This window comes from Oleidesulfovibrio sp. (assembly GCF_047973035.1).
Classification (GTDB): Bacteria; Desulfobacterota; Desulfovibrionia; order Desulfovibrionales; family Desulfovibrionaceae; genus Oleidesulfovibrio.
Genome location: NZ_JBKEBF010000037.1, coordinates 229,989 through 271,444, shown reverse-complemented (window position 1 = coordinate 271,444; position 41,456 = coordinate 229,989). Strand labels below are relative to the sequence as shown.

General features: G+C 53.3%; 37 protein-coding genes (1 of these 37 only partly in view). 15 read left to right on the top strand and 22 right to left on the bottom strand.

The window, feature by feature from the left end; all coding sequences use genetic code 11:
- The 7 genes from ACK5LI_RS13455 to ACK5LI_RS13425 form a co-directional block, all read right to left on the bottom strand.
- Positions 1-155, bottom strand: a 155-nt coding sequence (locus ACK5LI_RS13455) for a transposase (protein ID WP_416946025.1), incomplete at its 3' end; no start/stop codon positions are given.
- A 203-nt stretch (positions 156-358) separates the two neighbouring features.
- Complete coding sequence (gltA, locus tag ACK5LI_RS13450) at positions 359-1,789, bottom strand: NADPH-dependent glutamate synthase (RefSeq protein WP_416950200.1); 1,431 nt, start codon at positions 1,787-1,789, stop codon at positions 359-361.
- Complete coding sequence (locus tag ACK5LI_RS13445; RefSeq protein WP_416950198.1) at positions 1,776-2,624, bottom strand: sulfide/dihydroorotate dehydrogenase-like FAD/NAD-binding protein; 849 nt, start codon at positions 2,622-2,624, stop codon at positions 1,776-1,778. Before ACK5LI_RS13445 ends, gltA begins: the two co-directional genes overlap by 14 nt.
- Positions 2,625-3,529: 905 nt before the next feature.
- Positions 3,530-4,846, bottom strand: coding sequence for a malic enzyme-like NAD(P)-binding protein (locus tag ACK5LI_RS13440; RefSeq protein ID WP_416950196.1), 1,317 nt, complete (start codon positions 4,844-4,846; stop codon positions 3,530-3,532).
- 23 nt (positions 4,847-4,869) lie between these two features.
- Positions 4,870-5,412, bottom strand: a complete 543-nt coding sequence (locus ACK5LI_RS13435) for a Fe-S-containing hydro-lyase (RefSeq protein ID WP_416950194.1) — start codon at positions 5,410-5,412, stop codon at positions 4,870-4,872.
- A complete protein-coding gene (locus ACK5LI_RS13430) occupies positions 5,412-6,251 on the bottom strand; it encodes a fumarate hydratase (protein WP_416950192.1) in 840 nt (279 codons plus the stop codon). The genes ACK5LI_RS13435 and ACK5LI_RS13430 overlap by 1 nt, the downstream gene beginning before the upstream one ends.
- 216 nt (positions 6,252-6,467) lie before the next feature.
- A complete protein-coding gene (locus ACK5LI_RS13425; RefSeq protein ID WP_416950191.1) occupies positions 6,468-7,124 on the bottom strand; it encodes a succinate dehydrogenase/fumarate reductase cytochrome b subunit in 657 nt (218 codons plus the stop codon).
- A gap of 418 nt (positions 7,125-7,542) precedes the next feature.
- On the opposite strand from ACK5LI_RS13425, the gene ACK5LI_RS13420 reads away from it, so the two are divergent.
- Positions 7,543-8,295 carry a DUF4197 domain-containing protein gene (locus ACK5LI_RS13420; protein ID WP_416950189.1) on the top strand — a complete coding sequence of 251 codons (753 nt, stop codon included), beginning with the start codon at positions 7,543-7,545 and terminating at the stop codon, positions 8,293-8,295.
- Between the two features lie 187 nt (positions 8,296-8,482).
- On the opposite strand, the gene ACK5LI_RS13415 is transcribed toward ACK5LI_RS13420, so the two are convergent.
- From ACK5LI_RS13415 to kdsB, 5 genes are all read right to left on the bottom strand, one after another.
- Positions 8,483-9,913 (bottom strand): transferase, encoded by a 1,431-nt coding sequence (locus ACK5LI_RS13415; protein WP_416950187.1) that lies wholly within the window; start codon positions 9,911-9,913, stop codon positions 8,483-8,485.
- A 59-nt stretch (positions 9,914-9,972) separates the two neighbouring features.
- The gene (locus ACK5LI_RS13410; protein WP_416950185.1) at positions 9,973-12,099 is read right to left on the bottom strand and encodes a SulP family inorganic anion transporter; all 2,127 of its coding nucleotides are present in this window, start codon (positions 12,097-12,099) and stop codon (positions 9,973-9,975) included.
- A gap of 958 nt (positions 12,100-13,057) precedes the next feature.
- Positions 13,058-13,855, bottom strand: coding sequence for a tetratricopeptide repeat protein (locus ACK5LI_RS13405; RefSeq protein ID WP_416950183.1), 798 nt, complete (start codon positions 13,853-13,855; stop codon positions 13,058-13,060).
- A gap of 21 nt (positions 13,856-13,876) precedes the next feature.
- Positions 13,877-15,004 carry a glutamine-hydrolyzing carbamoyl-phosphate synthase small subunit gene (carA, locus tag ACK5LI_RS13400; RefSeq protein WP_416950181.1) on the bottom strand — a complete coding sequence of 376 codons (1,128 nt, stop codon included), beginning with the start codon at positions 15,002-15,004 and terminating at the stop codon, positions 13,877-13,879.
- On the bottom strand, positions 15,001-15,750 hold the full coding sequence (gene kdsB, locus ACK5LI_RS13395) for a 3-deoxy-manno-octulosonate cytidylyltransferase (protein ID WP_416950178.1): 750 nt from the start codon (positions 15,748-15,750) through the stop codon (positions 15,001-15,003). Before kdsB ends, carA begins: the two co-directional genes overlap by 4 nt.
- Positions 15,751-16,031: 281 nt before the next feature.
- Here kdsB and ACK5LI_RS13390 point away from each other — a divergent pair, with 281 nt between their 5' ends.
- Entirely contained in the window at positions 16,032-17,621 is a 1,590-nt protein-coding gene (locus ACK5LI_RS13390) for a peptide chain release factor 3 (RefSeq protein ID WP_416950175.1), read from the top strand.
- A gap of 77 nt (positions 17,622-17,698) precedes the next feature.
- Entirely contained in the window at positions 17,699-18,994 is a 1,296-nt protein-coding gene (locus ACK5LI_RS13385; RefSeq protein WP_416950173.1) for a toxin-antitoxin system YwqK family antitoxin, read from the top strand.
- A 176-nt stretch (positions 18,995-19,170) separates the two neighbouring features.
- Here the strand turns inward: ACK5LI_RS13385 and ACK5LI_RS13380 are convergent, their stop codons facing one another.
- Positions 19,171-19,476, bottom strand: a complete 306-nt coding sequence (locus ACK5LI_RS13380; protein ID WP_416950171.1) for a Dabb family protein — start codon at positions 19,474-19,476, stop codon at positions 19,171-19,173.
- Positions 19,477-19,634: 158 nt separating this feature from the next.
- Here ACK5LI_RS13380 and ACK5LI_RS13375 point away from each other — a divergent pair, with 158 nt between their 5' ends.
- The 6 genes from ACK5LI_RS13375 to ACK5LI_RS13350 all read left to right on the top strand — a co-directional run bounded on the left by ACK5LI_RS13375 (position 19,635) and on the right by ACK5LI_RS13350 (position 27,629).
- Positions 19,635-21,332, top strand: a complete 1,698-nt coding sequence (locus ACK5LI_RS13375) for an AMP-binding protein (protein WP_416950169.1) — start codon at positions 19,635-19,637, stop codon at positions 21,330-21,332.
- Between the two features lie 78 nt (positions 21,333-21,410).
- Complete coding sequence (locus ACK5LI_RS13370) at positions 21,411-22,226, top strand: alpha/beta fold hydrolase (protein WP_416950166.1); 816 nt, start codon at positions 21,411-21,413, stop codon at positions 22,224-22,226.
- A gap of 470 nt (positions 22,227-22,696) precedes the next feature.
- Positions 22,697-23,179, top strand: a complete 483-nt coding sequence (locus ACK5LI_RS13365) for an adenosine-specific kinase (RefSeq protein ID WP_416950164.1) — start codon at positions 22,697-22,699, stop codon at positions 23,177-23,179.
- 880 nt (positions 23,180-24,059) lie between these two features.
- Positions 24,060-25,460 (top strand): lysine 2,3-aminomutase, encoded by a 1,401-nt coding sequence (gene ablA, locus ACK5LI_RS13360; RefSeq protein ID WP_416950162.1) that lies wholly within the window; start codon positions 24,060-24,062, stop codon positions 25,458-25,460.
- A gap of 5 nt (positions 25,461-25,465) precedes the next feature.
- Positions 25,466-26,377 (top strand): putative beta-lysine N-acetyltransferase, encoded by a 912-nt coding sequence (ablB, locus tag ACK5LI_RS13355; RefSeq protein ID WP_416950161.1) that lies wholly within the window; start codon positions 25,466-25,468, stop codon positions 26,375-26,377.
- Between the two features lie 169 nt (positions 26,378-26,546).
- Entirely contained in the window at positions 26,547-27,629 is a 1,083-nt protein-coding gene (locus ACK5LI_RS13350) for a TRAP transporter substrate-binding protein (RefSeq protein WP_416950159.1), read from the top strand.
- 360 nt (positions 27,630-27,989) lie between these two features.
- On the opposite strand, the gene der is transcribed toward ACK5LI_RS13350, so the two are convergent.
- Entirely contained in the window at positions 27,990-29,351 is a 1,362-nt protein-coding gene (gene der / locus ACK5LI_RS13345; RefSeq protein WP_416950157.1) for a ribosome biogenesis GTPase Der, read from the bottom strand.
- Here der and ACK5LI_RS13340 point away from each other — a divergent pair.
- Together ACK5LI_RS13340 and ACK5LI_RS13335 are read left to right on the top strand one after the other, a co-directional pair.
- Complete coding sequence (locus tag ACK5LI_RS13340; RefSeq protein WP_416950155.1) at positions 29,341-29,628, top strand: hypothetical protein; 288 nt, start codon at positions 29,341-29,343, stop codon at positions 29,626-29,628. The genes der and ACK5LI_RS13340 overlap by 11 nt on opposite strands.
- 341 nt (positions 29,629-29,969) lie before the next feature.
- Positions 29,970-30,890: a substrate-binding domain-containing protein gene (locus ACK5LI_RS13335; protein WP_416950153.1), complete on the top strand. Its 921-nt coding sequence runs from the start codon at positions 29,970-29,972 to the stop codon at positions 30,888-30,890.
- 502 nt (positions 30,891-31,392) lie between these two features.
- Here ACK5LI_RS13335 and ACK5LI_RS13330 read toward each other — a convergent pair.
- The gene (locus ACK5LI_RS13330) at positions 31,393-32,490 is read right to left on the bottom strand and encodes an RluA family pseudouridine synthase (RefSeq protein WP_416950151.1); all 1,098 of its coding nucleotides are present in this window, start codon (positions 32,488-32,490) and stop codon (positions 31,393-31,395) included.
- 175 nt (positions 32,491-32,665) lie between these two features.
- Entirely contained in the window at positions 32,666-34,345 is a 1,680-nt protein-coding gene (locus tag ACK5LI_RS13325) for an FG-GAP repeat domain-containing protein (protein WP_416950149.1), read from the bottom strand.
- A gap of 132 nt (positions 34,346-34,477) precedes the next feature.
- Here ACK5LI_RS13325 and ACK5LI_RS13320 point away from each other — a divergent pair, with 132 nt between their 5' ends.
- Complete coding sequence (locus ACK5LI_RS13320) at positions 34,478-35,770, top strand: RsmB/NOP family class I SAM-dependent RNA methyltransferase (RefSeq protein ID WP_416950147.1); 1,293 nt, start codon at positions 34,478-34,480, stop codon at positions 35,768-35,770.
- Positions 35,771-35,937: 167 nt separating this feature from the next.
- Here the strand turns inward: ACK5LI_RS13320 and cysQ are convergent, their stop codons facing one another.
- Positions 35,938-36,711: a 3'(2'),5'-bisphosphate nucleotidase CysQ gene (gene cysQ / locus ACK5LI_RS13315; protein WP_416950145.1), complete on the bottom strand. Its 774-nt coding sequence runs from the start codon at positions 36,709-36,711 to the stop codon at positions 35,938-35,940.
- A gap of 58 nt (positions 36,712-36,769) precedes the next feature.
- Here cysQ and ACK5LI_RS13310 point away from each other — a divergent pair, with 58 nt between their 5' ends.
- The gene (locus ACK5LI_RS13310; protein WP_416950143.1) at positions 36,770-37,327 is read left to right on the top strand and encodes a C40 family peptidase; all 558 of its coding nucleotides are present in this window, start codon (positions 36,770-36,772) and stop codon (positions 37,325-37,327) included.
- A gap of 129 nt (positions 37,328-37,456) precedes the next feature.
- On the opposite strand, the gene ACK5LI_RS13305 is transcribed toward ACK5LI_RS13310, so the two are convergent.
- Positions 37,457-37,744 (bottom strand): HU family DNA-binding protein, encoded by a 288-nt coding sequence (locus tag ACK5LI_RS13305; RefSeq protein ID WP_416950141.1) that lies wholly within the window; start codon positions 37,742-37,744, stop codon positions 37,457-37,459.
- Between the two features lie 249 nt (positions 37,745-37,993).
- Between ACK5LI_RS13305 and ACK5LI_RS13300 the strand changes: the two genes are divergently transcribed.
- Both ACK5LI_RS13300 and ACK5LI_RS13295 read left to right on the top strand, forming a co-directional pair.
- The gene (locus ACK5LI_RS13300) at positions 37,994-38,632 is read left to right on the top strand and encodes a MerR family transcriptional regulator (RefSeq protein WP_416950139.1); all 639 of its coding nucleotides are present in this window, start codon (positions 37,994-37,996) and stop codon (positions 38,630-38,632) included.
- 55 nt (positions 38,633-38,687) lie between these two features.
- Positions 38,688-38,954 (top strand): hypothetical protein, encoded by a 267-nt coding sequence (locus ACK5LI_RS13295; RefSeq protein ID WP_416950137.1) that lies wholly within the window; start codon positions 38,688-38,690, stop codon positions 38,952-38,954.
- 56 nt (positions 38,955-39,010) lie between these two features.
- Here ACK5LI_RS13295 and ACK5LI_RS13290 read toward each other — a convergent pair whose 3' ends face one another.
- The 4 genes in view from ACK5LI_RS13290 to ACK5LI_RS13275 are tightly spaced (at most 57 nt apart) and all read right to left on the bottom strand, a layout consistent with a single transcriptional unit that may run on beyond the window.
- Entirely contained in the window at positions 39,011-39,640 is a 630-nt protein-coding gene (locus ACK5LI_RS13290) for a TorD/DmsD family molecular chaperone (RefSeq protein WP_416950135.1), read from the bottom strand.
- Positions 39,641-39,697: 57 nt separating this feature from the next.
- Complete coding sequence (locus ACK5LI_RS13285) at positions 39,698-40,564, bottom strand: dimethyl sulfoxide reductase anchor subunit family protein (protein WP_416950133.1); 867 nt, start codon at positions 40,562-40,564, stop codon at positions 39,698-39,700.
- 1 nt (position 40,565) lies between these two features.
- Positions 40,566-41,177: a DMSO/selenate family reductase complex B subunit gene (locus ACK5LI_RS13280; protein ID WP_416950131.1), complete on the bottom strand. Its 612-nt coding sequence runs from the start codon at positions 41,175-41,177 to the stop codon at positions 40,566-40,568.
- Positions 41,178-41,189: 12 nt separating this feature from the next.
- Positions 41,190-41,456, bottom strand: the end of a protein-coding gene (locus tag ACK5LI_RS13275) for a DMSO/selenate family reductase complex A subunit (protein ID WP_416950127.1). It continues 2,175 nt past the right edge of the window; only the last 267 of its 2,442 coding nucleotides appear in the window; its start codon lies off the right edge, out of view; its stop codon occupies positions 41,190-41,192.

Sequence of the window (41,456 nt, the reverse complement as noted above, 5' to 3'; positions counted from 1 at the left end):
ATATGTACACCTTTCCACTCACACAGTTTGCGCAATATCTCACCCACTGCGCGCTTCTTCTCTCCGTAAAAAACTTGCCGCCGATACTTTGGCGCAAACACTACGTGGTATTTGCAGTTCCATTTTGTGTGGGCTAAACTCTTAGCGTCACCCATTGTGACCTCCTTTTGATTTGCCACCTGCAGTTGCCAGACCGCAGGGATTAGTTAGCAAATCAAAAGGAGTTTTACTAATATCTCTATAGCTTTAAGATTTACGGAACCCCCCGCCTAGCGGGGGGTTTTCTGCATACAAAAAAGCCGCCCGCAGTGAACTGCTGCAGGCGGCTGATCTTTTTTGAATAAACGGGCTGTATTAACTAGTCGTCCACAACGCAGCCAAGCTTGGCGGCGATATTTTTGGCCGCTTTACGGCCTGCGCCCATGGCAAGAATAACCGTTGCTGCGCCAGTTACGATGTCGCCACCGGCATATACGTCGGGAATACTGGTCTCGCCGGTTTCTTCGTCCACCTGCACATAGCCCCAGCGGTTCAATTCCAGACGGGGCTCGTTTTCCAGCAGTACAGGGTTGGAACGGGTACCCACGGCAATAATCGCAAGGTCGGTAGGCAGTTCTTCTGTTGCGCCTTCGACAACAACAGGACGGCAACGACCGGACTCGTCGGGCTCGCCCAGCTCCATCTTCTGCAACAGCACAGAGCCAAGGTTGCCGCATTCATCCGCGCGGAACTCCAGCGGACCGCACAGTTCCGCCACCTGTACGCCTTCTTCAATGGCGTGCTCGATTTCTTCGTGGCGTGCGGGCATTTCCGCCTGTGTACGACGATAGACGATGTGCACGGACTCTGCACCAAGACGCATGGCAGTGCGTGCTGCGTCCATTGCCACGTTGCCGCCGCCATACACGGTAACGCGCTTGCCACGGATAATAGGCGTATCAAAATCGGGGAACGAGTAAGCACGGCCAAGGTTTACACGGGTAAGGTATTCGTTGGCCGAAAACACACCGTTCAGATTTTCACCGGGAATGTTCAAGAAACGGGGCAACCCTGCTCCCACGCCGATAAAAACAGCTTTATAACCCTGATCAAACAGATCCTGAATGGAAAATGTTTTGCCGCCTACACGGTTACGCACAAACTCTACTTCCAGTTCGCGCAGTGCGCCGATTTCCTTGGCAACAATCTTTTCCTTGGGCAGACGGAACTCCGGAATTCCGTAAACCAGCACGCCGCCAAGCTCGTGCAGCGCTTCAAAGACCGTAACCTTGCAGCCGCGTGCCGCCAGATACCCGGCAGCGGTCAGGCTTGCAGGACCGGAACCGATGCAGGCGACTTTCTTTTCCGGATCAATGTAAGGGCATTCCGGCTTACCGGTAATGAGACCGCATGCATCGCGATACATAAATTCATCGGCAACAAAACGCTCCAGACGCCCGATAGCCACAGGCTGACCTTTTGCCTGCAGAATGCACGAACCTTCGCACTGCACTTCCTGCGGGCACACGCGACCGCAGACGGCGGGCAGACTGTTGGTGGTTTTGATAACCTGATAGGCTTTTTCCACATCACCTTTGGCCAGCTCTGCAATAAACTGCGGGATAGGCACCTCCACAGGGCAACCCTTCACGCATTTGGGCTTTTTGCATTGCAGGCACCGTGCTGCTTCTTCCTTTGCCATTTCCAGCGTGTAGCCAAGGGCAACTTCATCAAAATTGCGTACACGCTCTGCAGGCGGCTGGTTGGGCATCTCCACGCGGGGCATAATGGGGTTTTTACTTGCTTTCATTGCACTTGCACCTGCAGTGATGGTCGTAAGATTCGCGCTCCAGCGGCTTAAAAGCCCCCAGACGTTGCCTCAGCTCCGCAAAGTCCACCTTATGGCCGTCAAACTCAGGACCGTCCACACAGGCAAAGCGGGTTTCGTTGCCCACGGTTACTCGACAGGCCCCGCACATGCCTATACCGTCCACCATAATGGAGTTCAGGCTGACGGTTGTTTTCACACCGAAAGGCTCAGAGGTGCGTGCTACGGCTTCCATCATGGGAACAGGCCCTACGGCAACAACTTCTGTCACGCTTTTGTCTTCTTCAAGACGCTGCTTGAGCAGTTCGGTAACCAACCCTTTATGGCCATAACTACCGTCGTCTGTAGAAACGAGAACTTCGGGCGCAAAGGCCTTCAGCTCTTTTTCAAAAAGCAGCAGATCCTTATTACGTGCGCCGATAATGGCAACTACGTGATTGCCTGCCTCATGATGGCCTTTAGCTATATGGTGCATGGCAGCAATGCCGGTGCCGCCGCCCACGCAGATCACGGTGCCGCCTTTTTCGATATGGGTGGCACGTCCCAGAGGACCGCACAGATCAAGAATGGCATCGCCTTCATTAAGCTCTTCCAGCATGGCCGTACTTTTGCCCATTACCAGATACACAATGGTGATGGTGCCTTTTTCACGGTCAGCATCCGCAATGGTCAGCGGAATGCGCTCACCTCTTTCACACACACGCAGGATGACAAAATTGCCCGGCTCGGCTTTAGCCGCAATATGCGGCGCATCAATGACCAGCTTACTGGTCTGACCGGGGATAAGTCGCTCCTTGGAAAGGATCGTGTTCTCCATATTCTATCCGTTTGCTTGCTGGCCGAAAAATCAGCGCAGATATGAACGTAATGTATTAAATCCGGTAAAAAGTACATGCTGGTTACATGCACAACGTGCTACAAAACACCAATAAGACTACGCCCGTCAACCGTATGATTCATTCGTATAACGGCAACGGACGATATATCTGCAAACACATGACGCAGCCTTGCAATGCCGTACAGACATCACCCCTCGTAGACGGCAACCACGGCAAGGAACAAAAAGTACCTCTGCCAGACATTTTCTCGGATTTCCCCTCAGTACCAATGCGTAGTATAGCGACAAAACGCATATTCGTCACGCAGAGGCTCGCACCGCAACTGACGAAATGAGTACACCTGATGATGGCGGCAGCGGCAACATGCCCCGCTGCTTCAAGGTACAGGGCAAACGCTTCGAAACCCGCAGGGCAAACGTTATGGCAGCCTGATGGGAGCACTGCCGCACGGAAACCTCGTTTGAGAGTGTCGACAGACTCCGCCAGCCCACCACCCCCCTTGCACGGCTTGAAGACGCAGGCTCTTCAGGCAGCCTTGCCTGCTATAACCGGCAGACACGATACGAATTTTCAGCATGCTTCGTTACTCAAGTGAGTTCAGCCAGCCCTGTCCGCACAACATACAGACAGCCCTTCGCACAGGGCCGCACCACAGACAGCGTACGGCAGCACCAAACATAGACCACAGCGCCCTTGCTTTTTCAAAACTACGTGCTGTCGTCTGTCTGCGCTGCGGGGCTATAGACAACTCGGACTCATCCTCATACCCGCACGCAGAGACAACTGCGCCCCGCAACCGGAAGAGTGCGGGGCACAGCAAATCATCACTTTGCAACGTCAGGCGCGAAAATGGCTCCTGAACACTATCAGACACTATCGGGCGCTACAGGTCGTAGCTTTCCACCAGTGTGGAAATGCGCTTTGCAGACGCATCGACACGGGCACGCAGGGAAGCTGCATAGGCTTTCATATCGGCAATGGGCTTGGTAGCGATGCCGGAATCCATTGCGGCCTGAGCCACGGCAGGAGTTTCCCACTCCAGCACACGCGGATCAAGCGGCTTGGGAATAACGTAGTCCACGCCGAATTCCAGTTTGTCCACACCGTACATGGCGCATATTTCGGCAGGAACAGGTTCCTTCGCCAGTGCAGCAAGCGATCTGGCAGCCGCAACTTTCATGGCTTCGTTAATTTCCGATGCGCCGACATCCAGCGCCCCGCGGAAGATATAGGGGAAGCCGGAAACGTTGTTTACCTGGTTGGGGAAGTCGGAACGGCCCGTACCCATGATGCAGTTAGGGCTGGCTTCTTTGGCGTCAGGGTAGGAAATTTCCGGATCAGGATTAGCCATTGCAAACAGCACTGGGTCTTTTGCCATGGCGCGGACCATGTCTTTAGACACCAGATCCTTAGTGGAAAGGCCGAGGAACATATCTGCACCTTTCATGACATCCTGCAGCGAACCTGCGTCTTTCTTCTGTGCGAAACGGGCCTTGTATTCGTTCAGGCCGCTACGGCCGGTGTGAATAAGCCCGCGCGAGTCGAACATATAGATGTTTGCAGGATCAACACCAAGCGCCACATAAAAAGACGCGCAGGCAATACCGGCAGCACCGGCACCCACAACTACAACCTTCATGTCTTCGGCTTTGCGGTTGGTGATTTCAAGCGCATTGATAAGGCCCGCGCCGGAAATAACCGCGGTACCATGCTGATCGTCATGAAAAACGGGAATGTTCATTTCACGCTTCAGTGTTTCTTCCACATAGAAACACTCGGGCGCTTTGATGTCTTCAAGGTTGATGCCGCCGAAGGTGGGCTCCATGGTTTTAACCACTTCGATAAGCTGGTCGGGGCCGGTAACCTTCAGGTTGATGTCAAACACATCAATATCGGCAAATGTCTTGAACAAAACCCCCTTGCCTTCCATAACCGGCTTGCCTGCCAGCGGGCCTATGTTGCCAAGGCCCAGCACTGCAGACCCATCGGATACAACGGCGACCAGATTAGAGCGGCCGGTGTACAGGTCTGCTGCTGCGGGGTCTTCCTTGATGGCCTTGCATGCTTCCGCCACGCCGGGGGAGTATGCCATGGAAAGGTCTTTCTGGTTACGGCAGGGTTTTGCAGGAACCACTTCCAGCTTACCCGGACGGGGGGCCTCATGATATCTGAGAGCCTCTTCCCTGGTGAAAAGAGCCATTATCAGCCTCCTGAAGGTGATGTTCAGTCGATGTCGGGGGTTACATACAGTTCGCCGCCATGTGCATCATTGATGACCAGCAGCGGAAAGTCCTTTACCGTCAGCCTGCGCACGGCTTCCGGCCCTAACTCTTCATACGCCACAACCTGGGCAGCGGTGATGCACTGCGAAAGTAACGCACCGGCTCCGCCGGTTGCACCGAAATACACGGCTCCGTGTTCCTGCATGGCATCACGTACGGCCTGACTGCGCCTGCCCTTACCTACCGTGGCTTTTACGCCAAGGCTGTGCATACGCGGCGTGTAGGTATCCATTCTGCCGCTGGTGGTGGGACCGGCTGACCCGATAGGACGTCCGGGGGGCGCCGGAGTAGGTCCCACGTAATAGATAACCGCGCCTTCCAGCGCAAAGGGCAGTTCAGCACCGTTGTCCAGCGCTTCCATCATGCGCTTGTGAGCGGCATCACGCGCGGTATAAATTTCTCCGCTCAGCAGCACCACGTCGCCGGCTACAAGTTGTGTAACGTCTTCTTTTTTCAGCGGGGCAGTAAGATGGTACGTAGCCATTACAATACAACCTCCTTATGCCGTGAAGAATGGCACTGCACGTTTACCGCTACGGGCAGGCTGGCAATATGGCACGGATGCATGGCAATCTTCACCGCCAGACAGGTTGTGCTGCCGCCAAGCCCCATGGGGCCGATGCCCAGCGCATTGATTTCGTCCAGCAGCTCTTTTTCCATAGCTGCAATCTCCGCATCGGGATGCGTATCATCAACTCGGCGGAACAACGCTTTTTTTGCAAGCGTAGGAGCAAGGTCAAACGTACCGCCTATTCCCACGCCCACAATGGTGGGAGGGCACGGGTTAGGACCGGCTTCTGCCATACGGCGCACCACAAAATCTTTAATCCCCTGCCAGCCCTGAGCAGGAGTCAGCATGGTACAGCGCGACATGTTTTCGCTGCCGCCACCCTTTGCCATATAGCGGATGGTCAGCTTATCGCCGGAAACGAGTTCTGTATGGATGATGGCCGGCCGGTTATCGCCGGTATTTTTGCGGGTAAGGGGATGGCACATGGATTTGCGCAGATATCCTTGTTCATACGCTTCCGCCATGGCTGCATTAAGCACTTCCGTCAGCGAACCGCCTTCAATCCGTGCATCTTCACCCATTTCAACAAAAAATATGGCTGCGCCCGTATCCTGACACAACGCCAGCCCGCTTTTTGCGGCAAGATCCGCATTTTCCAGCAACTGCCGTAAAATTTCTTTGCCAGAATCCGTTGTTTCCTGCTCCATGCGCAGCCGGAACGCTTCGTACAAGTCGCTGCCCAGCACAGTATTTGCCGTAAGGATCATCTCCGTTACGGCTTCATGCACTGCCGATGCCTGAATTTTCCTCATGCATACACCTCGTTGTGGCTGAAATCCCCTTGCTGTCCGGCTTTGTGCGACCGGCTCTTTTGTACCGCGGCTATCAGCCCGAACTGACAACCACAAAAAAGAGGACGACGAGAATGTCGCCGCCCTCTGTAATAGACGTCTTCGCAACGTTCGTCACCCCTTTGGCCAAGACTATAATCAATATGACGAACAATCGCAGACAGAAACAATGAACCGCTACGCAAGCTCAAGAAACCGGAACCGCATCAGGGCCAGTAATCCTAGCCCAACAAAGCCTGCCACCATTATGTATTCTGCGCGTTTGTACCATTCGCGCTTTTCACGGGTAATAAGGCCGTACTTCACGCCGATGCGATAAAAACCGATACCTACATGCAGTTCTGCGACCGGCAGCAGAACCAGATAAAACGGCAACCAGCCGCCGAACTGGATTCTCGCGGCGCTTTTCTGCGCGGTGATAGGCAGGTCCGACAACACGACATACATATGAATGCTGGCCATAATCAAAATGATAAGAGCGGTACCAATCTGAACAGCCCACAACCACGTATCACGATGCCGCAACATAGCCATATGCTTTAGTATCGTCTGCTGCTCATTGGTACGAAACGGCATTTTGCGCCCCGCCAGAATAAAATGCACAAACATCAGCAAAAAAATCATGGGACCGCCGACCTGCGCCATATAGGTGGCTTCCAGAAAGCGGGCAATGGCGTTCATTAATCTGGGGGTGGGAATAACGCTGGAGACTAAAATAAGGTGTGACCAGAGGAACAGAATAAGCAGCATCCCTGTTGCCATCTGCATAACATCCAGCCAGCCTGCTACTTGCGAGCGTTGCGGAGCATGAAGAGTTACCGTGGCATTGTCCATGTCACCTCCTTGCGCTGTGTCAGCGCGGCATTGCAACAGATGTTGCACCGGCAGCTTACCGGACAGACAAGCGGCGTCGCTCCTTAACAGGTCCGGTCATGCGAGAACACAAACCGTACAGAAGCGACGCCGCAAAAACCATGACACATACTTACACAGTACCCGCTACGTCTTTTTACACAAAGTATTTTCCTTCAAATACGCGCAACACGCTTCGCAATTGCGCAGGCTGCAAAGGTGCATGGCAAATCCATCACTCTTAATACATTGTAATGACGCGCAATTCTTCACGACGTGATAAAAACCGCAGATCTGCTTTTGTTGCGGCTTATTACCGCACAATGTGTTATCGTACGCATCCCCCATATGCAGCAGACAGCCTGAAAGCATATACGGGGTATACATGTAAGGAGGAAACATGAACCGTACTCTTCATATCTTGCTGGCACTGATGATTATTTTTGCAGTGGCCAGTCCGACACAGGCAGACTGGACCAACGTTCTGGACCAAGCCAAAGATGCGTATGTAAAATCAACAGAAAGCAATACCAGCTCCAGCAGCGTTGCCAACCTGACTTCGCAGGAAGTTGTCACAGGGCTGAAGGAAGCGCTGAATAAATCCGTAGATTATTCCACTTCGTTTCTGGGCAAAAAAGACGGCTTTTTGAAAAACCCTGACGTGACTATTCCCGTACCCGAAAGCCTGACAAAAATTGAAACCGCACTGCGCCTTACAGGACAAGATGCACTGGCCGATGAGTTTGTTACCAGTATGAACCGCGCAGCAGAAAAAGCTGTGCCTGAAACCGCCAGCGTGCTCTCCGGCGCCATCAAAAAAATGTCATTTGACGACGCCAAGCGAATCCTGAGCGGGCCGGACAATGCCGCTACTGAATACTTCAGGGCAAACTCCAGTGCAGAACTTGCAGAACGCATTCGCCCCATTGTGAGCGAAGCCATGAGCAGCGTGAATGTGACAGGATATTACAACCAGTTTGCATCCGCAGCACAGCTTGCCGGTTTTTCAGGAACTGCTCCCGACCTTGAAGGGTACGTCACTGATAAAACGCTCGACGGGCTTTTCCTGATTATGGAACGCGAAGAAGCGAACATTCGCGAAAATCCGGTAGCCCGCACGACCGACATTCTGAAAAAAGTTTTCGGGCAGTAAGGACAAGATAAAGTCATACCGGAGAGCGCAGTGCTGCCTGTTCCATGCTGGGTGGATCCATCGTCGGTTACTGCAGGTTGCGTTACCACGACGCAGTAACTTTTAGGCACAAAAAAAGCCGCCCTGAAAGGGCGGCTTTGTGTATTGCAGTTATGTGCAGCGTACAGGCACCGCAAATGCCATGCTGCTAAGAGCCGTTATTGGGCTTGATAAGAATGGTCGGGTACATGCCGCGAGGCTCACCATCCTGATACGGCTGGATGATGTTGAACGTAAAGTTCTGGCCCTTCTGTGCATGACCGGTTCCTTCCCCGCTTTCAAAGAACGCACCATTCTCACTGAGAATACGCTTGATGCGTTTCTGGAAAGCTTCGAGGAAGGGGCCCCCCTTACCACGGAAGGTCATACGGCCCATGGTTACTTCACCGTCGACCTTGGCAAACTCTTCAAAGCTGATGGAATGGTTGGCAAGGTCTTCTTTGTTGCGGACATACCCCCATACGAGGTGGTTGGCCGGAATTTCCAGCGGCTCTTCCAGATCAATAATGGTGTGCGGCATAATAACGCAACCGTCGCCGATCTTCAGAGGAGACTCTTCGGTACCGTGCAGGAACGAATTGAAACCGGTGAAAATCATATCGCCAAGGTGGGCATTGATAATCTTTCCGCCATGAGCGGTCACGCAGTTACGTTCCAGACGGCTGTTAATGATGTAGCAGTTTTCCTGAGCATTGCTGCCCTTGCCCATCCATGCATTATCAAGGTAGGCACGCTGCGACACCAGTACATTTTCACCAATGGTGGTATCGCCTTTGATAACCGAGTAACCGCTGACGAATGCCCCGGCTCCGGTTCCGGCAGAATTACCCATGTGCCCCGACGCAAAAGCCTCTTCGAAGTCTTCCTGACGGACTTCCACGAACTCCATCAGGGTGCCTGTGGGGCATGCTCCGGCTTCCTGGCAGATATATTTGTCCAACACAGCCTTATCGAAGCTGTAGCGGAACTCCACATCGCCGCTCTTGATCCAGATCTGACCCGGCTCAACCGTTTCGCCTGCCAGTTCACCCGTCTGCACGTACGAGAAGTAACGCACAACGCTGTTGTGAATGCTAGACAAGTCAACCGTTGCAAAGGTTCCGATAAAGCTACCTTCTGTCAGCGAACCGTGGATGTTGGCATACGGCATGGCCACAGTGTTACGAATGGTGAACTCTTCCGGAGACTCGGGGTCATGCGAATTGGAGTGCACGAGTGTTTTGTTCAGGAAGCTGTCCTTGATGGAAATCACTTCATCATCGTGCAGCGGAATCATCTTTCCGTCGCAGACAAAGTGCTGGCCTTTGCGTTTAAGCTCATCACCGCGGATATCACTTTTATACAGCGCGGAATGCATCACGTTAACCCGGCCTATGAAGTAGCTACCTGCAAGGCTTGAGTTCTTGAAGTGAAAATGCACGGGATCATCGGCCGAAAGACCGTAGAATGCATAGAACTTCGAGTAGTGCAGATGCGGAGTCTGACGACGTACGTAGTCACCCACATCAAACTTCTGACTGCGAAGGTTCACGTTCACTCGGTCAATGATGCGTTCCAGAAGTAATTCCAGCTGCGTCATGGCTTGTCTCCGTCTCAGCGCGGCCCCATTGCAGCGGGGACCACAGTTGTCGGTTTTTCCTACGTCAGGGCGCAGTATGATGTCAGCGGACAATTGTCCTCGGCCCCGTGTTCGTGGGCCTTTTCATGGATTGCGCACACTGCCGCGTCTGTGGTGGAGTAGATGCTTTCTTCACCTATACGTTCCCAGACGTGAGTGCGCTTGAGCACCGCAGTCACGGCTTCGTTGATGCCCGAGAAAGACAGCTCAATGCCTGCACTGCGTACGCGGTCGATAAGCAGGCTGAGTGCTTCCTCTCCCGATGCGTCAATATCGTTAATTCCGTTACATACAATCAGAATGTGGCGCAGATTGGGCATATGCTCCATGCGCTCCATGATCTGATCTTCAAGGAAGCTTGCATTGGCGAAGAACAGCGGGCCTTCAAAACGGACAACCGCTACATACTCACACTGGCGCAAGCCCCGTGCCTCGGCGTCTCTCATATCCAGATTTTCATCGCGCGACAGGTTAGCAACCCTCGGGCGCATGGATTTATACAAGAACACACCAAGTGAAAGTACGACACCTACAAAAATTCCCTTATCAAGGTGCGGCGCAAATGCCAGCGTACACAGGAACGACACAATGGATATCGCACCATCGTACCACTGGGCCTTCCACGCATGGTGGAAACCCTTGGCGTTGATAAGCCCGATAACAGCCATCATGATTACTGCAGCCAGCACGGACTGGGGCAGGTGGTACAGCAGCGGCGTGAAAAACAGCAGCACAATAACGACTGCCATGGAAGTAAACACGCTAGAAAGCCCTGTTACCGCACCGGAGGCAAGGTTAACTGCCGAACGGGAAAATGAACCCGAAGCAGGATAACTTTTACCTACCGCACCCAGAATGTTTGCAAGCCCCTGACCAATCAGTTCCTGATTGGGGTCAAGACGCTGACCGGTTTTGGCCGCCATAGCCTTAGCAATCGAAATTGCTTCCATAAAGCCCAGCAGCGAGATAATCGCGGCATAGGGCAGCAGCTGCAGCATAACCGAAATATTAATTGCAGGCATGGAAAGCGTAGGCAGACCACTGGGAACTTCTCCGACAACTGCGCCGCCGCCGGTCATGGGCAACGCTGTGGTCTTGATGGGGTTATTCCCTACTTTCAACCGCCATACACGGCCATCGGTTTCCAGCCCCGCGGGAGTTTCACCTTTCGGGTAAAACTGCATGGAGCCGTCGGCCATCACAACACCGTCAAAAAGTTTGTCACGCAGGTCGGCACGCAGGTTATGAATGCTGCCCTTCACGCGTTCCATGGCAAGGCCGGTCTCGCTGATGCGGAACTCAAGCTCAAGGTGCTTTTCATCATGGACAAGCCCACTGGCTTCTTCCAGCTTTTTACCCAGCTCTGCGCGTTTTTCCGCAAGGTCAGGAATCATGTTGACCTTGCTGTTAAAGTCGTTGATCAGCGTTACGGCTTCGGGTGCATGCAGTGCATCAAGAGGCGCTTTCACGTCATGCTGAAAGCCCATACCCCACGAAAGCGTCGTCGTGATGGCAACCGCCACCAGAACGTTGGGCACCTTCGGCATGTACTTTTTCAGCAGGTACATAATGGCAAAGGCCAAGGCTCCCATAAACAGCGTAGGCCAGTGCGTATAATGCATCGCCGCACTTACCACGCGCATAATCGTTTCGTAATGATGTTCCGCGTTATCTACTGATACGCCGAACATCTTGGACAACTGCGACGTGGCAATAATGATTGCCGCAGCGTTGGTAAAACCGTTTACCACCGGGTGTGAAAGAAAATTTACAACCAGTCCGAGGCGCAGCACACCCAGCGCCAGCTGGAAAAGACCAACCATAAGGGCCAGCATAATCGCATATGCGATGTACCCTTCGCTGCCTTGCGTTGCCAACGGAGCCAGCGATGCCGACGTCATCAGAGACACAACAGCCACAGGGCCTGTGGCAAGCTGTCGGCTGGAGCCGAACAGCGCCGCGATCATGGGCGGCAGAAACGCGGCGTACAAACCATAATATGGGGGCAGCCCTGCCAGCTGCGCATACGCCATAGACTGCGGAATAAGAACCAGCGCTACCGTCAGACCCGAGATCATATCTGCTCTCAGGCTCTCAGATGAATATCCTTTGAACCATCCGAGGAAAGGGAAAACTCTCGTCAGCATTGTTCACCCGTCGCTTGTATACTCCGCCGCCGGACGGAAAGTTCCTGCCCTGCCCGACGTCGGAAGCTTCCTGACATGCCGGAATACCGGCTACGATGACACTGCGTAAAAGACTATTGCGCGGATCACTGCGCACGTCCCGAACAACACGTTGTCATCGTCATAACTGCAAACACTTTGATCACATGCGCTCCGGCTGCCCACCGGCGCTTCCGACAGCCCTATCGGAAACGATTAGCTCAATGCCTATGACCAATTGTGACCCTTAAAAAGTTTTGCCCCAAAACACAAGGTAAAAATTTCACAAGCTCAATAGTCTGCTAAACCAAATATATAGAGCACATTTCCGCACAGAAAAGCGATTTGTCAACTTGTTTTTATTCTAGCATTGTGAGTGGCTCATCACTCACAAAAAGCTCGTTCCTGCAACAAAATGCAACCACCTTAATATGCAGGCTATCAGCTCCTGCACGTGCTGATATCGGGGGTGCAGAGGATTACATTCCCCCAGAAGCCATACAGCGACAACCCTTTGAAACAAACTAAGCAGTATAACGATTGCGACGATTTGCTACTAAAAATAAAATTTCCGTCCGACTTAAAACATTAAAAAAAGCGAGCCGATTCACAACATTTGATCATAGTAATACACTACACCAAACCTTACGCATGTGCCTGAACAAAACAATCAATACGCATATGCACAGTTTGTGCCGCGAAACGCGCTGTCAGGAAACACCTCACAACATGCCAATATAAAACAACATATCTACAAAACTCTTCTTACATGTTGCAGGGAGTTTTTAAACTCAGTCCTCTGCGCCAATCAGATAAAAACAATATGTTTCAAGGCGTCCGCATGTGTTTCGCGAATGATTATTTTGATTGTGCAAAAAAAAGCGGCTCCGGAAAGGAGCCGCATGTAGTCCACTAACGCCCGAGGCAGCGGTGCCGCAGTCTACTGTTTCTTCAGGGCGAACTTCAGCATTTTTTCAGCTTCAGTGAAGTCAGGCTTTAATTTCAAAGCCATCCCTGCCGCTTTTGCCACCCTGTCCCATTTTCCCCAGTCCACATACAAGCGGCCCAGATTGAAAAACAGGTGCGGGTCATTACCTGTGTATTTGGACGCCTTGAAGTAGTATTTTTCCGCTACTTCAAATTTACCCAGTTTACGCAAGGCAATGCCGATACGATTGTACAGATGGACGGACTCAGGACTTTCGTCCAGAGCCTGCGCAAGATACTCGAACGCCTCTTCGTAACGACCGGCCTTTAAAAACCGGTCACCGATTTCGCCCTTCAGCTGCGGGTCATCATTGAATTGCGAAACCAGCGCCCTGAAATGAGCCTGTGCATCTTCATACTGATGACCGTCCAGCATTCTCTGCCCGCGCTCCAGCTCTTCCGTCTTACGCACTTCCAGCATTTTCAGCTGTTCCTGCGCTTCTGCAACGGCGGCTTCTTCCAGCGCTTTTAACAGAGAGGCAACAACGTCGAGTACTTCCCGCTCATTACCGGGCTTATACGAAATAGTCAGCGGAAAAACTTTCCGTAGTTCCGCATCGTTATTCATATGATGCGCAGCATCTTCCAAAAGCCGCTCGAATTCTTCTTTTTCAGACTTCATGAGCGGATTTTTCAACACGGCAACCAACGCAGAATGATACGCCTGAGCAGCGGGCATAACTTTGCCCTGACGCAAAAGCGACCTGATCTGCGATAATTGTTTACGTGCTGTGGTTAGCTGTGCGGACATGTATCTCTCCGGTCGATACGGCTATTTGCCGAGGTGATCCCGCAACAGCTGGCGGAAACGGCCAAAAAAGTAATGGCTGTCGTTGGGGCCGGGGCTGGCTTCGGGATGATGCTGGACCGAGATAATGGGCTTTTTGGTATGCTCAAAACCTTCCAGCGTGTTGTCATTCAAGTTTACATGGGTAACCCGCACATCGGGTACCGAATCCAATTCTACACAGAAACCGTGGTTTTGCGAAGACACTTCGATACGCTCTGTTGTCAGGTCCTTCACAGGACTGTTGCAGCCATGGTGGCCGAACTTCAGCTTGCGGGTGGTACCGCCGAGGGCATGTCCCAGCAACTGGTGCCCGAGGCAGATACCTGCAACAGGCAGCATATCGGTCAGCTTGGCAATTTCTGCAATTTCAGCCTTCAGTGTGGCAGGGTCTCCGGGGCCGTTGGAAAGGAATACGGCCTCTGCACCTGATTTTTTAACGTCTTCGGCGGTAAAACTGGGAGGAACAACCAGCAGGTCCAGACCTTCTGCAGCCAGCAGACGCAAAATGTTCCACTTGATGCCGAAGTCATACACGACAACGCGGGGACCTTTGCCCGGCCATGCGTATACACCGTCCTGCAGGGAAACATTCTGAGGACGTTCACCGTCCCAGCGGTAAGGACTTTTGGGAGCCACTTTCACCACAAGGTTCTGACCTTCCATGGAGGGCAGTGCCTTGGCACGGGCAACCAGCTTTTCCCGATCAGTCTCAGAGGTGGAAATAATGCCACGCATGGCACCGTTGATGCGCAGATGGCGGGTCAGGGCGCGGGTGTCGATGCCTTCGATTCCCATAATGCCGTTCCTTTTGAGGTAATCAGGCAAAGAAGCCACAGAACGCCAGTTAGAAGGCACCTTGCAACATTCTTTAACGATGAAGGCCTCCACATGCACCTTGCCGGACTCCACGTCTTCGCGGGTCACGCCATAGTTGCCGATGAGCGGATAGGTCATGCAGACCATCTGCCCCGCATACGAAGGATCCGTCAGCACTTCCTGATAACCGGTCATGCCGGTATTGAAAATCACCTCACCGCCCGTCTCACCGGGGCCGGTAAAGGAACGGCCTTCCAATACGAAACCGTCTTCGAGGGCCAGTAGCGCTCTCATCCTTCGTTCTCCCGTATCATGTTGAGAATTACGTCGATATCCTCCGGACGGTCGACCCCGTGCGTACGAAAGGTCGTTTGCACCACCCGGATGGGAATATTGTTTTCCAAAAGGCGCAGCTGTTCCAGCTTTTCCGTGCGCTCCAAAGCGGAAGGCGCAAGCTGCGTAAACCGGCGCAATGCATCATAACGGAATGCGTACAGGCCCACATGCCCCAGAAAACGAGCCTCCGGCTCATCATCACAGACATAGGGAACCACCGCACGCGAAAAATATAGAGCATTGCCGTTGGCGGCACAAACCACTTTAACCACATCAGGGCTTTGCACCAGCCCGCCATCAATAACGCGCGCGAGCGTGCTGACCATGACAGAAGCATTTTCTGCAACAGGCTGAATAAGCTCAGTCAGCATACGCGGCTCCAGCACAGGCTCATCGCCTTGAATATTCACGACAACAGCATGTTCTTCCACACCCAGAGCGGTTGCCGCCTCAAATACGCGGTCCGTGCCGCTATGGTGGTCCGCACGGGTCATAACAACCGGCACATCAAGTAATTCTGCAGCTTCCGCTATCCGTTTGTCGTCAGTGGCCAGCACCACTTTCTGTATCTGCGGACACAGGCTTGCCCTGTGCCACACATGCCAGAACATGGGGCGCCCCTGTATGTCTGCCAACGGTTTTCCTGGAAATCGTGAAGAATCGTAACGAGCTGGTATTATTCCGTAACAGGGTGTTGCGGCCATGAGTCCTACCGGAGTATTGCAATCTGACGACGGGCGCCGCCCGGTAACAGTACGCGAAATCGATGGACTATACCTGCAAAAGCCTTTGGAGGAAAGTCCTTTCCGCATATGAAAACCCGCACGGCAGGCTGCAAATCCGCCAGCCACGCAACCATAAGGCACTACAGAAAATTTTGCGGCAGAGCGCATCAGGTTGACCGGAGCCCGCATCTATAGCATAACACCGCCCTTCGCATGTGCCCCTCTCAGGGGACGCAAAACCACCCCCGCCGAGGTCTGCCGTGAGCAAGGAACATCAAAAAGAAGTCGATAAACGCCGTACGTTCGGCATTATCAGCCACCCTGACGCAGGTAAAACCACCCTGACTGAAAAACTGCTGCTTTTCGGTGGCGCCATCCAGATGGCTGGCACCGTCAAATCCCGCAAAGCCGCACGCCATGCCACATCTGACTGGATGGCCATGGAACAGGAACGTGGTATTTCCGTCACCACATCCGTTATGAAATTTCACCACAACGGGTATGAAATAAACCTGCTGGACACACCCGGCCACCAGGACTTCTCTGAAGATACGTACCGGGTTCTCACCGCAGTGGACAGTGCGCTGCTGGTTATCGACTCCGCAAAAGGCGTTGAAGCCCAGACCCTGAAGCTGATGGACGTGTGCCGTATGCGCAACACGCCTATTGTCACCTTCATCAACAAACTGGACCGCGACGGCCTGCATCCGCTGGAAGTAATGGACGACATCGAAAGCCGTCTGAACATCCAGTGTAGCCCGCTTACATGGCCCATCGGCATGGGGGCGGATTTCAAGGGCACATGGGATATCCGCGCTCAGAAGCTGCACGTTTTTTCTGCCGTGCACGAAGGCAAAATCGCAGCCGGTGAAGTCATCGAAGGACTGGACAACCCCAAGCTGGACGAATTGCTGGGCGAACAGGCCCAGACCCTGCGCGAAGAGCTGGCACTGCTGGAAGAGGCAGGCAATCCTTTTGATGAAGAGCGGTACCGCAAAGGCGAACTGACGCCTGTGTTCTTCGGCTCTGCCATCAACAACTTCGGCGTACGTGAAATGCTGGACACCTTTGTAAAGCTGGCGCCCCCGCCGCAGCCGCGGCCGACCACGACACGCGAAGTATCCCCCTACGAAGAAGAATTTTCCGGTGTGGTGTTCAAAATTCAGGCAAACATGGATAAGAACCACCGCGACCGAATCGCGTTCATGCGTATATGCTCCGGCAAATTCACCCGCGGCATGAAGGTGCGTCACCACCGCATAGGCAAAGAAGTAGCGCTTGCCAATGCCACCATTTTCATGGCGCAGGACAGGACAGGCGTGGAAGAAGCATGGCCCGGCGACATCATCGGCATCCATAACCACGGCACCATAAAAATCGGCGATACATTTACCACCTCGCGCGAACCGCTGAAGTTCACCGGCATCCCCAACTTTGCGCCGGAGCACTTCCGCCGTGTGGTTCTGCGTGACCCCATGAAGGCCAAGCAGCTGCAAAAAGGGCTTGTACAGCTGGCTGAAGAAGGCGCCGTACAGCTTTTCCGGCCGCTTCTGGGCAGCGACTACATTCTGGGCGCCGTTGGCGTGCTGCAGTTTGAGGTTATCGTGGCCCGCCTGAAAGATGAATACAACGTCAATGCCATGTACGAAGGGTGCAGCATCACCACTGCACGCTGGCTGCATTCCGACGACCCCAACACCATGGCAGACTTCAAAGATTACTACCGCGGCGAACTGGCTATGGACGCCGAAGGCTGTCTTGCCTATCTGGCACCAAACCCGTGGCGTCTTGAGTCTGCTGTCGAACGCTATCCCAGGATGGAATTCCGTACGACGCGCGAAATCAGCTAGACACAATCGGCGAAAAAGGCGTACCAAGCATCAAAGTGGCCTTTTGCCATCGTTAACTTTGTCACGACGAGCTCTTGATGCTTAAAATATTCTCTGTGTCTCTTTCTCTGTGTTGCGTTTTCTGCTTTGCCGCTACAGGCATGGCTGAAAACGCAACACAGCCTTCTTCTCTTTACCAGCCCGAAATTCTGCACGAAGAATTCTATCCCGACGGAACACTGAAAATGCGGCGTTCCACGGCATTTTCGCTCGACTTTTTTACTGAACATTTCTATGCGCCGGACGGCACGCTAAAGCGTGAAGCCGACTATTCTTACGGTGCCCTCACAGACACCACAGAGTACCTGCCCGACCTCATGCGCAAAGAGACCTTTTACTACCCTGACGGCAAAATCAAGCTGCAGCGGTATATGCAGGAAGTGGGTGATAAAAATTACGTAAGTACCCGCGGTGAGGGCGAAAGCCTGAGCTACCGTAAAGACGGAAGCCTGAAAGAACGACGGATTTATCGCGCAGGCTACAGCCTGTACTCGGAAGAGTTCGACAACAACGGCAAACTGGTTGCAAAGCGCTACCACTATAAAAATGGTGATACCCGTGTGCCGGACCCGCTGCTGGCATACCCCGAAAAGCCTCTCAGCAGGTGTACCCCTTTGCGCATCGGCATAACAGACCGCAAAAACAAAGAGGTCTTTCAGCAGACAAACTGTACGGACTCTTCGCGCACCATCACCACCCCGTTCTTCACGCTCCGCACGGACTACGGAAAAAACAATACCGAGCTGAAAACAGAGCTTTTCTTGCCGGATGGCACCCTGCTTGCCACTGTAAATACAAAAACAGCACACAATAAGCACGTATCCATTTCTGCCTTTGATGACATGATGGGCATTGAGTACAAAAAGAACGGCCTGTTCGGCAGCGGACAAGAATGGACACTGTTCTTTCGGGCCAGCAACGCCACCGAACAACCACGGAAAATCACACCGGGTGATGTCGGCTCCGACGCACGCCTTGCGCCCGCCCCCGTTGATGCACCGGACACACCTGCCGAAAAATATCACCTGACACAGTACTATGCCTCAGACGTTTCCATGGAATACAACCCGAACAACGTGCTGAACGAAGTGATGCTGATGAGAGACAAACGCATTACCCAGTGGTTTACCGTTGCCGGCAACGACATCATACTGGACCAGTTCTATGACCTGCGCGAAGGGCAAGAGTCCATAGCGACCGACGTCATCGTAAACGGCACCAAGGTGGGATATGTAATGTTCATGGCAAAACCGGACCATGTGGCTCACCCTCTTTCCGACACGCTGACTCTGCATGTCACGCCAAAGGATATGTGGCTGGAAGAGCGGCTTTAAGCCCGCCTAGCCTGCTGCCATATCTCAGCCAGAATTCAGCAAGGTACACAGTACCAAAGCAAAAGATACAGTTATTAGCCACGGATCAAGGTGCATCTGGAAATGCCCCCCGCAGTAAATACAAAAAAGCCCGTAACGTTGTTACGGGCTTTTATATTTACGAAGATGCTTTACGATTACACTTCGTAATCAATGGCTTTGCGGCTGGCGACAACAGCTTTGATAAATCCTACGCACTTCATGTGCTCGGGATGATCTGCGTACGTCTTCAGGTCTTCCAGCGAAGCATGAACAGTCTGCAAAATGACATCCACCTGCTCTGTGGTAGATGCTGCAACGGTTTTAGACACTTCAATAGCCATCAGGGCGGGAATGCGGCCATCAAGTTCACGCAGCATGTGTATCATTTTGTCTGCGTTTTCTGCTGCTGTTGCGCCCTCTGCTTCTTCTTTCAGAGTCCACCATACAATATGCTTAATCATGCGATACCTCTTAGCGGGTGTGGGTTTAATTCATATCACAGCCGTTAAGACTATGCGTCTTGGCGCTGCGGGGTCAAGTGTCGGGATTGCAGCATTTGTCCGTTTCCCTTACACGAAGGGAACGTTTTTTAGCCGTAACGATCTGCGGAGGCAATTTGATGCAGTCTCTTGAAGCCCTTACCCTGCGCCACGTACTTAACCGCAGCGCACAGATGTATGCCGACCAGCCCGCTTTTTCTGCCGTGGGGGGCGACCCCATTACCTTCCATGAACTGAAGGAACAGGTGGAAACCTTAAGCGGCCTGCTGATAGAACAGGGCATCGGTCCCGGCGACCGCGTGGCCCTGCTGGCAGAAAACAGCCCCAACTGGGGTATAGCGTATTTTGCCATCACCACCATGGGTGCGGTGGCCGTACCTATTCTGCCGGAATTCCACCCTGATGCGGTTCACCACATTATCCGCCATTCCGAATCAAAAGTTGTCTTTGTTTCTGAAAAACTTTTCAGCAAGGTTGAAGACGGCCAGTTTGATGAAACCCCTATCTTTCTGCTGATGGAAACATTCCGTCCGGTGGAGCTTGGCATGTCGCGCGATATCGTGCGGGAAGTCAAAGCCGCAGGCCTGCGTGAATTCCGCAAGCTGAAAGAAAAAGCGTTGCGCCTTGCCCAGATGGAACCTGCAGAGGTTAAAGAAGACGATGTTGCTTCGCTTATCTACACATCCGGCACTACAGGGCATTCCAAGGGAGTTGTACTGCTGCACCGCAACATCGTTTTTGATGCAGATGCGGTAAAAAGCATTGTTCAGATCGCCCCCGGCGACAGATTGCTGTCCATTCTGCCTTTGTCGCATACATACGAATGTACGCTGGGGCTGGTTCTGCCTGTACTGAACGGTGCGCACGTTCACTACATGGACAAACCGCCTACCGCACGCGCCCTGATTCCTGCCATGGCCGCAGTGCGCCCCACCTGCATGTTGTCCGTGCCGCTGGTTATCGAAAAAATATTCAAGTCGGCCATTCTGCCCAAGCTGACCGGATCGGCTTTTAAACGCTTGTTGTACGGCTTTGCCCCTGTACGCAAAAAGCTGAACGCCATTGCAGGCAAAAAACTGCTGGAAACATTCGGCGGCGAGCTGCGTATATTCTGTATCGGCGGCGCTTCGCTGGCTCCTGATGTGGAGCTTTTTCTGCGTGAGGCAAAATTCCCTTACGCCATCGGCTACGGACTTACCGAAACGTCGCCCCTTGTGGCCGGAACAGGCCCCGCGAATACCCGTATGCAATCAACAGGGTGGCCTCTGGATGGTGTTGAAGTACGCATAGATGAGCCGGACCCCGTAACAGGAGAAGGCGAAATCATTGTACGCGGGCCCAATGTCATGCGCGAATATTACAAAGCGCCAGAGATAACCAAAAGCGCGCTCAGCGACGATGGTTGGTTCCGCACCGGCGATCTGGGCAAATTTGACAAGGACGGCTACCTGTACATCAAAGGTCGCCTGAAAAACGTCATCGTGGGCCCCAGCGGCGAAAACATTTACCCAGAAGAAGTCGAAGCTGTTATCCAGCAATCGCCCTATGTGCTTGAGTCTCTGGTATACCGCCATGAAGGCAAGCTTACAGCCCGTATCCATCTGGACTACGCACGGCTGGATGAAGAATTCGGCTCATTGCCTGCTTCTAAAATGACTCAGAAAACCACGGCACTGCTGGAGGAACTCCGCACCACCACCAACCAGCAGGTGGCCTCTTTTGCGCGGGTACAAAAAGTTTTCGAACAGACTGAACCTTTTGAAAAAACGCCCACTCACAAGATTAAACGCTATCTGTATGTCGAGCAGGAACAATAACAATGTCAGGCGGGGTGCAAAAACACCCCGCTTTTTTTATGCTGCGCCATAAAGACACACATAAAACAGGAGGCAGCAATGTCCGACTGGAATCTGAAGCAGACTTTTTTCTTTGAAAACCGCGAAATCCGCTACGACGTTGAAGGCAACGGCCCTGCTGTTGTGCTGGTGCACGGCACCCCGTGGTCTTCGTACAACCTGCGCCACCTTATTGCCGGTCTGCGCGAATCATACACAGTGTACTATTATGACATGGCCGGATACGGTCAATCCGACAAATCCGATGCCGATGTTTCTCTCGGTATTCAGAACCGCATACTCAGCGCACTGCTGGACCATTGGCAGCTCAGCGCCCCCTTCATTATCGGTCACGACTTTGGCGGAGCAACGGTACTGCGCACCCAACTGCTGGACGGACGGGACTTCCGCAAAATCGTGCTGATCGACCCTGTGGCACTGTCACCTTGGGGATCACCGTTTTTCAAGCACGTACAACAGCATGAACAAGTTTTTGCAGGCGTGCCCGACTATATCCACGAGGCCATTGTGGAGGCTTACGTGAAAACAGCCGCGCACCTGCCTTTGCCGGAAGAAACGCTTCGTTCAATAATTTTACCTTGGACGGGATCCGCCGGTAAGGCTGCCTTTTATCGCCAGATTGCTCAGGCTGACTCTGCTTATACAGATGAAATTCAGGAAAAAATGCGCGGCATATCCTGCCCCGTACTGCTCCTGTGGGGCGAAGAAGACACATGGATTCCCATACAGCAGGCCCGTGCACTGCATGGAACCATTTCCACATCGGCGCTTATTACCATCCCCAAAACAGGCCATCTGGTTATTGAGGAACGTCCGGGCGCGCTGCTGGCAGAGATAGGTCGCTATCTGCGCTAAGCGGTGCATTCTGCCATTGGGCACAACATTGCGGGTTTCGTTCCGCCTGCTTTGTCCACATCAGGAATGGGGTGCAAAAACTTTAACCTCACCCCCCTGCCGTAGAGGTAAGTTAAATTTTTTTTACGCATCCGGAGATGACTACGTGTTCATGACAAAGCAATAACTTTTGAATTACAATATGTTATTATAAAACACTGAAGTTTTAAAGTTTTGGCACGGCAGTTGCTATCTTTAAATTACCTTCTTTCTTTTGCGAACAATTTAACTGCTAAGACGGCTTCCGGTAACGGAAGCCGTTTTTTCATTTCTTCTCCTTTAATCTGCCGCTAAGCCGGTTTCAGCCTTTTGCTTGCGCTTTACCAGCGGCAAGGGCAGAACAGACAGACCGCGTTTTCTTATGCCGTGCGGGCAATTCCCGCACATCCGGCGCATAAACGCGCCCATACGACCGTCTGAAAGGAGGCATTATGCAGCTTCATACCGTTTCCGTAGAAAATCCTGAAAGCCTCAACCTGATTCTGGGGCAGTCTCATTTCATTAAAACCGTGGAAGATCTGCACGAAACTATCGTAGGCACCGTACCCGGAGCCAAGTTCGGGCTGGCATTCTGCGAAGCATCCGGCGACTGCCTTATCCGCTGGAGCGGCACAGATGATCCTTTGACCCAACTTGCCATCAAAAATGCTCAGGCCATCGCCTGCGGACATACGTTTATCATCTTCATGCGCGACATGTTCCCCATAAACATCGTCAACACCATCCAGCAGGTGCCGGAAGTCGTGCGCATTTTCTGCGCCACAGCAAACCCCTTGCAGGCCATTGTGGCAGAAACAGAACAGGGACGCGGCCTGATGGGCGTTGTGGACGGATTTGCCCCCAAGGGTGTCGAAACTGAAGATGACATTGCAAAACGCAAAGGCTTTCTGCGTGCAATCGGTTACAAATTGTAATCTTCGCCCGCATTCTATTTTTTACCCAGACGAACCGGCCATGTGCCGGTTCTTTTTTTTGTACCACGGGAAAAGGGTTCGCGTACCGAACGAACTCTGAACACAGCTCTGCTGCTTTAGTTACAGCGGCCTGCAACCATATACACAGCAGGCGGAGCAAACGCCCCCAGCCCGAAAGCATTCCTGCGTACCGTCTGCTTCTTCGCCCCGTTATGTACTACAAGTGACTCACTCCTAAGTGGTTCACGCCGCAACCAGACTTACAGCCAAAAGCACTTTGCGCGCCTCCCCTTATAACCCCGCAATGAATACCCTTGCTTAGCCTCTATCGAGCAGACACAGCTCCAGAGGCACACACGTAGCAGCGGTCGCTCACACAGTTTTCACGCACAGCAAATAACAGTCATCACTGAGCGTTATTTTGGCCTCCCCATTTTATCGACAACACTATATTGCCTTTAAAAAACAAACACTTTGACCATCAAGCTTTCACTTGAACATAGCTTAATACGGGTAAAAATAGTCTCTTTAATTATTTTTTATTTTATGCATCATTACAGCTATAACAATGCAAACAAGAAAAAAATCTACTTTAAAAAATTTTTCGTGACGCAAAAATACATTAAAACACCTTCATCCAACATTAATAAAGCACACTTTGACAAAAAATGCGTCTCGCTTATACTAAAATAAGACACAGACAAAATATAAACAAGAATCAGTCTTCGAAATCTTACGTCACTATGCAATATACATTTTTTATATTTTTACATCATGCATATTGACTACATTTCGAAAGCGCCGAAGGCATTCTGCCCCGAACGAACCAGCCTTTCCGGCCCGACGCAACCCGCGGCAAAAAGCCGTACTCAGCAGGACTATGAGAGAATTGAATGATCGCCAGCGTGAAGTGGTAAATATGATGGGTAAAAACTCTTCCGGCTCTTCATGGAGAGACTGGAAGTGGCATGTCCGCAACTCTATCCGCACTGTTGAGGCAGCGGAAAAAATCCTCGGCGTGACCTTCAGCGATGAAAAGCGCTCCTTATACAAGCGCACACTGGAAAAATTCCCCATGTCCATCACGCCGTATTATTTTTCGCTTATCGACCAGAATGATTATGAAAGCGACCCTGTGTTCATGCAGGCATTCCCTGATATCCGTGAACTTAATGTCGGACCGCACGACATGGCTGACCCCCTGCATGAAGATGAAGACAGCCCTGCGCCGGGCATCACACACCGCTACCCTGACAGGGTGCTGTTTCATGTATCCAACCTGTGCTCCATGTACTGCAGGCACTGCACGCGAAAGCGCAAAGTGGGCGATCAGGACTCCGTACCCGGTCGTGACCAGCTGATGCTGGGTATCGAATATATCCGCAATACCCCGACAATACGCGATGTATTGCTCTCCGGCGGCGACCCCCTGATGCTGTCAGACGAACGTCTCGACTGGCTGCTGGGCGAAATCCGCACCATCAAGCACGTAGAAATTATCCGCATCGGCAGCCGGATGCCCGTGGTTTTGCCATACCGCATAACAGACAGCCTGCTGAACGTGCTTAAAAAACATCACCCCGTATGGCTGAACACGCACTTCAACCACCCTAGAGAGCTTACACGCACCTCACGTGACGCCCTTGCGCGCCTTGCCGATGCCGGTATTCCGCTGGGCAATCAGAGTGTATTGCTGGCCAACGTCAACGACTGCCCGCGCCTGTTCCGCACGCTGAACCAGAAACTGGTGCAAAACAGAGTACGCCCCTATTACATGTACCAGTGTGACCTCTCCGAGGGACTTTCGCACTTCCGGACGCCTGTGGGCAAAGGTATTGAGATTATCGAAAGCCTTGTGGGGCACACCAGCGGCATGGCTGTGCCCACGTATGTCATTGATGCGCCCGGTGGCGGCGGCAAAATTCCCATGATGCCCAACTACGCCATTTCGCAAGGTGTAAACAAAGTCATTCTGCGCAACTACGAAGGCGTAATCACAACATACACCGAGCCGGACAGTTATGAAGCGACGTACTGCGACCGCGACTGCAAATCGTGCCATCTGACTTTGAAAGAAGAAGATGCGGACGAAGCATCTGCAATCGGCATTGAAAAACTGCTTTCTGACTGGGACGATACGACCAGCCTGACGCCGGAAAACAACGAACGCCTGGCACGCCGCGATGCTTACGACGAAGCTGCGGTAGATGAAATCGGGACAGACGAAATTTCGGCATGTCCAAGTAAGGCAAGTGCTGAACAGCGGGCAGTACAGGGGTAGCTTTTATGCAGAGCACACTGACAGAATTCGTGGCAGAACCTTCTCCGGAGCTGGTTACCACCACTGTACAACCGGACACTCTGCAACCGGACAGCATCGAGCAGATAGGCAGGTCTGTCCTCCAGCACGGCCCCCTTAACGACAGAGTGTATCTGATGAAGGTGGACCCTGCAGACGCACAGCGCCTGATGAAAGCCGTATACGAACTTGCAGAGGCAAACGGCTATTCCAAGCTGTTTGCCAAAGTACCGCAGGACGTCATTCCGCTGTTTACGCAACATGGCTTTACAAAAGAGGCCTGCGTTCCGCGTATGCAAAACGGCAAAAAAGACATCTGTTTCATGAGCCGTTTTCTACGCTTATGGCGCCAGCAGCCTGATACACCCAAAAAAATACATCAGGCGTTGCAGATAGCTAAAGCCAAAGGCTACCAGAAGCCGCCGGCATTGACTGGCGGATACACACTGCACGAAATGCAGCCCAAGCACACAGAAGAAATGGCAAAGCTGTACGACACCGTTTTTCCCAGCTACCCGTTTCCCATCAATGACTCTGAGTATTTATGCGACTGCATGAAGGATAACGTTCGATTTTTCGGGGCGATGCAAAAAGGGCGTATAGTTGCTCTGGCTTCAGCAGAAATGGATGCCGCTCATGCCAACGCCGAAATGACAGACTTTGCCACCTTACCTAAGCACAGAGGCAAACGCCTTGCGCGTCATCTGCTGCACCACATGGAGCAATGCCTTCTGCAATCCGGCTTTCAAACCGCCTTCACCATTGCCCGCGCCGTATCCATAGGCATGAACGCAACGTTTGCCCGCTCCGGCTTTGATTTTGCCGGAACGCTGGTTAACAACACCAATATCTCTGGCAAGATTGAAAGCATGAACGTATGGCATAAGTCGCTTGCCTAGCCTTCTTCCTGCACAACTACCCTCCCGCCATGTTTGCATGGCGGGATTTTTTGCATTGGTCACTTTCTTTCCAGCGTACCGTTATTCCCATTTTTGCAAATTTACTGTAACGCTTGTTTTTACTGTGAAATCACACCACTTCAATGTGGTGGCAATATAGGGAGAACATATGAAGCGCAGAGATTTTTTGAAGACTGCGGGTGCAGGCATGGCAGCCGGAGTGGCTGTTAATGCGGTATCTGCCCCCGCCGTGCTGGCTGGTCAGAAGTTTCAATGGAAGATGATCACCTCGTGGCCTCCCGGTATGCCCATTCTGCAAACCGGCGCAGAACGTTTTGCCAAGCTGGTATCAGAAATGAGCGACGGCGATCTGACCATCGAAGTTTTCGCCGGTGGCGAGCTGGTTCCCCCGCTGGGCGTTTTTGATGCTGTCTCGCAGGGCATGGTGCAGTGCTACCACAGCGCATCTTACTACTGGGCGGGCAAGCACCCCGGTACGCAATGGTTTACGTCTGTACCATTCGGCATGAACTCCACAGGCTACAATGCGTGGTTCAACAGTGGCGACGGGCTTAAGCTGTGGGAAGAACTGTATGCAAAGTTCAACCTGATGCCCCGCCCGCTGGGTGCCACCAGCTTCCAGATGGGCGGCTGGTTCAATAAAAAGATTAATAGTATTGAAGACCTTAAGGGGCTTAAGCTACGCTTCCCCGGTCTGGCAGGCAAAGTATACGACAAAGCGGGAGCCTCTATCGTGCTGCTGCCCGGCAGCGAAGTATACACATCGCTTGAGCGTGGCGTCATTGACGGCACAGACTGGGTCGGCCCTGTTCTGGACAAGCGCATGGGCCTTAACCGCGTGGCAAAGTACTACTATATCCCCGGCTGGCAGGAGCCCACAGGCTACACCGAAGTGGTCTTCAACAAGGCCTACTACGACCAGCTGCCCGCAGACCTCAAAGGCGTCATCGACGGTGCAGCAGCTAAAATGACCGCCACTATGCTGGGTGAATTCGACATCATGAACGCCCGCGCTCTTGCCGAGCTGAAAAAGGAAGGCGGCATAGAAGTTGTCGAATTCCCGCAGGAAGTACTGGATACATTCCGCAGCATCTCTGCCGAGGTTCTGGAACAGGAAGCCGATAAAGACCCCATGGCACGCAAAATCCACGATAACTACAAGGCCTTTATGGCCGACTGGCTGGCATGGGCAAAAGTCACAGACGGCCAATATTACTCACGCATGCTGTAACAGAAGGTGTTCAAACAAGTTACAAAGCCGCTCCGTATCGGGGCGGCTTTTTTTATTGCGGGCAGCGCGCCGGTATAGAGCAACCGCGACGTATAAACTCCGCAAAGATAAATTCTCCCCTTGCACAGACTCGCTACGTATTTTCTGCATGGTACGCGTCAGAGTTCCGTCAACAGGCTATGCGCCTGTCCCGTTCAGAGCGGGGCAGCCTCGTGATAGCAGAAAACGTCCCGTGATGCCTGCCGTTGCATCGCCTTATACTCTCACCGTAAGCAGGAACATCTCTCCCTGACATTTCAGGACAGACAATACAAAAAAAGCCGGAACTCCTGAGTTCCGGCTTTATGCATGCAGTGGATGCTATTTCTTATCGCGGTTCTTTTTATGGCTGGAACGGAACCGCACACGCATGGGCGCGTGTTCAATTTCAAAGGTCTTACGCAGGTATTTTTCAAGATACCGCGCGTACGACTCTTTAATGCGCTCATGGTCGTTCACAAAGAAAACAAAGGTCGGCGGGTTGGTTTCCGCCTGCGTCAGATAAAAGAACTTGGGACGCACACGCTTTACCACAGGCGGCTGATGACGCGTGATGGCATCGGTCATAGTGCGGTTCAGCAGGCCCGTTCCCACACGCACGTAGCATTCTTTATGAATGCGGCGCGCGATGGGCAGCAGCTTGTCTATACCACGCTTCTGCATGGCAGAAATGTACAAGATGGGCACGTGCTTACAAAAAGTCAGCGCATCGTTGTACACACGCTTAAGCGCAGTCAGGCTTTCACGCGGAACAAGGTCAATCTTGTTGATAACCAGCATAAACGGCGTCTTGCGCTCGTCCAGCAGGTCAATGAGGCGCTTATCCTGCTGCGTCAAACCTTCCATCGCGTCCAGCACCACCATAGTCACATTGGCTTTGGTGGTAGATTTCAGCGACGAGTTTACGCTGTAGCGTTCAACAGGGTCCTGAATCTTGGCGCGGCGGCGCACACCGGCGGTGTCTACAAAGACATAACGCTCGCCTTTGATTTCCACGGTAATATCGACGCTGTCGCGGGTGGTACCAGCAACGTCGGATACAATCATACGCTGGCTGCCGGTAAGGACGTTGACCAGTGATGATTTACCGGCGTTCGGCCTGCCCAGCATAGCGATTTTAAGCGGCTTTTCTTCCTCTTCCTCCACGGCTTCTTCTTCGGGAGGCAACAGGTCAAAAAGCTCCTCGCTGAACGCGCGGATATTAAACCCATGCGCACCGGAAAGCGGAATAATGGGAAAGCCCAGAGCGTGGAATTCCGCCATATAGAGGTCGGCATTTTCTTCGCCGTCAACTTTGTTCACAGCCAGCAGCACGGGCTTGCCGGATTTACGGACGTAATCTGCGAGGCTTTCATCAAAGGGGGTCAGGCCTTCACGGCCATCCACCACAAGGCACAACGCCAGGGAATCGCGTCTCGCGTCTTCTGTCTGGCGCAAAATTTCTGCTTCGAAGCCACGCAGTTCATCGGGGCCTTCGGTTACAGCGGCGTGTTCATCCAGCGTAATACCGCCGGTATCAATAATAATGAACTTACGGTCTTCCACTTTCACGTAACCTTCCATGCGGTCACGTGTAACACCCGGGCGGTCGTGTGTGATGGCCCGGTTGCTGCGGATCAGCCTGTTGAAAAGGGTGGATTTGCCCACGTTAGGGCGACCGATAAGAGCTATCTTGGGTAACATTTTTCAGTCCGGTGCAAGGCAGAGCCTTGCGCGTATGCAGCAGGCGCAACGCCTGCCATGTGATTGCGACCGGATGTGGCGGAAACTTCCCGCAAAGGTCGCAAGGGATACGCCCATTACCGTAAAGTTGCACCACATGCAAGCAATATCCATAACAGAAGTCCACAGCCAATCCAAGAATATAGATCATCCAGACCCGTGGCAGCTTGCAGCGGAAATTTTACCCCGCGGCATGCTGTTGCCGGCACAGCTCTTTACCGTGCCCGTCCGCCTGTAAACAACTATAATGGCGTTGCTTCCTACTGCCCCAGGCATCTGCCCCTGCCACGTACCCCCGACACATGCTCCCTGATACCTGTCTCCTGTCTCCTGCAGGTAATCGGGGTTGCACCAAACCACCATAGCGGGAAAAAGAACGCAGACTGCAGCGGCCCCCAGTACCGAGGAGTGCTCTTTTAAAATTCCATCCGGCTGTATTCACGTAATAAAATCAAGCTATACCCAACCATGGGCATAGCATAGTTGCTGCGTCACAGTTCCATATTGCCGTGCCGGTTGCCCACAGCACCGGAATGCAGTATTTTTTGCTTCGTTCCAGACTCAACCACAGGACGACGAATGAAAAATCTGCTTTCCACCCGCGAGGTCGCACAGTTTTTAGGTGTGAATGAGAAAATGGTCTACGCCCTTATTTCCGACAAAGGGCTACCTGCCACAAAAGTGACTGGCAAATGGCTGTTTCCGGCCCACCTTGTGGAACAGTGGGTTGAAAACTCCACCATCAACTTTCCGCGCAAAGGCGATGCCGCTCCGCAGGCTGACGGCTTGCTGTTGATAGCAGGCAGTAACGACATTCTTTTTGAGCGTACGCTAAAGCTTTTCATGGATTCACAGCCGGACTACATTGCGGCGTTTGCCAATATGGGCAGCATGGGCGGCATTAAAGCCCTGCGTAGAGGCGTTTGTCATATGGCAACCAGCCATCTGAAGCAGGAGGAAAGCTCGGATTACAACTTTGCCCATGCAGAGCGCGAACTGGAAGAACGTCCCGCTGTTGTCAATTTTTGCCTGCGCGAGCAGGGCCTGCTGGTACCCAAAGGAAACCCCGCCGGAATCAGCAAAGTAGAAGATATTGCGCGTTCGGGCCTGACCGTAGCCAACAGGCCGCTGGGCACCGGTACACGCTTGCTGTTTGACTCTGAACTGGCCAAGGCAGGTATCGATCCGGCGCGGCTTAAGGGGTATGACAACGAATTTTCGCGCCATATGGACGTGGGGCTGGAAGTGCTTTCCGGCAGGGCCGATGCAGCACCCGCCATCCGCGCCGTTGCCGGTTTGCTGGGGCTTGATTTTATCTCACTGGGCTGGGAGCGGTTTGACCTGCTCATCCCACGTGCAACATTCTTTGAGCGGCCTATCCAGCTGTTTATGGGACTTTTCACCACACCGGAATTTGCCCGGCTGGTAACAAACCTGCAAGGTTACGATACAAGCAAAGCCGGCAGAGTTGTCTTTCCGGGCGATGATATCCGCTCGTAGCTTGTTTCAGCAAAAAATACACAAAAACGCGGAGCAACACCGAATGCTCCGCGTTTTCTTTTTTACTTCAAATCCGCAGCCCCACGGGCACCTAATCCGACGAGTGGAGGCTGCACACCACCGCAATGAGTCCTTGCTAACCAGACGGCAATCTGTACACTGCCGGAAAATTAAAAAGGCAGGTCGTTACAAAAAATTATTTGTAGCAGCCTGCCCTGAAAATTTTTGCAAACAGTAGGTGCTGCAAAAGCTACCGTTACATCATCCCCGCGCCCTTCATGTCGCCGGAGCAAACACAACAAAAGAGGATAGATAGTTCACAAAAAACAGGAGTTCTGTGTGCCTCAAGCAGATACAACAACCTTTTCAGCATTGATGCATCAGCGCCATGAGTGCGCGGCAGAATGTGAACCGTGACTCCGGCTTGGCCCGATTGATGACCTGCTGTGCCCCGAAAGCCAACTGGCAGATCATAACAGACCTTACGCACAGACTTTATGCGCTATTCGGGCAAATCCCGCTCTTCTACAGCCCAGCGTCCTTTCCATGCCGGCAGGCAGCTGAATGATTCCCCTGCGAAAGAATCCTCCGGCAGAGTAATGCGGAACGCATGCAGCAGCATCCCCTCTGAGCACGGGGCACCGCCATATTTACCATCCCCCACAACGGGGTACCCGCGAGAGGACAATTGCACCCGTATCTGATGAGTACGTCCGGTGAACAGCGCAATATGCATCAGCGTATAGCCATCCCGCCGCAACAGCGGCGTTACAGCACAGTGTGCATCGCGAACTTTGGCAGGCTGCCCCGTATCAGAGCCTCCTGTTGCGGAACTGCTTCTGCTTTCTGCCTTTTTTGTTTTCTGCCCGTACAACGTGCCGTCGTCTGCAGTTAGCGCACGCACCTTTTCCTGACCGGCTTCACCGGCTGAGGCATCCTTTACCAGTTCGTCATGCAGGTGTTGCGTATCGTCATAGGGCCAGTCGCCTTCTACCCATGCGCAATATTCCTTGCTTATGGCGTGTCCATCGCGAAAAAGGTCCTGCAACTGCCGCAAACGGGCATAGGTTGTACCCACCAGCAACAGGCCGGAGGTATTCTTATCAAGCCTGTGAGCAGGTGCGGGCGTAAAGTCCGCATTGGCAAAACAGTGATTCAGGCGGGCAGTGATACAATCTTTGTGGCCGGTACCTGGCTGGACAGGCAGCCCGGCAGGCTTGTTAAGCACCAGCAGCCCTTCTGACCGCGCAACAACCATCCCGCAGGCAGAGGAGGTACACAGTGATGCCCCGACGGGTTCAGAAGCAACCTGCGACGGTTTTACATCCCGCACGGGGGGGACACGGACAATATCGCCCTCTGCCACTCTGTCATACGGCTTCATACGGCCTTTATTTAGACGGACTTCCCCCTTGCGAATGATACGCATCAGAAAGCCCTGAGGAACTTCCTTGCCAAGCCTGCGCTGCAGAAATTGCAGGAGCTTTTGCCCGGCCTCAGCCTGAGAAACAGTCAGGTGCTGTACTCCTGAACCTGTTTCCGCATGGCCTTTTTCCTGCCTTTTCCCGCCTGAGTCCTGCCCGTGCGGCGCTGTTGCCATATGCTCTCCATCGGTATGAAAAAGGCCCGGGCAATTGCCCGGGCCGTGAGTTGCGACTGATTTTGCAGAAATCCGGTCAACCTGACGGCTTCAGCATACGCTGGATGCACCGTGATGCGACGTTATTCTGCGCTGCCGGCATCCCTTGCGGTAAACCGGCCTGTTGTCTGCCCGACTACTGTTCTTCGTTGAACGTACGGTCGATAACAGTGTTGGGATCTGCGCTGCTCAGGTCAAGCGGATATGCAAGAACCTGTGTTTTGCGCGAACGTACGCCCAGCTCGCCGGGGTGTGTATTAATGGCAACAACAAGGTCTCTGATACCGTCGTTGTTTACATCGGCAATATCAAAGCCGACAATGGCGCCCTTGATGCGGCGTGTTTTCCATTGCAGGGAAAGGCCCACACCATCCCAGTGCAGCGCATGAATCTCGGACTGCGGGAAGAAGCGGTAACGCTCGAAGAACTGCGCTGCGGTAGAAATGGGACGGACTACCAGCAGCTCAAAACGGCCGTCACGGTCAAGGTTCACCGCACGCATGTTCTGCGGAATGTAGTACATTTCATCAATAAGAACTGTATCTTCGCCAAGTCCGGGCATGGTCATATCAATGGGAATACCCACAGAGGAGCCGGAGTAGGTTTCCTGAGTCTGTGCCAGACGGCCACCGCGGTCGGTGTAAGTAACCAGATGCTCACGGTCATTAAGCACGATCAGCTTGGGACCTTCGCCGTCGCTGCCGGGCAGCCAGGTGAAGTTAAGCACGTTTGTGCCTTCGGGCAGACTGAGCGAACGGCCGAACTCCAGCGAACCGCCCATCTTGAGCATTTCATGCACAGGGCCGCGGAACAGTTTGGGGCGGCCCACATTCTGGCCTACCAGTACGGGCATGTAGTCCGGCGGCATTTTGACCACGTTCATGTAGTAGCGGATTTTTTCTGCCACCAGAGAAAACGTATCGTTACTCCAGTTAAGGATAAAGCTTTTGGGTTCCTGCGCGCTGTCGTAGGCGTTGACCACAATTTCCATGATACCGTCACGGTTCATGTCCAGCATGTTCATGTTAAGACAGGTAATAGAAAGCGGCAGCTGGTACTCTCCGGCAGGCTCCAGCATTTTACCGTCAAAGCGGTATGCGCGCACGATGTGCTCGTCCAGCAGCATAACGGAGTTTTTGCCGCTGCCGTCAAGGTTGCCCACCACCATGCCGCGTGCAGCAAAAGGCAGTGCCTGACTGCGCATACGGGAATCTTCACCTTCGTTACCGGCATAGCGGAACTGAGGGTTCAGATACACCTGCTTGTTGGCGTCCACCTGATTGTGCGTCAGGTTGGGGTTCATCTGGTTAACAACCTGCTTTGCGGGGGCAGTACTCTGAGCGGCCTGCATGTCGGCACGTTTGAACACATCACGGTTGATGTCGTCAGAAACATCCTTCAAAGCGGGAATCAGCTGCATCACCGGAACTTGCTTATTCAGGGGAGAAACTTTTCCGGCTTTATCCAGCACGCGCACGTCAAGGCTGGATTCCGTGCCCATAACGGTCACATCACCCCAGACAACGTAGTCCGCCCCGAGGGCTGACAAAGCAGATGCAGCGGCATTTTCGTCTGCAGGGTAGCTTATTCCTGCAATGCTGCTCTGCGAGATGGATTCAAAATTTTCTTTAAGGTATAACCGCGAGGTAAGCATCTGCGGTACGGCTTTTTCAAGATACTTGTACTGATCAGGGCCGTTAATCTTAAACGGCAGTACGGCATAGGTCTTCAGTCCGGCGGCGCTGGCAACGGCAGGCAGCATTGCCACAACGGCAAGCAGCATAATGGCCAGCGAAAAACGCTGTATACGGTGCATCAAGGTCTCCTTGGTCGCAATCTCGGTCACATACATCAATGGCAGACATGCTGCCGTGAATGTCATCTCATAATACCTCTTGCTGATGCAAGCAAGCATAGGGTAGAGGCGCATCAGAAAACAGGAGGACAAATGGCAGATTCCAATCCGGTGCGGTCGTTCCGCATAGTGTGTCCCGCTGGGCGGGAGCATCTTGTAGAAGCGTTGTTGCGCAGTCAGGGCTATGACTTTGAGCCCGAACCTATTTCACCGTGGGTGCGCAGGCTTACGCACGAACCGCGCCCTTTGGGCAGCAGTATTGCCGCATTTTTCGGCCTTATCTACATTCAGGACCGTTCTTCCATGCTGCCGCCGCTGGCGCTTGCACCGGAACAAGGCGCCGCGGTACTCGATATGTGCGCAAGTCCGGGCAGTAAAACAGGCTTTCTGGCTCAACTTACAGGGCCGGACGGTTTCGTCATGGGCAACGAGCCCAATCCGCAACGGCTTGCTACGTTGCGCCAGAACCTGTTCACTCTTAACCTGCCCCACACCGCCACCTGTAGTTATTCCGGTGAAACGTTGCCCCTGCCCGACGGCATGTGGCGCCGGATCCAGCTTGACCCGCCCTGCAGCGGCTGGGGTACTGTGGATAAAAATCCCAATGTGCTCAAGCTTTGGAAAGGGGACAAGGTCAAGCCCCTTGTGGGCATCCAGCGCCTGCTGCTGAAAGAAGCAGCCCGTCTGCTGGCACCCGGCGGCGTTGTGGTCTACTCCACCTGTACGACAAACATACAGGAAAATGAAGAACAAGTCCGCTGGGCAGTGGAAGAGCTGGGGCTTGTGCCCGAGCCTGTAGCCCCCTTTGAAGGATTTGTGTTTGAAGACCCGCTGCTGCCCGGCTGTGAAGGTACGCTACGTGTAAACCCCGCCTGCTCTTCCGCCCAAGGATTTTATATAGCACGCTTTCGCAAAGAAGGCAGTCCGGCAACCCCGCCTGCGGCAAGTCCGCTTCAGGTTCTGGCAGTAAACAGGCGGTCGGTAGAAGCACCCTGTGCCGACTCCAACCTGCTGCCCGACGGCGAAATTGCCCTGTTCGGCAACAATGCGCTGTTCTTACCACGTCAGGCTCTGACCATGCTGCCTTCTGCATTCCGCTGGCGCGGGTATCCGCTGGGTAAAGCCGCCCGCGGGGAGGTCCGCCTGTCGCCTCGCCTGCACTGCATGATGCCCGATATGAAAAACTGCCCGCAGCACGCCATAAACGTGGATGATCCGGCGTTGCTTACCGGCCTGCTGTCCGGTCAGAGTATTGATCTGAGCGCGGATGAACATCTTGGCCGCAATTTCGACATATCCTCACAGGAAGCGGGAGTTTATTTCAAAGGATTGCCGCTGGGCAGACTGCGTGTGAAAGGCCGCCGTGCCCTTTGGACAGAACGGTAACGAACAGCACTCTTTCTATGCGGGGCGTGCCGCTTTTTGCTGTGTGCGTGGATAGCGCATCCGCGGCCTGCGTTGCGCTGCTTATTTGACGCCTGAATCGCGGGACGTTGCGGAAGCAATACGGTGGCGGGCCGGAGCGAAGGGGAAAGCCCGTTGCGGCACAGACCCTATGCTCTTGCCACAAAGCTGTCGTTAAGCAGCGACTGCTTGCCGTATTGCAACGGCAGGCCTTCCAGATCTGTCACTACGCCGCCTGCGCCGTGCAGAATTGCCTGCCCTGCGGCAGTGTCCCACTCCCATGTGGGGTGCAGGCAGGGGTACAGCTGCGCCAGCCCTTCTGCCAGCAGGCAGAATTTATACGCGCTGCTGGCAATAAGCCGCGTATGAGGAGTACCGCCCATATATGCATCCAGTCTGGGCGTTGAGGTTACGCGACTTTGCAAAACCACAAAGCTGCCTTCGGGACTCTGCGTTCTGGTGTACAGCTGTTGCGGCTTGCCTTCAGCCTCTACTTTCCATGCTCCTGCTTCCGGCGAACCGTAATACGTAACATCCCGTGCCGGAACATGAATAATACCCGCAACAGGCTGGTTATTACGCATCAACGCAATGCAGACGCTGTAGTCACCGTCCCCGCGCAGATAGCCCTTGGTGCCGTCCAGAGGATCGACCAGAAAATATTCCTGCCAGCTACGGCGTACCTCCAAGGGCGGAATGGCTTCTTCTTCGGAAATAACAGGAATATCCGGCGCCAGCACGGCCAATCCTTCACACAAAATCGTGCTTGCCGCCTTGTCAGCCTTTGTTACAGGCGAATTATCGTCTTTACGAAACACAGCATCAGCCCCTGCGCGTACAATAGCATTCTGCCGTGCAGCTATCTCCGCCCCTGCCCTGTGGGCAAGTGTGATAAAATCAGAAAACGGGCAATGACCAGACATTATAATCTCCTGGCAGGCTGTGCTGGATAATATTCAATCTTATTGATAATAATACTCCATGAAGTTTTTGTCACTGTCGTCACACATTTCCAACGCGTTTACGCACCGTTTAGCGGCCTTACTGCCGGTAGTGCTGATGCTTGTGCTGGCAGGCGGGTGCGGTTCAAAAACCGTCCTGCCCGCTTCAGGTGCAGGGGGACATCAAGGTTCCGTCGCGTACAGAACATTGCCGCCGCAAGGGCAGAAAGACAGAGTAGCCGTTGTACGCACGGCACAAGCCGTCATCGGCGTACCATACAAATGGGGCGGAGCATCCCCGCAGGAAGGCTTTGATTGCTCCGGCTTTGTGTGGTGGGTCATGCGGCACAACGGCCTTGCCGTACCCCGCATGACGGCCGCGCAGGCATCATCAGGCAAGGCGATAGCCCCTGCACAGGCTGTAGCAGGCGATATCCTTGTATTCCGCATCGGGCGAAAGGGGCTGCACACCGGCATAGTCAGCGGCGGCGGTACTTTTATACACAGCCCGAAATCCGGCGCTGCCGTACGGGAAGAGCCCTACACAAACGGCTACTGGTGGCCCAGACTTATTTCTGTACGCCGCATAGTACCCTAGCCCGCCATTGTCAGGCCGTCGCAGGATGCGCAACCATTTTACGTTTCCGCAAAGGCACACCGCAACTGTTCAGCAGGCATAAAAAAACGGCCATGGAAACCATGGCCGTTTAGCGTTACCCAAACAGAACTATTTGTTCACGCCTTCTACAAGACTCTTGGCGGGCGAGAACTTTACCACCTTGCGGGCGGGAATAGTCATGGGCTGGCCCGTCTGAGGGTTACGGCCCTGACGCTCTGCACGCTCTGCAACAGTCAGTGCGCCTACGTTAGGCAAACGCACACCTTGCTTTGCGGCAATGCCGTCAGCCAGTACCTGACAAAAAGCATCGTATGCTTTTTCGGCACTAACTTTGGTTTCGAATACTTCGGGCAGCGCGTCTTTGAAAGCCGCAACGAATTCAGCTTTGGTCAGCATTTGGAGCTCCTCCTTCATGGAACCGTGTTTTCCCCCCGGAAAAAGCCTAGCACCAATAGTTTCCCACTTTCTATGCAGTCTCAAACGACCCTTGTCAATCGGGGTGCCCCCTAAAAAACAGCCGCATTACAACTTTTCATCTGTTTTTCAGAGACGGGTTGCTATCTTATGGCGAACATATTACGATTGTAATAGCATAAACTATAATGCGCTCTGTCCCCTTTGCCCGCCACATAGCAAGGAGGAACCATGTCCCGACAACAGGCTCAGCCAACAGGCCTTCTGACCATTGCGGAACTTGCACAGCGGCATAACCTGCCGGAATCCACAGCCCGCTATTACTGCAAGCGGTTTCTTGCCTACCTGCCTCATGCGGGGCAAGGAAAGCGGCGCAGATACCTGCCTGCTGCGCTGGAAACGTTCACCTTTATCGTGAACGAAATGCATCATCGCAAAAATGCCATGACTGTCGAGCATTCACTGCAACAGCGTTTCGGCCCTCCCGAACACGCGAAGCCTGCAGCCTCTGAACCTGCTGACGCGGCGCCTGCATTGCAACAGGCCGCAACCCTTGCGGTTATAGACAATCCGGACAGCATCACACAGGGACAAGCCGCCCTTTTCGCCCTGCTGGAACAGCAAAGCCAAGCCATGGAGCGCATTGCGGAATCTCTTGCGGTCATGAATCGCAAGGATGCTTCTGTTTCTGCACTGGAAAAGGCATTAAGCCAGAGAGAAGGCGAAGTGGCAGAGCTGCGGCGCGAGGTAGGACAGTTGAAAACCCTGCTCGCCACGTCAGAAAAAGTACATCAGCAGGACCTTGACCAGATGCGGAAATGGCTGAGCAAAATGGCGGCAACCCGTACCGAAAAGCAAGGGCAGGCATGAAAAAACATACCTGCCCCGAAAAAGCTTTCTGCCGGCATATGAAAGGAGAAATCCTGTGGTTTGCCTGATATGCGGCAGTCCCGCCAGTGTCTGCGTTGCCGGATTGCCACATCAGGAGTCACGCTGCCTGTGCGAAGAGCACGCCACGCCAGAGGCCATCGGCCTGCTGCAGCAGGCCGCCATTCAAAATGCGGCCATGCTGAAAGGCCTGCATATTTCACCCGCAGGCGCAGGTGCTCCATTCGATCCTCCAGCCGAAAGCCCCAACACAGAAGCTTCTGTGGAAATGCAGCTTACGGGCACCCTTGCCACCAAACGCTGAAATACCGGCTTGCTGTGCTGCCGGACCTGTGTGATCGGACCTATGTTACCCCTGTCCTACAAATCAACTTCTGATACAGCCGCATCAAGAGACTTCAGTGTGCTTTTGGCCAGCAGCGCGGTCCCCTTATAAAAATCGGTTCCGGCCTTAACGCTGATTTCATCCAGACATCCCACTCCCCACATCATAAGGTGGCAGGCAAGAAACTTCCGGACATCCTGCATAATCCCGGCAGCACTCTGCTCCGCGGAATCCGCAAGATACAAAAGGTGCGATACAAAGCTCATTTCCACACCGATATGGTCCACAGGGCCATGATGGTTGCCTGTACCCAGCAGACCGTATTGTGCATACCAGGCTTTTACCTGAAACGTTTCTTCTTCGTTGAAAAGCTTGTCCTTGCTGCGCCACACGGATTCGTGAACATAGCACCGTGGCGGCGACATCTCGAAAAGTTCAAAAAAATCTGCATCCAAAGCAACGTTCAGTGCAGGTATTCCCGCAGTGCCTGAACGGGTAAGAGAGCCGCGGAGAAGGTCAAGCCCCTGCTGCGCGTCAGCGTCTTTTACGGGCAGAAACCATGAGTCCATCAGATTCTGATCAATCAGTTCATGTAAAAAGGCTTCATCAACCCGTTGCGTAAGAAGTCTGGCAAAAAAAGATAACGCAAGTGCATATTGTTGCATGATATTTCACTTATATGACAGGCTGGGACGAGCCGCATGGCCCGACCCAGCCGCCGTTTAGATGCCTAATCGGATATAGGATTCATAAAAGAAGTAGCGCACAGCCAGCGACCCAGCCAGAACGCAGACAAATCCCACCATGCTGCCGCGCACCAGAGGCGCGGCGTAACTTTTTTTAAGCGAACCGGCCCATCCCCACAGGCAGGCCAGCAGACCTGCAACAATCAGGGCATTACTGTACGGCAGGCAGGCCGCCGTTGCAGTGGAAAGCATCATCTGCAATCCGGTTGTGCCGTATGCGCCTTCAAAGCTACGCGCCATCATGTTCAGCGGAAGCGCAATAAATTCAAGCCCGAAACCCAGCAGGGCAACAGTTATAAATACTTTTGCGGGGCTGAAGCTATTTTCTTCCGCAGGAGTATTCTTCACTTTCAGGCTGTACAGCAGCATGCCCAGTACGCCGCCCACCAGAAGGCCGGTGCCGAGAAATGACAGCAGCGTACCGCCGGTATCAAGGGTCGGCATGGTTTCCTGCATGTACACTCTGGCAATGGAATAGACAGCCACCAGTCCTGCGGCGGCGCTCAGCTTGCCGAACAGCGAAGCCAGCTCAAGCCCCTTCAGCCGCAGGAACAGCGTAACGGCCATAAGGCCGATGAACAGACTGCAGCAGAATATCTCAAACGAGAGGGCAGAACTGAACACATTGTTCAGCACGTAGACTGCAGCAAGCGGGCTGGCAAGGTGTGTCGAGGCGAACATCAGGCTGAATATACCAAGCCCCAGTGCAACAGGCAGGCACAGAGCAAGTCTGGACTGCTCCGCCGCATCGTCTGTTCTTGCCAGTTCGGCAGCAAGAACCAATCCTGCGGCGGTCTGCATCAGCACCGTAAAGACGATAAGACTGACAGAGGTAATATGCATGTTACACCTCCTCCTTATTCACTACATTGCCTTCGGTGGAGCCGACAGGACGACTATTGCGGTGCGGCGTAAGCACCAGATGCGGACCGGTAACCGAGGCAGCGGGCAGCGGGGCCACCATTGCCTTGCCGTATTTTTGTACCAGCTCTTCATATTCGCCGAACTTCAGCGCTCTGGTGGGACAGGCAGCCACACAGGCCGGCGGCATACCCAGCGCCAGATAATCACGGCAGAAGTCGCACTTTGTCATCTTGCCTTTTTCTGCATTGAACTGCGGAGCGCTGTACGGACACACCCACTCACAATAGCGGCAGCCGATGCATTTTTTCTCATCCACAAAAACTATGCCGTCTTCCTTGTGCATGGCCGTGGTAGGGCACGCCTTGGCACAGGCGGGGTCTTCGCAATGGTTGCAGGCCATTGTCAGGTTGTACACAAACACCGACTGGGTGAACGTTTTGCCGGACACAATCCAGTCGCCACCCACATATTCGCTTACACGGCGGAACTGCACACCCGCAGGCAGATCATGCTTGTCGATGCAGGCGATCATACAGGTTTTGCAGCCCGTGCAGGCGTTCATATCGATATAGAAACCTAATTGCTTTGCCATTTGCTACCCCTCCTACGCCTTCTTGATTTCAACAAGGTTGGTATGCTGCGGGTTGGACTTTGCCAGAGGCGTCGGGCGGTAGAGGGTAAGCGTATTGATGCACCCGCCGGTGTCCACACCGTCCTTGTCCGGCGTATACCACGCACCCTGCGGAAGCGAAGCTACTCCGGGGGCGATACGGTCCGTCACCTTTGCGGGAATACGCACACGGCCACGATCGTTGAATATCTCAACCATGTCGCCATGACTGATACCACGGGCCTGAGCGTCCAGCGGGTT

Bases quoted from the DNA above. Each gene is read 5' to 3' on its own strand.
- gltA (WP_416950200.1), bottom strand. From the start codon at position 1,789: ATGAAAGCAAGTAAAAACCCCATTATGCCCCGCGTGGAGATGCCCAAC.
- ACK5LI_RS13445 (WP_416950198.1), bottom strand. From the start codon at position 2,624: ATGGAGAACACGATCCTTTCCAAGGAGCGACTTATCCCCGGTCAGACC.
- ACK5LI_RS13440 (WP_416950196.1), bottom strand. From the start codon at position 4,846: ATGGCTCTTTTCACCAGGGAAGAGGCTCTCAGATATCATGAGGCCCCC.
- ACK5LI_RS13435 (WP_416950194.1), bottom strand. From the start codon at position 5,412: ATGGCTACGTACCATCTTACTGCCCCGCTGAAAAAAGAAGACGTTACA.
- ACK5LI_RS13430 (WP_416950192.1), bottom strand. From the start codon at position 6,251: ATGAGGAAAATTCAGGCATCGGCAGTGCATGAAGCCGTAACGGAGATG.
- ACK5LI_RS13425 (WP_416950191.1), bottom strand. From the start codon at position 7,124: ATGGACAATGCCACGGTAACTCTTCATGCTCCGCAACGCTCGCAAGTA.
- ACK5LI_RS13420 (WP_416950189.1), top strand. From the start codon at position 7,543: ATGAACCGTACTCTTCATATCTTGCTGGCACTGATGATTATTTTTGCA.
- ACK5LI_RS13415 (WP_416950187.1), bottom strand. From the start codon at position 9,913: ATGACGCAGCTGGAATTACTTCTGGAACGCATCATTGACCGAGTGAAC.
- ACK5LI_RS13410 (WP_416950185.1), bottom strand. From the start codon at position 12,099: ATGCTGACGAGAGTTTTCCCTTTCCTCGGATGGTTCAAAGGATATTCA.
- ACK5LI_RS13405 (WP_416950183.1), bottom strand. From the start codon at position 13,855: ATGTCCGCACAGCTAACCACAGCACGTAAACAATTATCGCAGATCAGG.
- carA (WP_416950181.1), bottom strand. From the start codon at position 15,004: ATGAGAGCGCTACTGGCCCTCGAAGACGGTTTCGTATTGGAAGGCCGT.
- kdsB (WP_416950178.1), bottom strand. From the start codon at position 15,750: ATGGCCGCAACACCCTGTTACGGAATAATACCAGCTCGTTACGATTCT.
- ACK5LI_RS13385 (WP_416950173.1), top strand. From the start codon at position 17,699: ATGCTTAAAATATTCTCTGTGTCTCTTTCTCTGTGTTGCGTTTTCTGC.
- ACK5LI_RS13380 (WP_416950171.1), bottom strand. From the start codon at position 19,476: ATGATTAAGCATATTGTATGGTGGACTCTGAAAGAAGAAGCAGAGGGC.
- ACK5LI_RS13375 (WP_416950169.1), top strand. From the start codon at position 19,635: ATGCAGTCTCTTGAAGCCCTTACCCTGCGCCACGTACTTAACCGCAGC.
- ACK5LI_RS13370 (WP_416950166.1), top strand. From the start codon at position 21,411: ATGTCCGACTGGAATCTGAAGCAGACTTTTTTCTTTGAAAACCGCGAA.
- ACK5LI_RS13365 (WP_416950164.1), top strand. From the start codon at position 22,697: ATGCAGCTTCATACCGTTTCCGTAGAAAATCCTGAAAGCCTCAACCTG.
- ablA (WP_416950162.1), top strand. From the start codon at position 24,060: ATGAGAGAATTGAATGATCGCCAGCGTGAAGTGGTAAATATGATGGGT.
- ablB (WP_416950161.1), top strand. From the start codon at position 25,466: ATGCAGAGCACACTGACAGAATTCGTGGCAGAACCTTCTCCGGAGCTG.
- ACK5LI_RS13350 (WP_416950159.1), top strand. From the start codon at position 26,547: ATGAAGCGCAGAGATTTTTTGAAGACTGCGGGTGCAGGCATGGCAGCC.
- der (WP_416950157.1), bottom strand. From the start codon at position 29,351: ATGTTACCCAAGATAGCTCTTATCGGTCGCCCTAACGTGGGCAAATCC.
- ACK5LI_RS13335 (WP_416950153.1), top strand. From the start codon at position 29,970: ATGAAAAATCTGCTTTCCACCCGCGAGGTCGCACAGTTTTTAGGTGTG.
- ACK5LI_RS13330 (WP_416950151.1), bottom strand. From the start codon at position 32,490: ATGGCAACAGCGCCGCACGGGCAGGACTCAGGCGGGAAAAGGCAGGAA.
- ACK5LI_RS13325 (WP_416950149.1), bottom strand. From the start codon at position 34,345: ATGCACCGTATACAGCGTTTTTCGCTGGCCATTATGCTGCTTGCCGTT.
- ACK5LI_RS13320 (WP_416950147.1), top strand. From the start codon at position 34,478: ATGGCAGATTCCAATCCGGTGCGGTCGTTCCGCATAGTGTGTCCCGCT.
- cysQ (WP_416950145.1), bottom strand. From the start codon at position 36,711: ATGTCTGGTCATTGCCCGTTTTCTGATTTTATCACACTTGCCCACAGG.
- ACK5LI_RS13310 (WP_416950143.1), top strand. From the start codon at position 36,770: ATGAAGTTTTTGTCACTGTCGTCACACATTTCCAACGCGTTTACGCAC.
- ACK5LI_RS13305 (WP_416950141.1), bottom strand. From the start codon at position 37,744: ATGCTGACCAAAGCTGAATTCGTTGCGGCTTTCAAAGACGCGCTGCCC.
- ACK5LI_RS13300 (WP_416950139.1), top strand. From the start codon at position 37,994: ATGTCCCGACAACAGGCTCAGCCAACAGGCCTTCTGACCATTGCGGAA.
- ACK5LI_RS13290 (WP_416950135.1), bottom strand. From the start codon at position 39,640: ATGCAACAATATGCACTTGCGTTATCTTTTTTTGCCAGACTTCTTACG.
- ACK5LI_RS13285 (WP_416950133.1), bottom strand. From the start codon at position 40,564: ATGCATATTACCTCTGTCAGTCTTATCGTCTTTACGGTGCTGATGCAG.
- ACK5LI_RS13280 (WP_416950131.1), bottom strand. From the start codon at position 41,177: ATGGCAAAGCAATTAGGTTTCTATATCGATATGAACGCCTGCACGGGC.